This window comes from Rhodohalobacter barkolensis (genome assembly GCF_002834295.1).
In the GTDB taxonomy this organism is placed as follows: domain Bacteria; phylum Bacteroidota; class Rhodothermia; order Balneolales; family Balneolaceae; genus Rhodohalobacter; species Rhodohalobacter barkolensis.
On record NZ_PISP01000001.1, the window covers coordinates 576716 to 634386 of the forward strand.

Genomic DNA, 57671 nt, shown 5'->3' on the forward strand with positions numbered 1-57671 from the left:
CTGCTGAACCAACCCTGCAAGTGTTCCTGAACAACTGAGTTCAGTATCGTCGGGGTGAGCCCCAAAAGCTAAAATATCGATCATGTTCTGTCTGTGTTATAATTGATTTATATTTTTTCAAATATAATGAAACGAAAGCAGTTTATTTCCGTATCGTCTGCTGATCGTCATGTTATTATACGTCGACGCGCATCATTTAAATTTTTAAATTGAATGAAGCGTTCAAAAAACAAAAATTTATGTATCGAATTCTTACCAGTATAACCGAGGGGTTTAAGATTGCACTTTCATCTTTATGGGCAAATAAGATGCGGGCAATTTTAACCACAACCTGTATTGTGATCGGGATTGTTTCCGTAACGGCAATGAATACAATAACAGACGGTGTAGACCGCTCCTTTGATGAAAGTATGGATATGCTGGGAAGAAATGTGGTGTTTGTTGAGAAATGGCCATGGGGTTTTGGTGGAGAGTATAAATGGTGGGAATATCGAAACCGCCGTGAACTGGAACTCAAATACGTTGATCAAGTGCGTGATCTTGTTCCCAATGCGTCTGCAGTATCGGGACGTGTCTATCGTTCTACATCCGTTCGTTATGAAGACCGAAGCGCTGAAGGAGTTGGACTCAGCGGGGCAACAGCCACCTATTTCCAGACAGCCGGACTAAATATTGATGATGGCCGTGCTTTCAGTGAAGCCGATGAACAGCGATCAGCCAGAGTTGTAGTGATTGGCAGCGGAGTGGCAGAAGCTCTTTTCCCCGATGTAGACCCGATTGGTAAAAGGGTGCGCATTAGAGGCCAGCGATTTACGGTGATCGGTACGCTGGAGAGTCAGGGTAGTTTTTTGGGAATGGAAGATCTGGATAATGAGATGGTAATTCCGATTGGCGCTATGGCAACAATTTACGATTTGCGATATGGCCTTAGATTATCAGTGCAGTTTCCCAATGAAGAAATGTTGGTCGACGGTGAATATGAGGTGATTGGGGCCATGAGGCAAATTCGCGGACTCGATCCGATGGAGGACGATGATTTTGCGATCAATAAAGCGGCACTTTTTGAGCAGGAGTTTCAGAGCATGAAAGTAGCCATCTACGGAATCGGGATTTTTCTCACTGGCCTTGCACTGTTTGTGGGCGGTATCGGAGTGATGAATATCATGTTTGTTTCTGTAAAAGAGCGAACCAAAGAGATAGGAATACGGAAAGCAGTGGGTGCACAGTCGTGGGAAATCCTGCTGCAGTTTTTAATGGAATCGATTGTAATCTGTCTGTTTGGCGGGGTGATTGGCGTACTGCTTTCGATTGGGGTGACTGAGCTCATCAACCAAATTTTTGTGGCCTACCTGGACTGGACCACCGTTCTGAACGCCATTCTGCTCTGTACATTTATAGGTATACTTTTCGGTTATTTGCCATCGAGCCGCGCAGCAAAATCTGATCCAATTGAATCACTGAGGTACGAGTAATATGAATATCATTGAAGTTTTCAGACAGGCAGTTGACTCTATCCGGGCCAATAAACTACGCTCGTCACTTACGCTATTGGCCATCGCAGTAGGGGTATTTGCCATTATCAGTGCCAATACCGCTGTGCTTGTACTTGATACTTACTTCAAGGATACACTTAGCTTGATGGGTGGGGATGTGATCACGGTTTCCAAAACTCCGGCCATCTCCATGGGTCCGACGGATTGGGAAAAGTATCGAAACCGGGAAGATTTAACCATTGCACAGATGGAAAGGCTGGAAGACCTTACATACATAACCGAAGGAGTAGGTCCAAACAGAACGTATCGCACGACGCGTGTCTCTTACAATGATGAGGAAACGGAACCCAATATCGGTATTCGCGGAGGTAATGAGAACTATCTCGATAACAACGCATACACCATTGAAGAGGGCCGGAATTTTATGCCCGAGGATATGGACTATGCCCGATCGGTTGCCATTATCGGGGCTGACGTTAAAGATGCTCTGTTCGAAAGAGAACAGGCTCTGAGTAAAACAATTCGAATAGAGGGACGACCTTACACGGTGATTGGTGTCACCGAAGCAAAAGGGAATGTATTTGGCAGCACAATGGATCGATTTGTGGTGATCCCATATACAAATCTGGCCGGTATTTACGGTAAGAATCAGAATATTGGAATTCAGGTACGTGCGGGTTCTGTGGACCGCATTGAAGCTGCAATTGATGAAATTACCGGTGTGTTGCGCGCAATTAGAAAAGTTGACCCGGCCAATCCCAACGATTTTGAAATTAGCACCAACGAAACACTTGGAAATGCTTTCGATAGCTTTACCGGAATACTCTACATGATCGGTTTTGTGATCGGTGGAATTGTATTACTTGGAGCCGGAATTGGTGTAATGAACATTATGCTGGTTTCCGTGAGTGAACGTACAAGAGAGATCGGTGTTCGTAAAGCTGTCGGAGCCACCCGAAAAGCAATCGTTTCTCAATTTCTGATGGAATCGATAGCCATCTGCCAGATTGGAGGAGTCATTGGGATAATCATTGGTGCGGGATTAGGAAATGCTGCAGCCATATGGCTCGACTCAAGTATTGTGATTCCGTGGCAGTCTGCTGTTGGCGGCGTAGTCGGTATGACAATTGTAGGTGTCGTATTTGGTGTGTATCCGGCCTTCAAAGCGGCTCAACTTGATCCGATAGAGAGCCTTCGCTACGAGTAGTGTGAACTATGTAAAGGGTCGCTTGACCCGTATGTGGAGCCCAAGATTGTTAGATTATCCTGAATATTTGATTTGCTTATTCACCCGCCTGACGGAAATCAAAAGTGTGGTGATGAACGCTTACTGACCATAGAGCACAAACAACAAATCGAAATCCATTTTGACACACCCATGCCTCAATCCCCTCTCAAGAGGGGAAGCATTGAAACCTTAATTTATGCTCGATATGCCTGAATCTGATTAGCTCTCCCGATCAAAAACATTGGGACAGGCAATACGCAGTGCGGGGTAAATATCGAATATAAAATTCCCGCCGAATAGAGTGATTTGCCTGAACTGTTGTATAGGATTTTGGCGGATTTTTAAGGTCTGATTTTAAACAAAATTTCTCTTCTACATGAATTAAAGACTGCATTGTTTTGTCCAAAAACTGTAAATCTGTTTGCAAATTTCACTGTTCTGATGATCAAACAGCCTCTGTAATAGGATGGGAGAGTCGTTTATTATCAGAAATTTAGAATCGAACTGCTCTTATTGAAAAACCGTTTTATCATTACCTGCCAAGGTGTTATTTTAACTTTACACCGTTAACAAAAAAACGGGTTTAAAAAATATTTCAATTGAAAACGGTTTACGCCATGAATGAAGATATTATCAGCGATTTGAATGAAGAGTTGGAAGGTGTGATTGAGGAAGGATATTCTTTTCTGCAGGATGAAGAACTGCAGGAAAAGATACAGGAGTTAAAAACTGAATCTGAACTTCTCATCAGAAAACATCCGATAAAAAGTGTGTTAATTGGTGCAGCAGCAGGATATCTGTTAGCCAGGCTACTAAAGTAAATCAAACTTCATGAATGAGAGTCAACAAGATAGCGAGCAGAAGGATAGTTTCAGAAGAGAAATACGGGTGTATGTAGAAAAGCGTATTCAGTTGGTAAGTGTAGCAATTTCTGAACAGATTTCTTTGATGATTGCACAGTCATTTCAGAAACTGGCCGGTATGCTTCTGATCAGTTCTGCCATACTTTTTTTATGGCTGGCACTCTCATTTTTTTTAGGCGACCTGTTGAATAATACCAGCCTTGGTTTTCTGATCGCCTCCGGTCCGCTATTTATATTTGGATTTATTTTTATTCGGTCAAGCTCGAAAAAAATTACGGATCGAATACAGGCACAACTCATATCCAGATTAATGGATGGTTTCGAAGAATCTTTTAAGATTGAAAAATTAAATCAAGAAGAGGACAGCTCTGGAAAAGAATAAAAACATAACAATGGCTGAAGTGAAGGAGCGAAAGAGAAAGCTTGAAGAGGAGATCCGTTTACTCGAATCAGGCTTTGAAGCACGCATTTCTAATGTAAAGAAGGGGATAGGCAGCGCCGTCAATCCAAAAAAATATGTAAAGAAAAATCCGTTAAAATCTGTTGCCGTAGCCGCTGCGGCAGGATTTACCCTGGGGATGTTAAAAAGAAGCAAAAAATCCCGCAACTATTCTAAAGTAAAATCAAACCCGGGAAGTGGAATTTCGTCTATTCTAATGAACGAATTAAAGCACATGGCTGTACAGAAAGCGATGTACTTTATTTCTGATTTGGTGGATCAGCAAATCGCCGACAGAAAAAGTTCATCCTCAAAAGAGAAATAACTACCATTTCTCCACTCTAAATCAGGTTTTTGTAAAAAAACGTATTAAATCACTAATACGTACCAATTTTACTGTAACTCTGTTTAAACTTTCTCGTGTAACATCAATAAATAACTTCAACTACCGAACGATGCAGAAACTATTACTAACCACATTACTGTTTTTATTTCCAATTTTGAGTGTAGCCCAGTCGCAGTCTATGACGATTGAAGAAGCTATTCAAACCTCTCTTGATAACAACTATCAATTAAAGCAGGCAGAAAATACACGTGACCTGTCGGATACAAGAGTTCGGAGTGCACAGGCTGATTTTCTTCCCTCACTGAATGCCAGCTTTAGCGGTTCAAGAAACGTGGGTCGGCAGTTTGTTCAGGAAGATCTCTCTTTCGAAGACAGAACGACTTATGGATTGAATGGTGGATTGAACGCTAACATTACCATTTTTGATGGATTTACTAACATCTCAAATCTGCGTGCCGCGCAGGCAGATCAAGAGTCGGAGCAGCTGAGCTTTCAACGTCTTAAAGAGAGTGTCATGTTCGATACAGCAAGCCGGTTTCTGGAAGTGGTGCTCAATCAGGAACTGTTAAAGATTGCTGAAAGCAACCTGGAAGCATCTACAAGTCAGCTTGAACGAATTACGGCACAGGTTGAGGTGGGATCGCGGCCAACCGTTGACCAATATAATCAGGAGTCGGTAGTGGCAAATGATGAGCTGGCGGTTATTCAGCGCGAAAATGCACTCGAAGTGAGTATGGGGCGTTTGGTCAGAATTATGCAGGATGAATCGATTAATCAAGTTGATCCGGTAATGCCAACCGTTGATGAGTTGGCACTGATGCCACTAGATTTGGATCTGCAAGAGATGATTTCTGCCGCTATGGAACAGAGAAGCGATATTCGTGCGCAGGAATATGACATCGAGAGTAATTTTCAGAACTACAGAATTGCAAGAGGCCAGCATCTGCCAACGATTTCTGCAAGTGCAGGATTTAACGGTAGCTATAGCGATCAGTTATTAGACCCAATAACCAGAGAGACTGTCTCTTTTCAGGATCAGTTTTTTGATCAAAACGTTCGACGGAATCTGGGCTTTTCTATTCAAATACCAATCTTTAACCGATGGAATACACGAACCAATATTGAAAGTGCGAGAGTACAGCTTCGCAACAGCGAACTGGCGATGGAGAACGTTCGATTCCAGGTTACGGAAGAGGTACGGCAGGCATACAACGACTATCAGTCTGTAGTTAAAGAGTTGGAGTCCACAGAAAAAGCATTGATTGCAGCCGAGAGAGCTTATGAAACTGAACAACAGCGCTATGAGGTCGGTTCATCAACGTTGATTGAGCTCAACCAGGCGAATGCAAACTTCGTACAGGCACAGAGTAACCGAATTCAAGCCGTATACAATTTTGTGTTCCAGGAAAAACTGCTCGATTTCTATATCGGTCAGCTGGATAATGAATTTCAATTTTAATAAAAACTAAATTAGACGTAAGGTGATGGGGAAACAAAAATCCGCTACAAAAAAGCTTTTAAAAATTCTGGGTATCATTCTTTTTGCATTTGTTACGCTGGCGGTGATTGCAAAAACAGCCGGCTGGCTGGATGGCGGTTCAGCGGAGAAAGAGGTTGAAACCCGTGAAGCTGAATTAAGAACCATCACCCAGCTGGTTTCAGCATCGGGTAGAATACAACCGGAGACTGAGGTTATTATTCGTCCGGATGTATCCGGTGAAATCATTGAGCTGAATGTAAAAGAGGGAGATTTTGTACGTGAGGGAGAACTTCTACTGCGCATCAAACCTGATATTTATGAAGCCCGAATTGATGAACTGAACGCTTCACTTCTTACGCAACAGTCCAGAATGGAGCAGGCGCGGTCGAACATGCTACAGGCCGAGGCAGAATTCCGGAAGAACGAGCAGCTTTATGAGCGTGACTTGATTTCTGAACTGGAGTACATGCAGGTCAAAAACAACTATGAGGCTCAGCAAGCGAACTTCAAGGCAGCCGAGTATCAGATTGAAAGCGCTCGTGCTCAGCTTAGAAGAGCTGAAGAAGAGTTACAGCAGACAGTAATACGATCTCCCAGAGACGGTACCATAAGCCGATTGTCGGTAGAGAGCGGTGAACGTGTTCTGGGTCAGGCACAAACAGCCGGAACGGAGATGATGCGCATTGCCCGTATGGAACAGATGGAGGTTGAAGTAGATGTAAACGAGAACGACATTGTGAACGTCTCTCCAAATGATACTACGCTGATTGAAGTGGATGCCTACCCGAATCGAATTTTTGAGGGATTGGTTACTGAAATTGCCAACTCCGCAGATGTGAGTGGTGGCGGATCAGCCGATCAGGTGACGAACTACAAGGTAAAGATTCGAATCATCACTCCACATAATCTGGATCAGGCTGCAGATCGTGTTTTGGCACAATCAGAAGAGGTATCTGAAGTACCTGAATCGGTACCAAACTTTAAACCGGGAATGTCGGGTACGGTCGATATCAAAACCAATACGGTATATAACGTTGTTGCAATACCAATACAGGCGGTAACGGTTCGTGACTTTTCACAGGACTCCACCCAAACTGACGGTGAAGAATCAGATGAGGATGAAACTTCCGATGAGGAGACCCGTAATCAAGAAGAGGATTTCCGCAGAGTAGTATTCCTGAACGATAACGGCAAAGCCAAGCGGGTAGAGGTGGAAACCGGAATCAGCGATAACACTCATATTCAAATTATGAGTGGTGTGGAAGCAGGTGATGAAGTGATAACGGGAAGCTACAGAGTGCTTTCCAGAGACCTGGATGACGGCGATCCGATCATTGTACAAAACAGAAATGAAATTGCAGCAAGCGGAGGAAACTAAGATGGCTAAAAATATTATAGAAATTACGGACCTTTCACGTCACTATAAGATGGGTGAAACCCTGGTGAGGGCACTGAACGGTGTTACATTTAATGTGGAAGAGAACGAGTATATTGCCATTATGGGTCCTTCAGGTTCCGGTAAATCGACGCTGATGAATATGATCGGCTGCCTCGATACGCCAACCTCCGGTGAATATATTTTGAATGGGAATCGAGTGAGTGAACTGGATGACGCCGAGCTGGCCCAGGTGCGTAACCGCGAGATCGGGTTTGTATTTCAGACCTTTAATCTGCTGCCCCGAACAGACTGTCTCAGTAACGTGGAGCTTCCGCTAATCTACTCCGGTATTCGCAGTTCTGAACGGAAAAAACGAGCCATTGATACGCTTACCAAGGTAGGACTAGGTGATCGTGTAGATCACAAGCCGAATGAGCTCTCGGGGGGACAACGACAGCGTGTAGCTATTGCCCGGGCATTGGTAAACAACCCATCCATACTTCTGGCCGATGAGCCGACAGGAAACCTCGATACCAAGACAGGAGAGGAGATCATGAACCTGTTTGAAGAGCTTTACCGTGCCGGAAACACTATTATTCTGGTTACTCACGAAAATGAGATTGCAGAACATGCCCGGCGGGTGGTACGTCTTCGAGACGGACTGGTTGAGTCTGACGAAAAAGTAGAAAAGCCGGTACTGTCCAACCGCGATTTGAACATGCAGCCGGCGTAGATCAATACGAAATATCTTCCGATTATTTTATCTATCTGACCGACTTTTGCAGATAGGTGGAGAGAATTACTTTTTATACTTTTTAAAAATGGGTTCGGACTTTTTTTAGTCGGTCCCATTTTTGTATAATATTTTAGTTTAAGTGGTTTGATTAATTAAAAGTCTGACTCCAATAGTTTTTTTAGAGTTCTATTATTCGAAATGAAATCAACTCAAAAACATACGATAGCCTTTATTCACTACTTAGTGTTATTGAGTGGAATCGTACTCTTTACAATCTTACCTATTGACAATCATGTTGGTGATGACGAATCATCGCTTTTTGTGAGTCATGATATTGAATACGAGTCTGTTGACGAACCGGAAGAAAAAGATTCTAAACATCCAAGTGACTTCCTTGATCTTACCTTTAAGGAAACACCTGAGAAAAAAGAATCATCAATTGGCTTTAGCAGTCTTGCCATACTAAAGCAAGGAATTACCGCTTCAGAAATCGGTATAATCAAGCTTATACTGGATAGATCTTATTACTTAAAAAGAGCCGGGCAATTATCAATTGATTACAGTCTCGCTTTCATAAACAAGCCTGTAAATCATGTATCTCTTCCTTTTCATATTCTTGCCAGCAGTATTGCTATAAATGCACCATAGTAATATAAAAGTATGGTGAGCTTCTCACCCTTAAGAAGTTCCTTAGTCTTGCCTTAAGACTGTCAAACAATACCCGGAATTCAACTAAACAGTTCTGATTTATCTGCATAAGAAGGATCATTTCTGTTGTAGCTGTAATTCTTTTTATGCCCTTGGAAAGGTTTGTTCAAGAATAATCCAAACTTCGGTAGAATAACTGGGGAATAGATGTATCTCAAAATATTCTACTAAAAAAGTATGAAGAAAATGAAGAACATAAAGTATATAGCAATCTTGCTTACTGTTTTATTAACAACAGCGTGTATAAATAAAAGTGATAATCAAACTCAAAATAATGATCAAAACTCATTTGTGAGTACTGAATGGATAGCAATAAACTCCCAGCCCGCACTGAATATTGACCGATACCTAACCGCTATGGAAGTACTCGGTTTTTCCGGAGCGATTGTAGTGAGCGACAGTGATGAAGTAGTGCTAAGTAAAGGTTACGGTTATGCAAACCGGGAAAAACGTCAACCTTATACGCCACAAACTGTACAATCGAGCGGATCGATAACTAAACAGTTTACTGGGGCGGCTATTTTACTTCTGGAAAGTCGGGGAGTGTTATCCGTAAACGATACCATATCGAAATATTTTGATCAGTTTTCGGAAGAGATGCAGAATATTACAATTCACCAGCTACTTACTCATTCCTCAGGTATGCCGGGTGGTATCGGGGCAGATGAGGAAGCCATAGGGGAACCGGCTTATTTAGACAGATTGGTGGCGGAGTCTCTTCAATCCAACCCAGGTTCCGAATACGCGTATTCAAACACCGGTTATTCATTATTGGCTATGATTATAGAGCAGGTAACAGGGCAGAGTTACGAAAAATTTCTGCGTGAAGAGTTATTATTACCGGCCGGTATGAAATATACCGGATATATTTTGCCTGATTGGGACCTGGACGAACTGGCGATTGGCTATCGAAACGGTGAACACTGGGGTATAGTTTATGAGCGTGGTTGGATTGACGATGGACCTAATTGGCATTTACGAGGTAATGGTGGTATTCATACCACAGTAAGGGATATGGCCAAATGGTTTAAAACCGTTCAGGGGCTTGGTGTTTTGGGTGAAGATGTAGTCGAACGTTGGACTACAGGTTATGTAACTGAGAATGGTGGTGTTTCGAATTACGGTTATGGCTGGAGTGTTTACGACCATGATAGATGGGGAAAAGTTATCACTCATAGCGGCAGTAATCGTATTTTTGAAGCCGATTTTGTATGGCTGCCGGAGAAAGATCTATTCTTTTACATTCATGGAAATTCATCTATGGTGTCTGCTGCAAACCAGAGTGGCAACATTCTTGCAGCTGTATTTGATTCTACTTTTGTAATGCCACCCTTGGTGGAACCGGATACATCAGCAAAACATGATATTGCTCAACAAAGAGAAGGCGTATATTATCTGAATGAAAGCAGCTTAGAACTGACAGCAGATGATGCAAGATTAATGGCCAAATTATGGGGACAAACTGTTTTTGATAAGATGTTTAAACATGATGATGAACAAATAAAATGGTTTACAGAACTTAACAGGCGTACAACGGATGTGATGAATAAGCTTAAGGCCGGGCAGGATGACGCTCTAGCCGACTTGATGCGCCAAGGCGAAGACCCTATTGAACCCACCAGTGCCATATTGAAACGTATTAGCCAAATTGGTAATCTCGATTCTCTCCATGTGATAGGAACGTTTGTAAATAATCCTGATTCCCGGTTTTCTGAATATGGTCCCTGGACCACCTTTATTTATGCAGAATTTGCAAATTGGAACCAGTATTGGAATTTCGTCTGGAATGATGACGGTACTTTTCAGGGTGAATATAGTGGACCCTGGCCATCATTTACTCTGATTCCAACCGATAATGATAGCTATACCGGTGTGAGACAAGATGGAAATTGGGAAACAGTAGAGCTTGAGATACGGGGTGATTGTATAATACTAATGGAATCAAAAGCTTGTAAAGAATAGTAATGACTGACTATTGAATTGGAGAATAGATCTAAAACACCCTTTTGTTGATCTTACCTATGTTCGTAGAAGAATGTCGTAAATACCGGATCGTAGAGTTTGCCAAAGGTATTTAAAGAAGGATGATTCAGGATCGCGTACGTGATCAATATCCCCTGTTCGACCTTGGTGAGTGGAATCTGCTAAATTCTCGGATCTCACAACTGCTTTGTTGGCCACATAGCTTTTTATGGAGTTTGCGAAATTTACGTGATAATCATCTCTGTCTACGATTTCCATTTGAAGGTTTTCATATAAAAGATGCATGTTTCCTGAACTGGTATCGTCCACCATTTCAAAATTAAAATCAAGTTCGTGAGCAAATCCACTCACAATTTCCATACCGCTCAGATCCATAAAGATGGAGTTCAGCTCTGTCAAATCGAAGGGTTGCAAGTTGCCGGTACCCGTCATATGAAAAGGGTCGTCATTTAGAGTAAAACTTAATTCTGTTTTGAGTTCAGAATGGTTTTGGAGGTATGTAACTGCATTCAGGTTTGCCGGTTCTGATGAAAGTGAATTTACATCACGAAGCTGAATCGTAGAGTTCATAAAGGAGATGGTTCCGGGTCGAGTGCCTTTTTCATCTTGTTCGGAATATTGAATGTTTGTGTTTCTGAAGTGCAGGGAGTCGATTTGAACGGCAAATGGCAGATTCTGAATAGATTTATTGAGGAGTGTAGGAGCTTTTTTGTCCGGCTTATCAGGCAGTTGTTTGTTTTTGGCTACAAGAATATGGAATGAATCGAAATCCAATAACCGAGCTTTGAGTATATTCTGATTCTGAAAAGCGGACGGATCAACTCCAGAGGCTGTTAAATTCACTATTTCCATATCAAACATATTCGCTTCAAACTCATGGGAATTCATAAACTGATTGTATCCACCCACCGGGATCAGCTTCATGGACGATAACGTCAATAGGCTATCCCGGTTCTCGAAATGTAATCCGGAAAGTGATAGTCGATTCCGATCTTCTGAGAAAAGAAATCCGAGTGAGTCAACAGAAACATTGTATTGCAGCGATTTCACGGAGTCGGATTTGGAATTAAGTTCCAATTGAAGTCCTGTATTCAGATTGAGGTCGTTTATGCGCTTACTTTCCCTTCCATCTTTATTTACAATAATTGTTCCGTTAGTCAGATCAAGAGATTCTATTTCAAGCTTTCTAAAAGAAGATTCATTATTGGATTCATTATCACCTGTTTCCGGTGAGCTATCCCAATTAATAGTGAATGTATCCATCTTAATTTTTGAAAGGATGATTTTCTTTTGGAAATACAGGCTCGGATTTATTCCGGAAATGAGGAGGGTATCAGTCTGGAAAATAGTGTGGTTCTCGTCGGATGAAGAAATGGACATCTGGCCGATAGACACAGCTCTTTGCAGCGGTAACACACGGGCAGAAATAATTTCTACATTGTAGTCCGACCCCAGGGCACTGGCCAGCATGTCTTGAACCTGTTCCTGATCAACACCGTACTTCAGCCATGTGAATATCCCAAAAAGGATGACCATAAAAGTGAGTACCAGAATAAGTAGCAATTTTTTCATTGCAGTACAGGATTTACAGGGTTGAAAATGGCCTATAAAGCATAACGTTGCCTTCCAGGCCTGTTATTATCAAAGGGAATTTATGTGTATTGGTTCTTACTTATTAAAGAACAAACCGGACTGTTAAGGTGCATTGTACTGACGTTTAGAGGACTCATAGATATTACAGTACGAATACAAGTGCATTTCAATTACATCCAGACAGCGGTGATTTAATGATGCACGAAGATTCATGAACATCATATATAAAAAAAATGGCAGGCTCTATTATCGAGTCTGCCTATTTTTTAAAGCTTACCATGAGTTCGAATACGTTTACGCATTCATTTGAGATGAATGAGTTTTAACTCTGTCTCATTTTGACTCGTGCATCGGCAATAGCGTTCTGAAGATTCTTTAATTCATTGTTCAGTTGCATACCATTATCTACTACATCATCTGAAATAGATGAGATTGAAGTGATTCCTTCGCTTGTCAAATCATTCGATAAAAACCGTTCGATTTCATTGATATCAGAAACATAGGCCAGGAATGCTTCCTTTACGCCAATATTATTTTCAGCAATCTTGTCGTAAGTTTTTGCAAGTTCAACACGGCGCTCATCACTCTGCTTCTGGATTTCAGGATTATCATAGCTCTCTTTATCGCTATCCCATGCTGCAAAATATTCTTCCCCGCTGGTTTCCATCAGGTCGGCATGTTTTGCAAAGTCTTTTTCCATGTTTTTAATTTTGGATGCATTATCCGAAAAGAGATCAAACGCTCTTTTTAAATCTGACTGGCCCGGTTTGGTAAGTTCATCCAGGGAAGCGTCGATGGATTCAATCTGCACAACGATGCGCTTGATATCATTATCAACCGTTTGCATGGATGATTGAACGTCCTCAGACCGCTGCATTCCCGTTGTAGCACAAGCAGATACAGCAAATACTGTAGCCAAACAAAACAGTAATAATAAATGTCCGTTGGTTAGTAAATTTTTCATAATCGTTTATATTGGTTCCCACAACTTGTGGGACAGTTGTGAAATAATTATCACAACTCAATATTATCAAACAGTGAGTAAAAACCCTTACATGTAGCAACCAATGTGTTACATAGATTACTGTAAAGGCTTAAATAATGTAGAAATGAGGGTAAGTATTGAAAATCAGGGGGGGGGTATCATCCTCAGAAAATTGGAGATTTCGAAAGGTATAGAATGCTGTTTTTACATATCAAATTTTAATGAGTTCACTTTAAAACTCATATCAGATGTTTGCTTTCGTAATTCCCGAATTCAGGATGGCTTCCTGTTGCCCTGCAATTTTTAAGCGTTCCTCTTTTAAACGCTTAAAATCGAGAGGAGTGAGTCCCGTTACTTTCTTCATCTGGGCAGCCAGGTAGTGCTGATTTTTGTAGTTAAGCAGCTCAGCAATCTCCGACAAAGGCATATCCTCGTACAGCAGCATCTCTTTGGCACGTTCAATTTTTTGAATAATAATAAATTGCAGAACAGACATTCCTTTCACATCAGAAAAGATTTTTAAAATGGAATCTGTTTCTTCACCTGCATAGTCACTGATTAGATCCGAAAATTTCAGTTTTGGCAGTGCGTCCGAATAGTGAATTACCTGAACAATGGTCTGAATGATTCGGTTAATGAGCATACTATCATGCTCATCAAGTAGAACCAGTCCAAACTTTGATAAACTCTTTCTTAACTCCTGATACTGATCAACTGTAAATTCATTGAGGAAATGTACGGCTCCATGTACGGTAATTTCATAATTAAACCCCAACCTGTCTAATTCCGACTGCAGGACGATTTTATCCCGCAAACAGACCATATACTTCACAAACAGTTTCTTTCCGGAGGTTTCTGAATTTTTATGATTATGATTTTTGTTATTGGTTGAATCAATCATCTACTGCCTTAAAAAAATGAAATTATATTTATTGTTTAATGGTTTATATAAATGCTCTGTATAGTTTTTATAAAAAGAGGATGACAGGCTCTCTCTTCCTGCCACCCTCTCTCTCGCTCTCTATGAAAAAATGTTAAATACTCCTGTGCTGTTGTTACTCAATTTCACCTCAGCCTTACTCCGCCAAGTTCATCCAATCTCTTGGCTAATTTTTCTGAAGTAAGCCAGGTTCCGGTTACATAATCCCGAATATTCTCATCTCTTAAATCTTCAGACATTGCTGACATCGATTCGATGGTGTTAACTGCAAAAATCAGTGATTTTTTCTCACCACTTTTATTTCCTTTCATATAATATTTTTCAGCATTTCTGTACTGATCCATAAATGTTTGAATAAAGATCTTGTTTTGAACGTCATCCACAAAACTGTCGTAATTCGACATCACACCACGGCATTCGTCCTCATTAATATCTTCCAGTTCAGAAAGTACCTTATACATGTTATTTAATGGGTTCATTAGCTTACCTCGTCATATCCACTTTTAATAATAGTTGATATCATTTTAAACCTATTGTTCGCATTGATTGAATGGCGGGAGTGAGCAGGTATGATAATAGACTCACCGGTCTCCAATAGTTTTGAATCTCCATCGATAATGATTTCAGCTTTCCCGTCAATGATTTGAATAAATGTATCGAAGGGAGATGTTTTCTCTTCCAGTTTTTCACCGCTATCGATCGAAACAGCCGTAATGTTTCCCGTTGATTTTTTGATAATTGTTTTGATCACAACCGAATCATCGACGTATTCAATGATTTCGACAACGATATGAGCTTTCGATTTTTCAAACTCTAATACTTCATCTTTCATGATATTGAAATAGTGTAATGATGGTTTTCGCGGATGTTAGTCTCAATTCCTCGAGAAACCGTCAATCATTCTCCAAGAAACACTTCGTTTTTCCTGTTACGTCTGATAAGATTGGAAAACTCTACTCCAGATGCGTTACAACCGAAAATTGTATTGTTATATAAATTACAGTTTTGAGGGATTGTAGCTCTTTACCGTGATCCATTTTGATTGAAACTTTTAGAATTGCGGTGTGATTATAATCCCTTTTTTCAACAGCCGGAGTGGTTTTGGATATTTTCAACAAACCTATATGATTTCAAACCTTTTCTTATCGGTTTACCTCAGACGAACTTCGCCGTTGTTAGAGTTCTATAGATTTAAGCAAGCTAAAGCCGTATGTTAGCAAAGACTATTGGTTCTGGGCCGGATCGAAGAGCGAATCATATTCTCTTTTATCTCTAAGAATTGGATATACATGAGATATATGTAATACCTACCAAAAACTTATGTAATATGATCCCGCGAACGAATTCCCATTTTTTAATTGAAATGTGTATCAAATTTAAGCTAGATCATCATGCCAGCTATTGAAAAAGTTACGTTTAACAACCGTACAAGCCGTGAATTCGGCAAAACCGTTAAACAAAGGGTCGACCAATATTTTGAGGTGAATGGAATCTCAAAAAACGCTAATTCAGCAATGGTTGTAAAAACTATACTGCTGCTCACTCTCTATCTGGGGGCATATGCTTTAATAATTTCCGGGCAGCTATCTCTCGGAGCAATGTGGTTCCTGACATTTGTGATGGGTATAGGTATGGCGGGAATCGGGTTTTCAGTTTCTCACGATGCACTTCACGGTGCCTACTCTTCAAATAAACATATCAATCGAGCTTTGGGATTTACATTCGATATGCTGGGTGCCAATGGTTATATCTGGAAAATAACCCACAACATCATTCATCACACCTACACCAATATACACGGCCATGATGAGGATCTTGAGGTAGCAGCGTTTATACGACTTTCCCCTCACTCCGAATATAAAATGGTCCACAGGGTACAGCACATTCTGGCCTTTTTTGCTTATAGCCTGGCTACGTTCTTCTGGGTATTTATCAAAGACTACGTAAACTTCCTTAAGCCGAATATTGGCCCATATAACAATAAAAACCATCCGATCAGCGAATGGGTGATCCTGTTTGTGACAAAGGGAGCATACTATACATTTATGCTGGTACTGCCACTGCTTCTGCTCGACATTACCTGGGTTCATCTTTTAATCGGCTTTACAACACTGCATCTAACCGCCGGACTGATTCTGGGAATTATTTTTCAGCTCGCGCACGTAGTAGAGGAGACCGATCATCCGCAGCCTGATGAAGAGAATATGATTGATGAACACTGGATGATCCACGAAATGGTGACCACAAACAATTTTGCCCGCGATAACAAAGCACTCTGCTGGTTTGTAGGCGGACTCAATTTTCAGATTGAACATCACCTGTTCCCAAAAGTTTGCAGTATCCACTATCCGGCCATCAGCCCGATTGTTGAACAGACCGCCCGTGAGTTTAATATTCCTTACAATCATCACGACACATTTTTTGAAGCGGTGGCATCACACTACCGAACTCTTAAGAAATTTGGTGATCCTGAGTTTGAATACTCTGAAGCAACGGCTTGAAAAAGTGCTCCGGGATGAGCAGGATATTTGTTAAAAATAAGAGATGCCCAAAATACCACTGCCCCGGCCGGGGCAGTATAAGTTTTACTGTGCTGCAGGTTTACAGCCCCATCCTGAATGCGTACTCCGGCCCGATTGCCGTCCAAAACGCGCCGGTTTATACCACATCTCCACACCTTGTTGATAGGCATCAGCTTCAAATGGGTTGATCGCGGAACAGTCCACATTGTCCTGAAACTGCACGAATCGATCTGAAGTCTGATTAGATGAAGTGAGTGAGGCAAGAGTATCGATATAGGGCTTAACCTCCTCTAAATCATAAAGAGTAAGTGTAATGGTGGTCTGTATCGTCTCTTCCAGTCGCTGATAAGTTTGATCCGCCATCGACCGTGCCAACTTCATAGAAGATACACCCGGCTCTTTTTCAAGAAGAGTTATTGCTTCTGTATCAAAATGGGAGAGATGTAAATTTTGAGGGGAAGCGAGCATGGTATCCGTGAACGGCATAAGCAATTCAGCCATTTTAGGTGTTCCATTGTTGCAAGTAGAAAGAACAACCAGGTTGAATCGATCTTCATCGGAGTGCAAAAAATTCTGAATCCCACTAGCAAATGAAGCGGTATTCACATCAATATCGGGCAGGGTATGATGGTAACCCTTTCCGTTTTCCGGTGGAATTTCGTGCCCAAAAAAGAGGAAGTAACTCTGATGTTCATCTGTCCGATTCTGTGTCCGGATTTCTCTTAATAAGTTGGCTTCTGAGGCAAGAAAGGATTCTTTTTTATCGGCGTGCCGATACTTGATTGTGTTGACTAGCTGACTCTTTTTATAGTGATAAAGACGACTTCTTTTTCTTGGGAAAAGCCCTAAAAATTTTGTCTCAGGTCGTTGATAGTAAATAAATACTTCTCCCGTCAGTGCTTCTTCTGCTACTTTAAATGCGGTATCAAGAACTTCAGAATTCTCCCGTATGGGTTCACCTTCCGGGGTATGATAAAGGTAATCAGAGTCGGCATGAATATAGTAGACAATTGAATAGTCGATATCGGATTCATCTGCTTGAAGGTTGTCTCCGGTAAGTTCAGATGTGTGGCTGCATCCCGAATAGATCAATCCGGTTAAAATTATAAGAGCAAGAAATTGATATCTCATATGATAAAATCAAAAATGGTTTAGTAAATCGAATCATTGGGACGGTAATAAATATGAGACCCATGTGTAGAAGTGGTGGAAAGATAGACTTAATAATTCGTTTCAAACAAAAACGTTTCGATTTCTTACAGATTTATATAAGACCAATTAAATAAAGAATAGCCCATCCGTCATCATTCGGAATCGTTCCGACAGATAACAGATAAGGCTATTCACTCCTGAAAATTTATTTCATATGCTTACAATAGCAGCAGTATGATAAGGATCAAGAGAGCTGTTGTAACACCTATAGTGATAGTTCGATTGGCCTGTTCAATGAAATCCTGAGAAAAGTTTGAGAAGTCGTCCAGATCCTCATCCATAATTTCATCAAAACCATCCAAACCGTTTAACTCACTCTTTTTTTCTGTCAACCCAAGCTTATAGCTGTCGAGCATGGCAGTTTCATCCTCGGTCAGGGAGGCCTTTGATTCTATCTGATCTATTGCGTGAATCATTTTATCAAATGATTCATTTAAAATAGCTCGTTTTTCATCCGCATCATCTGTTTCCTGCACTTCCTGAACGGTTTTATTAAAATGCTCTTTAAACGTTTCAGTAATATTAGTTGACTGTGCAAAAGACGCTGTTTGGAATACAAAAACCAATAGAATTGAAGTGAGAATTGTGTTTAGTGTTTTCATCGTGACATTGATTTGGGTTAGTGATTTTTAGTGCAACGTGATCTTCGTTGGTGATTCAAGTACTGATAACTAAAAAGTCTCTTCCCGGTTGGCAGAGAGATTTCCCGAAGTGAATTCTTCGGAAACTGGTATGCTCAATCTATTGACAATAGATTCTATGCGTGAAAGCTGATTGGGTTTGAACTTCTCTTATTTCTCATTATGCCTGTTTAAATACCCAAATCTTTCCTTTGGGAAAGGGCTATAATTCTAAATAATGATCTCTTACCCATAAATCAATTCTGAAGCTGAATTTATATCAGTTAAATTCTTGATTTATTTCAGGTATAACCCTTTTCGCTTTGGCATTAGCCTTTTTGCTCAAACGTTTCGTTTCTTCTTCCAGATTTTCAAATGGATGGGAAACAAAGTCTGTAAATTCGTTAAAATTGTCCAGGAGGAACTCTTTGTACTCCTGACTTTTCCTTGCGAACTTAGTTTTTGGTTTTGCCCCTTTACCGGTTGCAAGCAGTACTCCTGCGATGACACCCGCAGCTCCTACAAATAGGGTTGTCATAATTACGGATGAGTTTTTCATTCTTTGATTCCTTTTAAATATTAATGAGAGATTTTTTGATTCCGTATTTGTTTTAATCCGCGACCATTTTAAAGTCGGGTTATTTCAGGCCAGCAATGTATTTTTAAAGTTTTCGGGCCTGATTTAATTACTCTCAGACTGATATTACTGAGGCTAAGCTATTCTTTTGCCCTGTATAATTTGAAATAGTATGGCAATAACGGCGATAACCAGCAGAATATGAATTAACCCTCCGGTACTGTAGCCTACAAAACCGACTAACCAGGCAATGACTAATATTACGGCAATAAGATATAATAGATTTCCCATGACAATTGGTGTTTAGGGTTTACGTTTTTGGTTAATTTCCGGTTGTAGAAGTGATACCGGACGTTGTAAAGAAATCATCTAAAGAATTTTCAAGGTCATCCATTCTGCTACTGAAACTGTCTTTAAAATCATCCCAGTTTTCTCTCCCTGTAGCTTTATAGTTGTCCATTTCGCGTTCCAGTTCTCGATGTGTGGCTTCATACTCGGCCAGCTTTTCTACTTGTTTGACTTTAATATCAGTATCCGATTCGTTTTCTATTTTCTTCTTGATCTCACCAATGGTTCGGTTATACTCCATGATTCTTTCATCATTTTCGGCTCTATACATTTTGAGCTCGGCTTCCACTTCACTTTTTGCTATTTCCAAATCACGGTCTGCTTCAATGACGGATGTTTCAGCGTCCTGCATCTTATTGGACGGACTATCACAACCTGATAAAATAAATCCTGCGATAAGGGTAAGGGTTGCGAGTAAACTTATTGAGTGTTTCATTAAACTTGGTTTTTGATGTTCTATTCAGTACCTGCAGCGTGCAGGTGTAGATGTGAATGAATTCACAACAGTAATGTGTGGGAATAAAAGCTGAATAGCGTTATAAAGTGGTGGTACAGAGTTATATATTTAACAGGTATTTGGGATTTTTAACCTGTTTATGCTATTGCCCCGGATAGTTTTGCTTAAAAGTGGATCAGTCTTTTTTCTGATCGCTTTCTTCATAGTCAATAATGTTTCCCAAAAGATATCCATAGGGTTTAAGCACCTGTACCTGGGAAAATCCAACGCGTAATATTCCTATCAATGGTATGAATAAAATCATCCCGGCAATGCCCCATATTTCTGCTCCAATCAGTAGCGCAATAACTGCTACAAACGGATTGATTGAAACTTTTGAACCTATAATTTTTGGGGTGATAAAATTACCTTCAAAAATCTGAACCGTTACGAATACAAGGATTACCAGAAGGGGTAGTAGAAATGAGTCACCGGTAAGCGTGGCATATAGTACTGCCGGGAGCGCGCCAAGTAATGAGCCCACATAGGGTATAATTGCTAAAAATGAAGCAAATACAGCAAAAAAGATAGCATACTCCAATCCTATGATAAGCAGGCCGATGGTATTCAAAGCAGCTATAATGCCAATAACTATAAAAACTCCAACCAAATAGTTTTGAGTTACCGTTTGCACTCTTTTTATAACAGAATCAATTTCCGAATTATGACTTTTCTCAAATGTTTTTTCAATGAAGGTTCGGTACATCTTTTTGTAGTAAAGCATAAAAAAGATGAAAATTGGCAATAGGCTCAAAAATATGAGTGTACCTTTAGTGGCCTCAGCCATAGAACTCATGAACTCGCCACCGGTTTCAAAAAGAGTTTTTAATCCATTTTTAATGTACTCGGTTAACCGATCTTCAGAAATCCCGGTCATTCCCTCTAAGAGGTGAATGCCGGTGTAGGATGTATTCTTTATTTTGTCGGCAATATCCGGCAAGCTATCCGAAAACTGTATAAGCTGAACGGTTATCAATGCGATAACAACGGATAGCAGAACTGTGATTATTGTAAGGGCCAAAAGAATACTTATCACTCGCCCCAATTTCCATGATTCCAATCGCTTAATGACAGGGTTTAATAACATTGAAAACAGAGCTGCAAAAGCCAGGGGCATCAAAATAAATCTCCCATAACTCAAGATGAGCACCAGAAGACACAAGCCAATCAAAATTAAGGGTGCTTTTAACCAGAATGGGTAAAGGTCACTTTTTTGAATCCGGAAATTACTCTCATTTAACATAGTTCACCAATTAATGGGTATTATTATAAATAAGGAAAGACAGGTTTATATACCTCCGATTATTATTACATATTAACTGTCGGTGGCTTACATATTTATCAGGTTAGTGTAGTTGATCTGACGAAGCTTTTTAAAAAAGCTGTAAATCATGTAAGAAAACTTGAACGATCTGTAATGCTATTCGGACTCCAGTTCATCAGATTTGTTTAGAGTCTTTATTGTAATAAATCAATGAGCGAATGAACGAGAAGAAGAAGAAGAAGAAGCGAAACCGAATCAAGCAATCTGAAAGGCCAACAAAAAAACATCAAGAGAAAGATTCGGATAAGAGATATCCCAATCCTGATGATCCTTACGAAGAAACTGGCCCACCGATAAAGGAGATGCCGATTACCGGCGGTCCGCATAAAGAAGAGATTCTGGATTGAGTATCAGAATTAAACTTTAAAATACAGTAAATAATCAACCATTCAGCCAGATAATCATCATACGATTAATGGCAAACGATTCAGAATCAAAAGTTTTCGGATGTGGAAGTAGTAACAGAGTGAGCATGAAAACCACATTAAGACAACCAAAATAACTCTCAAATCAGAGGGATCATTATGAATAATCTTTTTAAAGGTGCACTTGCCGGATATGGAGCTATGAAGTTGGGAGGTGGCTGTTTTGGTACCATTATCATTTTTCTGGCTATCTGGTTGCTTCTTGGAATGTGGAGTTAGGATGAAAACTTATGTTTATAATAAATGAGAATCAAAATCTGTAGACAAAACCATTATAGACCATAAAAGCAGTTGAAGAGGGGAGAACAGAGCCGCAAGAAACGATACCTATTGAGTCATTCTTATAGATGTTGGAATTTTAAGGCGAGGACTTATTTTATAAAGATGTAGTGCCTGAATTCCGTAAACAGTGTTCAGGTACTACATCTTATTATACAGCGTACATTATACACTGCTTTATCAAGGTTAACGTTAAACCATATTTTGTTTTACTTCAGCCTTGATCTTTTTTGCCTTGTTAATGGCTTTCTCACTCAAACGTATGGTTTGATCTTCTGCATTTTCAAAGGGGTGGGATACTGAATTGGCTATATCATAAAAATTATCGACGAGATAATCTTTGTATTCATGCCCTTTTTTAGCAATTCTATTTCTTGTTTTTGAACCCTTTCCGGGTGCAAATAGAGTTCCTGCGATAATACCTGCAGTTCCTACAAAAATGGTAGTTGCAATAACGGATGAAATTTTCATTCTTTGATTCCTTTTAATTATTAATGTGTGATTTTTGGCTCTGTATTTTTTTAGTTTCAGACCAGCGAAGCGCTTGTTTAGTTTTCTGGCCTGATTTTCACTCTCTGACAAATTGTAATGCGGCTAAGCTATTCTTTTGCCCTGTATAATTTGAAATAGTATGGCAATAACGGCGATAATCAGCAGAATATGAATCAAACCACCGGCACTGTAGCCTATAAAACCGACTAACCAGCCAATGACTAAAATGACAGCAATGACGTATAATATATTTCCCATGACAGTTGGTGTTTAGGGTTTAGATTTAAATTAATTTCTGAGTGTAGAAGTGATTCAGGACGTTGTAAAGAAATCGTCTAAGGAATCTCCAAGATTATCCATTCTGCTGCTGAAACTGTCTTTAAAATTGTCCCAGTTATCTCTTCCTGAAGCTTTATAATTATCCATTTCACGTTCCAGTTCACGATGTGTGGTTTGGTACTCGGCCAGATTTTTTTCCATTCTGACTTTTGTATCCATGTCAGATTCTTTTTCGATTTTCTGCTCGATCTCACCAATGGTCCGGTTAAACTCTATGATTCTTTCATCATTTTCGGCTCTATACATTTTGAGTTCAGCTTCTACTTCACTTTTTGCCATTTCTAAATCACGGTTTGCTTCGATGACGGACGTTTCCGCGTCCTGCATCTTATTGGACGGACTGTCACAACCCGACAAAATAAATCCTGCGATAAGGGTAAGGGTTGCGAGTATACTTATTGAATGGTTCATAAAAATTTGGGTTTGATCTTGTATTCAGTTCCTGCAGCGTGCAGGAATAGATGTGAATGTATTCACACAACTGTAATGTGCAGGAATAAAAGCTGGATAGCGTTATAAGGAGGAGCTACAGAGTTATATATCTAACAGTTATATGAGGATTATTGCTCTTGCCATATTTTGGAATCAATTATTACCCTTGTAATCTGTGATATATGCAAACATGCGGTGATTAGCTATAACGAGCAGTCGATCTTCAATCTCTATATTGTTAGAGTAAATTAATATTAAGAGATAAATCAAGAGCTCATGGAAATACAGAAAAATGATCAGTCTCATAAATCTAATGAAACAGAACTGCTACAGAATATTACTCAGGTAATAAACCATAATTTAGAACTAGAAAAAAAATATGAACTGCTTTCCTCTCGGGTGGAATATCTGAAGAATCATGTACAAAATTTAAAGCATGATCTGCAAAGTCCGCTGGGTGGTATTATCGGTATGCTTGACATATTGATCAGTGATGACGAAGACCAGGTTGATGTGGAAACCCGGGATCTCATAATGATTAAAGATTCAGCTAAGTCCTTATTAGACCTTGTAAATGATAATTTTGTAAGCCGGGACGATCTTGAGAGTGAGAATCTAAGTACGAATATCGATAGAAGAATTTCTTCTGCTATGAAAGAGATTCATCGGCTGTATCTCCCCATGGCCAAAAACAAGGGGATTAATCTAATGCTCAGAAATAGAATAGAAACAGAAATTGAGCTCCAGTCCAACTTATTTCTAAATCTGATACAGATCACCGGGAACTTGATTGCGAATGCCGTCAAGTTTACTCCATCCGGCGGAACGGTTAAAGTGGAGTTTACGCTGGGTGCAGAGGAAGGTGGAAGTATTCTGAGCATGAGCGTATCGGATACCGGTAAAAGTATGTCTGCAGATCAGGTCTCAGCATTCAATGAGGGAAAACCGGTTGCAAGATCGTTGGGAACTGACGGCGAAGAAGGTTCGGGTATTGGCCTTCAGCACGTTAAACAGATGGTGATTGAAGTTGATGGGCGAATTGCTGTTGAAAGCAAAAAAGGCTCAGGAACAACATTTTCATTGTCATTCCCTCTGCCGGGTGTAAATTTGCACAAAAGGGGGGCATTCCACTTTGTAACTAAAATCAGGTCGGTATTGTTGAATGGATCTCAAAGCTGAAATCCATTTTCCCTATAGAGTTTTAATGATTCAGTTATTTTGACTTACAATCATATAATTTGAAAAACCTTCAGCTGATTTAACTCATGTTGAGCAGTGAAGTTTTTGTACTGTAAATAGAATCAATGATTACTATTTTTCTACTACAACAAAAACTGTCTGAACATCGACTGGAGTTTCAGCGATAACAGCAAACTTAGTTCCGGAAGAAAAATCAAAATCTTCATATCCGGATTCTACAATAGACAGAATTTCGTTTACTTTTTCAATATTAAAATTCCGTTCTCCATTCTCTGTTCGAAAAGAAGATGGGAGGTCTTCAGTAGATATAGTGTCAAGGTCAAACTCCGGATTTGCTCTAAGTGACCAGATTGCGATTTGGAGTTCACGCCAGGTTATATCTGGATCACTGCTTCTAAGGTCTTGGCTGATATTTAGCAGATAATTAACAGGTTTCCACTTTTCAACCATATCTGTTGAATAAAGTTTAATGCCATTGTATGTGGAATTGCTGCTTTGAATGGGTTTGGTCCAGTCTATACACCAGGCTTCTTTAGTGCCGTTTTCTATAAAATCATTAGGACTGATATCACTTAGAAGTAAACTAAAATAGGCTGTTTGGTGATTTTTATTGACCAATATGGTTGCATTTTCTCCACCCGGAATGAGCAGTACATCCTCGACGGGATCAAGTGTATCTGTTAGATCAGGTTCGGATCCGCTGACTGTATTTTCACATGAGATACTAAAAAGTACCATTATAGCGAGCAGATAAATTTTGTAGTAGATTATAGCTTTCATTTGAGTATCCTGTTTGTTCTCTTGAAAAAGGGTGTTTGTGAATTTATTTCACACAAGTAATTTGAGATTTATTTATACAATGTTCCTTACATGTTATTAGGATTTGCTTACATGTTTTACATACTTTGATTACAACCCAGGTTAATAATCTTGAATTCAATTGAGGGAAGGTTCGTCATTCAAAGTGAATGATGGCCAGATAACAAGTGGATCTGAAAAGTTTATTTGACCCGGTAAATAAAAAAAAGGACACTGAAAGTGTCCTTTTTTGTAGTAACTATAGATTGCCAAAATGCTATAAATCAAGTCTGATTTTTATTAGTTCGTTGAAGTAGTACGCCCGGCCATCATATTTCTTGGTTCGGTTACGGTATTATCATTGAGTGTAATTGAAGCCTGACTGAACATTCTTCCGGTTAGTGTAGCACCGTCTTCAAGCGTGATCTCATTCATAGATAGAATAATGCCTTCAAAATTGGCATTCTTACCGATGGTTACTTCGCCTTCTACATACCAAAAGATATTATCCGACTGTGCTCCATCATTTAAAGTGAATACAATATTTTCATCTATAGTAAGATCACTACCAATTTTGATAAGCCATACATCATCTTCACCACCATAAAGTTTGACATCGGATGCAATATGAAGAGAATCGCTCCATTCATGTACTCCGGGGGTTAAATCATTACTATGGAAGCCTCCTGTTTCGTGAACTGTTACATCATCACCGTTCTGCATGGATGCGTAACTATAAGCAGTCAACATATCTTCTATCGCTTCACTGACATCAGGGGATGTTGTGTCGCTTAAATTCGACTCCAGTACTAAAGCCTGGCCGGTTACTCCTTGTCGTTCAGAATCAGAATTATAATTCTCTTTCTTTAATCCATCTTCAACAGATCCTTCTCCAATGTGGCCCGTAATCATGGATTCTGATTTATTGATAATATTTGTTTGGGCAAGAATAACGAATTGTCCGGCTTTACCGAGGTCAATCCTAATTTTGTTGGCATTTAAAGTTGTATCTGCAGTGTTTTCACTGTATTCATTTTTATGCATACCCTGCATTTTGTTCTGTTTATCAGAGTATCTTGCATCAGAAGTGCCTGACGTTGTAAAGCTCCATTCATGATCGTTCTCAAGAGCAATATTCTCTGAATTTTTCACGCCTTCAGTTACAGTAAAGGTGTATAGAGTTCCATCCTCTAAATCAGAGTTAGGTGTAAAAGTGGCAATTTTATCTGAATAGCTGATGGTTCCACTCACTGAATTAGTTGTATACTCCCAGCTGGATTTTGAATCAGGATTTGAGCTATCTCTTATTTGCTCGTTCAACATTATTTTGCTGCTATCGTCGACTATTGTATCTGCTCTTGTAGCATACAAAACAAGTGTCGATGCATTGATACTTGCTTCATTCATTTCACTGCTGAATGTAATTTCGATTACAGTACCCGGGTCAGTATTCATCTCACCACCCATGGGTGTCGTTGATATTATGACAGGTGTTTTAGCTTCCGGATCAACAATCTTATTGTTGTCCTGGGCAAAGGCTCCGGTAGTAAAACCGGCGAACAGTAGAGCTGTGAGCGTGATGCTTTTATAGGCTTGTTTATATTTTCTCATGATTTTGATATTAAATATTGTTGTGAAGTAATTATCACGCCTTTAAACTGCTTATAAATTGTCTTTGTGTCGTTACAGCTTCCTGATGTTGAGTTGCAGATTTCATTGAAGCGTTCTGTACATACCTATCCTTTTCTTGATGTGATATCACCGCTTTACACTTTTAAAGGAAGAGATTCTAAATACATAAAGTGCCGTCTGTTGGTTGGATACCCTAGTTTCATCATTAACCCGGCTAATATGAGTACACTGAAACAGATTGATCCGGATTCATTCAAATCTGTAAACACTATAAAAATCTGTGATATATGTAACACTTACATCATTTCACATAATGCATGTAAGGTTCAAAGTTCTGAAATTTGTTGGGTGAAGAGCATATTTAGATGTTCATTTAGGCTAAAACAATAACTAAGTGGGGAGATTATGAAACAAACATTAGGCGGAATACTGAGCATAGGTGGGTTGATCGGGGTAATATTTTTTGGATATCAATACATGCAAGACTCTGAAACATTTTCAGTATTGGGAGCAGATGTCGCGGTAAGCTCAGGCGACTACGTTCCTATTTTGATTTCGCTCATTGTTCTCATTGTTGGGATTCTTATTTATCGGTCGAAATAGCTGGAAAATATTGAGTTGTTTTGCTATTGAAATAGTAGGTAATTGTGTATGAATTGACAAATAAAACACTTGATCCAAAGAGTGAGACAAGAGAAATAAAAACCACAGATAGTGAAATATTGTGTTTTTGTCAGTTTTGGATCATTTAATCAAACTGTATCCAAAGAGAGTATAAAATTTAGTAGAGAGGAGATATGAAATCCACTATTTCAAAGTTGTGCATTTTGATAGTCATTGGGCTTACTGTTTCTGCCTGCAGCATTCAAAGAAGTGCAATAAGCGGAGATAAAAGGGCATATGGCTACAGTTGGGAACAGGAAAAACAGATTGGACAGGAAGCCGATCAGCAGATTCAGCAACAGTACGGCCTGTACGATGATGATGATCTGCAAGACTATGTTGATGAAATAGGGCAGGAGATGCTCGCAGTAAGTCATATCAACCGGGAGGACACTCCATCTGTTTATGCGGGTACTGATTTCTATTTTCGTGTATTGGATAATCCGGTTGTTAATGCTTTTGCTTTGCCCGGAGGGTATATTTATGTGACCCGTGGATTGCTATCGCATTTGGAAAATGAAGCTCAGCTAGCTGTGGTGTTGGGTCATGAGATTGGTCATGTGGTTGCACGCCACGCTTCCCAACGGGCCTTTGAACAACAGATGGGACAGATTGCCCTGATTGGAGGTGCCATAGGCGGTGAACTATTAGGCCTTCCAGGTGGAGATATACTTGGTATTGGCAGTCAGGCTGCCCAACTCTTGTTTTTAAGCTACAGCCGGGATGATGAACGTGAATCGGATCAACTTGGTGTGGAATATGCATCCATGCAACACTATAAGGCAGCTGAAGGGGCACAGTTTTTTGTTTCTTTGGAGCGGATGTCAGAACAAGCGGGCCAAAGCCTTCCTAACTGGCAATCTACACACCCCGATCCGGCCGAAAGGGCAAATAGTATTCCGGAGCTTGCCGAAGAGTGGAGGGCTAAAGGGTATGAACAGACGATAGACAATAAAGATCAGTATATGGAGAAGCTTAACAATTTGATCTATGGAGAGAATCCGCGGGAGGGATTTACACGTAACGGATTATTCTATCATCCTGATTTGGAATTTCAATTTCCCTACCCGGATGGATGGCAGGTGATTAATCAACGGTCATTGGTTGCTGTTGTTAACAAGGATCAGGATGCCGTTTCTATTATGACGCTGGATGGGGAATCAGCAAATGCAGAGGCTTCGGTCAATGAGTTTTTGAATCAGGAGGGAATTAATACGGAAGGTAAATCCAGGACACAAAGTAACGGACTAAACGCTTATCGAGCTGAAGCCACAGGGCAGACTGAGGATGGAACCCAACTTAAATTCTATGTTTATGCGATTGAGTATGATGGCTCTATATATCGCTTTTTGAACTACACAACCGCTGATAAATATAGTAACTATGCTTCTCGCTTTGATGAGGTCACCGGGGGGTTCAGAGAGTTGACTGATCGAGATATTTTGAATATTCAGCCGGTTCGTCTGCAAGTAGTTAAAACCAACCGTTCAGGAACCTTCCAATCCTTCCTTCCAAGGAACCTCGATGACTTTTCAATTACAGTTTCGCCGGAAGACCTTGCCATCATGAACCAGGTTGAACTCGATGAACAGATCAGTGTCGGTACCTGGCTAAAGCTCCCAAATCAGTAAGATAGGATATTAAGTTAGAAAATTATGAAACATATAACTTTATGATCTTCAAGCTTACTAAAGAACTACTCAATTAAAAGCATATCTATAACTTAAAGCGGGTTTGCTGTAACAACATATCTTTATTGATTCTATACATTGCTTCATAGTTAATTAGTTAATCAAACGGAGCAACCATGGACAAACACAATAGAGATCACAAGAAAAACAAAGACGAGAAGAAATCTGTTAACAAAAATCCGCAATACAAACCGGAAAAGGCTAAGGACGAAAAAGTGAAAAGCAAAAAAGCCTAAGCACAATTCTTCTTTATTAAAAAGGGCTTCTGATCACTCAGAGGCCCTTTTTTTATTCAAAAAAGTGTTTAAGTCAATGTTTAGCAATAACCCATACTGCATGTATAATACCCGGAATGTAACCAAGAATTGTCAGCAAAATATTCAGCCAGAATGCACCTGTAATTCCAACTTCTAAAAATACTCCAAGCGGTGGCAGAATGATGGCAAAAATAATTTTTAAAATATCCATAGAAGTGTTTTCTAAATTTTTAGTTCATCGAATTATTTGAATGCGATGATGCATTCCGTTAAAGTGTTTTCAATTTCACTTTTAAGTCCTCATCTATAGGAATGATTTGTTTTTCTTTTTTTGGACCAATTGCGTTAATAATATTACGAACTGCATTGTATAGCATAAGTACTACGGTGATAACAGCCCCCGCAAGAAAAGAAGAAATGATTAAAGCAGCAAAATAAAGGAAATAGAACCATTCAAGTTTGGTATCAGTTGAAGTGCTCAAGCCAAACAAGGTCAGCATAAGTGCAAGTACGGTAATCAGTGCAAGCATCATTGTTCCACTAAATGTATGTACGCTTGGCAAAACTGATTCCAGCAATCACCGGGCTTCTGAAGTGCTAATTTTGCCAATCATCCAGCTCGTTCCCATAATAGTTATAGCGGCTAAACATCCGCCTAATGCAGCACGGCGTCCATCTGCTTTTAACGTTTCTCTTTGCTGTTCATTGATGGATTTAATTCTCTCATTTTTTTATTCATTAATAAACCTCAGAAGGTGACAGATGAGCAAGTGATCGATTCTGATAAAATTCTATCTATTTACTTTAGTTTATCTCTCTGGTATAAAGATCAAGAAAATTTACGAGAAAATGTTATGCTCTATATTATACTTCAACGTTATATTAGTTTTGTTGACGTATATTCTTTCGTCTAAGAGAATATATACGGGGCTCGTTATGTTTACATGAAAAGCATGGTAACGGTTTAACACTTAAAAGTTCTTTTTTGAAAACAAACCCATCCACACATCAAAAATCCAGGAAATTTGCGGAACTGTTAGATAGCTGGTTTACAATACCGGGTACAAATATAAAAGTTGGATTGGATCCAATTCTGGGCCTGGTTACCGGTCTTGGGGATCTGGCAGGGGCCTCTCTTTCAGTCTACTTTATGTTTTATGCTACAAAACTGGGAGCAAAAACGTCCGTTCTTCTGAGAATGTTTATGAATATCCTGGCCGATTTGATCATTGGAATGATTCCTGTTTTGGGTGATCTCTTTGATGTGGCCTGGAAAGCAAATCTCCGGAACGCCAAACTCCTCGAAAAGCAGGAAGCGGAGCCTGATAAACTTGGAAATGAAAGTACCGTTATGATGTGGGTTCTCTTTATCGCACTTGTTCTGATATTGATTGGGATCGTAATAGCCATAGTTTGGGCGGTAGCTGAGGCTTGGAATCTTCTCTTCCGATAAACCTTCTTTTTTAAGTAAATGTAAGTTGACAAAATTGCAATGTTAACACTTACATTAACGTTATATAAGACCTTAGATTGATCATATAATTAATTAAAAATCCATGTTGAAAAATAAGAGCTAATGAAGAGGGATACAGAAAGTTAATTATGAAACTTTGATTCAAAATTTAAATTAGAAACACTAAACCTTAAATAAATCACTAATTATGACAATGTTCGACAAGAAGAGAGTTCAAGATATTATTCGTCAGTTCGACACAAAACAGCACAGAAAAAGTAATTCAATGGAAATTGATAAAGTTGTTCTGATTGCTATTTCAAGTGTTTTAGGAGGAGCCCTTTTGGGGATACTGTTTGCTCCGGAAAAGGGAAAAAAAACCAGAAAGACTTTGGCCAGGAAAAGAGATGAATATCTTAATGAGATCAGAAAGAACAGTGAAGATCTGAGCCAGCAGCTGAAAAACTATACCGATACAGTGCTTGATAAATCCAAGGCGACAGCCCAAAATTTAAAGCAAGATGTAGAGGATTATGCCGAATGGACCTTTCAGGAACTGTATGATCAGGCAAAAGAGCTTAAGATTAAAGGATATTCCCAAATGAATAAATCTGAGTTAATCCAGGCTTTGGAAGATCTTAAAGTTGAAAAATAAGCTTAAGATATTTTTGCAAAAAGGGGCTCTCCGTAAAGAGTCTATAAAAGATCAAAGAAGGGAAGGTGTTTGAAGATTTAATGGATTTTTAAAAATCTTCCAGATTTTTTTGACGCACTTCTTTCAGTTCTTTAAAGTAGGTAGGAGTTAATCCCGTAACTTTTTTGAACTGGTTCGAGAGATGAGCTACACTGCTGTAATGCAGTCTATGTGCGATTTCGGTAAGGGTAAGCTCATCATAGATCAGAAGCTCTTTCACTTTTTCAATCTTATGCAGGATAATGTATTGCTGAATGGTAATTCCCTTCACTTCCGAAAATGTATTGGAGAGATAAGTATAATCGTAATTCAGTTTTTCACTGATGTAGTCCGAATCGTTCACTTTTGGTACTTCATCGGAGTAGTGTATCATTTCAATAATCACGGCCTTGATCTTCTCAACCAGGATGTTCTTTTTATCGTCCAGAAGTTCAAGACCTGATTTCTTCAGGTTTTTAGAAAATTCTTCCAGCTGATCTTTAGTAATCTCTTCCTTGATGTCTACAAAGCCAAGTTCTACTGATGAACAGGTCAATCCAAGTTTTTCAAGCTCGCTCTTGACCACCATCTTGCAGCGTAAACTAACCATATATTTAATATACAGTTTCATATTAGGCTATAAGCTTTAAATAAATTCTTAGTAATAAGATGATATTAATCATAATTCAATGAGCTGAAGCTACTTAGCTTATCTATTGTGTGAAATTTAGTCAGTATCCTTAAAATCTGATTCCCGTTGTATTAAACAAAATATTTCGAAGTATCTGTTAGCTCATTATACTTTAGACTGGATCAAAAGCCTAAAATTTATTTGTCTAAGAAAGCTGATGCTTTTTTTCCTTTGTTTAAAACCAAAAAGGTTGGCTGGAAGACTTTCTCTTTTCCCTTCAGCATGTCACACAACTATTATATTTAATGTTATGTTAAAGGGTAAATACTAATTTTATGTAATAGTTAATCGTGTGCATCTGTAATCAATGCTTGAATCAGTATCAATGTGGTATGAATACAAACTATTATTAGGATCCATTTATACTATTAATGATTGTATTAATTGTTTTATTCAGATCCCCATCATTTGAGAGACAAATTCTGAAGTTGACTTTCAATCTTATCATTCTTAATAAATTAAACAATATAAAGTCGCTTCTCTTATCTATTTAATTTTAAGCGTTACATATATCACGGTTATTTCTGTCGTTTGTTAGGATCAATATATTTGTTTGATCTGAAACGTCTACCGGGTTATTCTTGATCTTATTTAGTAAATCTAACGACTCTATTTAGAAACTGTTCCTGAATTTAAAATTTATGCTTCCGGTAATTCCTTAAATATTGCTTTTCTTACTTTTAAATAAAGATATTTTCAGGTAATATTAAATAATCAGTCTATCGGAAAACTATATATATTATAGGTTTTTGAGGATTGTAGATTTATTCCCTGCAATTAAAAAGAGGAAAAAATGTCATTTGAGATAGGAGTTATCATTACGGGTACGGTACTCATCCTTATAGCATAGGTTGGCAGCATCTCTGCAAAAAACTGCGGAGGTGTTTTAAAATATCTCAGATAGACATCGTCTGCATTCACAAAATTCGCTAATAATCTTAAACAGTACTTGGTTCCCAATATTGATCCTAAATAAAATTCATCATTATGACAGTAAAAGAGATAAAAAAGCAACTCGAATCGTCAAAAAATCCGGTGGCAAAGGCATTTCATATCGGTGACCATTTCAAAGTTCTTCTCTTTGGATTCAAGAAGGGAATGAAGCTGGAAGATCATAAAGCTCATCATCCTACAAAGCTTTTAGTTATTGAAGGTGATGTGATCTATCACCAGAATAAAAAAGATATCCGGCTTAAGCAGCACGATGAGGTTGATATTCCGGCTGAAGTTGCTCACTCCGTTGGAGCACTTGAAGACAGCATGATTCTTTTGACCCAGGGTTGATTTCTGTCTACGACGTTATAAGTTGTCCATTCAAATAGCCGTGAAACTCCAAATCGCTGAAGTAGTTCGGTAAAATAGAGTGAATGCCTTTAAACATTACCTTTTGGAGCCTTTCTTAAAATCAAACAGATAAAAGACACTTATCTGAAGACCGCGATTACTGGATCTGTATGTATCATCCGTAGAAATTCTGATCAATCCGAGGTTATACCGGATGTCAATCCCCAAACCATTGGGCATCAGTGGATAACTTAAACCTGCACTTAAGCTTAAATCTACTTTTCTGAACCTGTTTGCAATATCATGTGTAGCTCCGTCATAATCTGCCCACGCGTTCATTAGAAAACCCAGCTGCGGACCCGCTTGTACCCGTATGTTGTTATCAAACAGGTATTGAAAAAGGATTGGCACATTAATTTGATCCAGTCTTACTACAGCGTCTGAACTTTTGAGGTATACTCCCTGTGGAGAGTAATTTAACTCGGTTTGAAGCGTAAGCGGCCTGATGCGAACAGGATAGAATCGGCCAATAAAGCCGTACTGAAGAGTCGTACGGCTACCGGTATCAGCTTCGCCCTCAAAATTAAGGGAGTAGATATTAAATCCACCTTTAAACCCAATTTCAGTCTGTTGTGAAAATGCTTTATCGGACCCCGCAACTATTAAAAATGCGGATATAATTACTAACCAAAAATACTTCATTTAAAGCCTCTCTTAAGTGTTTCATATGTAGCCTTTGTTAAAGAAAATGTTCCGGCAGAATAGCATATTGAAACTATCTTGTTTCAAAATGAACCTGACCTTTCGAAGTGATTTAAGTAGACCTTATGTTTACGAGTAGTAAAGCATCAATTTATAATCTTAAGAATTATCGAGATCTTCTTATCTACGGTGTAACCCGATTTCTTAAAATTCTGATATGAGTTCAACAAAGGACAATATATCCATGCGAGAGCATATGCTGGCCGGCAAGCCTTATAAAGCAAAGGATGCAGAGCTTGACCGGATGCATGCAAAAGCCCTGAAGGTAATGCACACGTTTAACAATTCCGGCCCTGAAGAGCGTAATAAGCGAATGTCTCTGCTGAATGAACTATTCGGGGCTCTTGGGGCAAACTCTGAAGTGAATCCGCCCTTTTACTGCGATTACGGAGTTCACATTTATGCTGGGGAGAAATTCTTTGCAAACTACGACTGTGTCATTCTCGACTGTAACGAAGTTCGAATTGGAGACAGGGTACTTCTGGGTCCAAAGGTTCAGATTTATACGGCAACTCATCCTTTACATCCGGCCGAGAGAAGAGAAGAGTGGGAGTTGGCGCATCCCGTTACAATCGAAGATGATGTTTGGATTGGAGGCGGTGCGATTATCTGTCCGGGTGTTCATATAGGTGCCGGCACAACTATCGGTGCCGGGAGTATTGTGACTCGAGACATACCCGCGAATGTTCTTGCTGCGGGAAATCCGTGTCGGGTGATTCGTAAATTGAATACGGATTAAACGGGACCTTTCAATGCTGTTTATTTAAACTTGAGATGCAAAATATTTAAGAAGTCGGGACATTTTCGTCAACTATAGATTAGCATTCATTACAATAGCTGATTTCAAGCTTATGGGATGATCAAATGAAACATTTTTCCCCCTCACGAATAAGTACTCCATTATATCGAACCTTAATATCATTCATCTCTATGAAACGTCTATCCGTTCTGATTTTATCCATTGCATTTCTTTTTTCACTAAATAATAAGGCAATTGCTCAAAACACCGAGTTGGGAGTGATTATTGGTGAACCGACCGGAGTGAGTGCGAAATTCTGGACATCGGGCAGATCAGCAGTGGACCTGGGAGTCGCGTGGTCTTTGGGCGGGTCGGGTACAATTCATGATCCTTCAGGTAACATGCATATTCATTCAAACTATCTATGGCATTTCTGGACAGATTCGGGCGTAGCGTTTTATGCGGGTCTCGGTGGACGGCTTCTGTTTGATAACGATACCGAGTTTGCCGCACGAATCCCGATTGGGATGCAGTTTAACATAGCTCGTCGTCTTGGGATTTTCTTTGAACTGGCACCGACGCTGCCCATCATGCCGGAAACCGAATCCGACTTTGATATCAACGGTGGGGCGGGAATACGATTCAGGTTTTAAATCCAGTTTCAGCTTTAAACCCGGAATTATAAAGCCATACAGCATTTCCGATGTATTCCGTGCTTCTGTGGCTCATCTCACAGGTTTTGACATGACTCACAAATGTATATCCTACGACCGGACATCCGTGTTTTGAGAATATTTTCCCCGCATACGTGACACGGTTTGTCCTCTCTGCCAAACAGATAGTGGCGATAATCTTTCCGCTTTTTTCCCTCAGATTTCAATCTGACAGCTAAACCCTCTGGGGTCGTAAGTCCGCCGGTTTGATAGGAGCGGCCGGTAATAGTTAAGGCCGACTTTGAGAAACGTTCAACTGCTTCATGCGAAAGATCCATGGGACGCATTTTTGGATGAATTTGCGCATCAAATAAAATTTCAGTCCTCAGGTAGTTGCCAACGCCGCTCAGAAATCCCTGGTCAAGCAGGAGGGAGGCGAATGATTTTCTACGGAACTGATCGTCTATGGTCCGCTCCGAAATGGTTTCGGGACTTACACCTTTCAGAAGGTCGGGGCCCAGTCTATTTAAATATGGATGTTCGTGCAGAGAAACGGAATCCATTACATCAATCTCACTTGCACTGTAGAGAAGGGCTGATTTTTGATGAGTCCGGATCTCCAAACGCAGCTCTCGGTTAGTAGTCGGATATTCTCCCGCCGATTTGATGAACCACTTTCCATAAAGCTGATTGTGAGAGTAGATGTGATAGTCATCTTCAAATGAGATTACCAGGCCTTTGCCGTAGGCCTCTACGTTTTCAACCTTCTTGTCGGTCAAGTCACTTTCAAATGGTTTCAGGTGGTCGTGATAGAAATAGAGATAGATTGGGGCTTGATCTCCGATAGCGTTTCGGATCTTATCGGCCTCGCGATGAACTTCAGGTCCTTCAGGCATTTTACGAATTGATTTAGAATTGCTTGTTTGAGTGGAATTAAACGATAATTAGAAATGGATCATTCTGATAGCCACAGAAGCACGGAATACGATGAATTTACTTTTCGCGGTGATAAATCCCGCGCTCGTTTGTAAAACCCATGAATGGCTTCTATTGTAAATAGACCTGTCAGCGTTCAATGAACCTGACAGCGTCCAATATTCTCACAGAGTGATGTCTTTTATTGCTTCCGTAACAAGTTAAAGTTTAGTTTCAACTCCGGAGGGGTATTCTGTTTATAGCATTTAATACGAAATATTGTAAAAGCTCCATAGGAGCTTCCTGTTACGGTGAACGAAATGATAAACTCCAAACTAAAAGAACACTCCCACGGAGTGATAACCTTCTTTCATCCGTCCACCTATAAACAGAATATTCCTACGGAATGTGGTGAATTCATAAGAGTTTGCCACCAAGGCACAATGACACGAAGCATAACGAAGAGATGAAGTATAAAAATGCCCGATAAGGGGCTTCATATGCGAGCCTGCCTGCGCTGAAGCTTTGGAAGACAGGCCGGTCATTCATGGCCGGTAAAGAGTTGTAGAAAACGGAATGTTTTCTTAATTCTAAAAGCCACAGAAGCACGGAATTCATTGAAGCTTCCGTGCGGTTCTGTGTTTCCGTGGCAATAGAATTTACTTCTTTTATTGAGGCCGTATTACAAATCATATTACCGACATTCACATTTATACCAGCTTTACAAATTCTAAACAAATCGGAACCTCTGAAGTAAGTTTTGTTGTTCTGCGGATATGAATCATACAGACGAAATTTACGATTTTATTGTGATCGGCTCGGGGATGGGAGGATTAACGTCAGCGTCCCTTTTAGCAAAAGATGGACATTCGGTTCTTGTACTGGAAGCCGCACTTGCCATTGGCGGATGCAGCTCATCCTATTATAGGAAAGGATTTATCTTTGAGTCAGGTGCAACCACACTGATCGGATTTGACAAGCATCAGCCACTAAAAAAGCTGGAAGAAACGCTCGGTATTTCTATTCCAAAAGTGAAGCTCAACCCATCGATGAAGGTTCATCTGGATGGAAAGGAGATCACCCGGTACGAGGATCGAGAGAAGTGGATCATGGAAGCTGTTCGGCATTTTGGGGAACAGAAAGCACAGGAAACATTTTGGCGTAAGGCATTCCGAGTAGCTGATGTGGTATGGAGAGTATCAGAAAAGAATACCGCATTTCCTCCGCAATCGGCAAAAGACTGGCTCAGTCTGCTTAAAAATGACCCACGTGATGTTTGGGTATTGCCTTATGCGATCAAATCGGTAAAAGAGTTTGCCAGAAATTGTAATATCACAAACCCGGAGTTTTTCAGGTTTATGGACGAACAGCTGCTGATTTCGGCTCAGTCCAAGTCGGATGACACACCGTTTCTTTTTGGAGCACCGGCCATCACCTATACAAACTGCTCCAACTACTCCGTACCCGGCGGACTGAAAAAAATGGCGGAAACGATACGGGATTTTATCACAGAGAATGGTGGTAAAATTCAAACCAAAGAGAAGGTGTTATCTCTTGAGAAGAAGAACGGAACTTTTAAAGTGACAACGTCCAAAAATCGATCATACCATGCCAAACAGGTTATCTCGAATATTCCGGTTTGGAATATGGAGGATATTACATCAGGTGAGATGGTAGATTATTTCAAAAAAGAGTCCGCGAAATACAGTGAGGCCTGGGGAGCGTTTACGATGGGTGTTGTTACCGATGATGTCTACCCCGATGAGATGCCGCTTCACCATCAGGTGCATATCAAAAAACCAATACCGGGGATTCACTCTGATTCAATATTTGTCTCGTTTTCCCATGCGGATGATGAGGAGCGAGCTGAAAAAGGATCTCGTGTTCTCAATATTTCAACTCATACAGAGACCGACTACTGGTTTGCGCTCAATGGGCATTACGATACTGAAAAGGAGAGGGTTCATCAGCAGATCATTGATGTTCTCAAAGAACAGCTTCCGCATTTTGGTGAGGCAGAAATCAAGCTTGCATTTTCGTCAACTCCGGTGAGCTGGGAGAATTGGGTGTATCGAAAAAAAGGACGCGTAGGAGGCATTCCTCAGAGTATGGGCCGTTCATTGCTCGATTGGACACCCAATACACCACCCTTCGAAGGCCTCTATCTCTGCGGTGATACGGTGTTTCCGGGACAGGGAATTCCGGGCGTAACTTTAAGCGGATTTCACGTATATTATAGGGTTCAAGAACAACTCAAAAAACAATCGTTTCATTGAATTACGACAGGAATAACTATTCACCCAACACACAATTTTCAATATTTCCACCTGCAGTAAAACATCTCATTATTGTAAACCTGCTGGTATTTGTGGCGCTCATGAATCCCATGCTCCAACAGTATCTGATGGTCTTTGGTGCCCTGTGGCCGGTTGATTCCGGAAATTTTGCTCCCTGGCAGCTGATATCCTATATGTTTATCCACGCCAGTTTTGGACACATCTTCTTTAACCTATTTGCTCTGTGGATTTTTGGTCAGGGCATTGAAAATTTCTGGGGAACCAAACGCTTTGCAATCTACTACTTTTTAACCGGTATCGGTGCGGCACTCATACACATGTGGATTGGCGGAACCGGAGCACCTACGGTTGGAGCATCAGGTGCGGTTTATGGAATTCTATTGGCTTTTGGTATGATGTTCCCGGATCGATATATCATGCTTTTAATTCCTCCTATACCGATTAAGGCAAAATACTTTGTAGCCATTTTTGGTGTTATTGAATTGATGTCCGGCATTATGAGAACCGACAGCGGAATAGCACACTTTGCTCACCTGGGCGGAATGGTTGTGGGTTATATTTTGATCCGTTACTGGGGCTTGAAAGGCGAACGACGAGCTTAATCAGATCGAAGAATGAATATGTATCAGCAAGACTCATTTTGGAACTCTTTTAAACGCGGCTTCCTGCGAATGCCAACGGTGATTCGAACGCTCATCGCTGTCAATGTGATCGTGTTCATATTTCAGGCTTTTTTTGGCGGTATTCAGATTGGGAATCAGTCGCTGAACCGTATTATCGTAAACTGGTTTGGGTTTGATCCCGATTTAGGAACCGCCATTACCCAACCGTGGCGTTTTGTGACCTACATGTTTCTGCACGGCGGCGGATTTCACCTGCTATTTAACATGCTCTGGCTTTGGTGGATGGGAAGAGCTGTGGAAGAGGGACTGGGCCCTCGTACATTTTCCGTGATCTTTTTCGGAGCCGGCATCGGTGGAGCTGTTTTCCATATCGCCCTCTCATTTCTTTATGGGACCAACATGGTGATTGGGGCGTCAGGCGCTGTTTTTGGTGTGATGGTGGCATTCGCTTACATGTATCCAACCATGCCGATTATGCTCTTTTTACTGCCTCCGATTCAGGCTAGGTATGTTGTTGCCGGCTTGATTGTGTTTGACGTACTCTTCATAGGAGCAGGAGATAATGTAGCACGGCTGGTGCACCTTGGGGGTGCCGGTATTGGATACCTTCTGGTAAGAGCTCATTACAATGGAACTGATCTGTCTAAGTTTGTAAGACCCATTGAAAGGATTTGGAATCCGGAGCTGTCAGGATCTTCTTCCAAAAAGAAAAAGCGGAAGAAAAAGAATAAGGATATGTATTCGGTGAGTGATGTAGAGATCCTGGATGAGGAGGAAATATCAGATTTGGATGAAATTCTTGAAAAGATCTCCAAACACGGTTACGACGGCCTGACTTCGGAAGAGAAAAAGAGACTTTTCGATTTGAGTAAGAGAAACTGACTTTTAGTTGGCAGTAGGTAGTTAGCAATTGGCAATAGACTGTTTTTGATGATATTTGATATCTTGGTTTAAATTTTTAATAAATCAATGGATTATGGGGGATTTTAAGGATCTGAAGGTTTATCAAAAATCATATAATCTTGCGATGGAAATTTTTTTTATTTCAAAATCATTTCCATCTGAAGAAAAGTATGCGCTTACCAGTCAGATTAGAAGGTCATCACGGTCCGTATCAAGATCAATTGCCGAGGGTTATCGGAAGAGAAGATATCCCAATCATTTCATCAGTAAAATGAGTGATGCGGATATGGAAAACTCCGAGACTCAGGTTTCATTGGATTTCGCTTGTAGTTGCGGATACATCACCGAAGGTGAAAACCGCAAGTTACAGTCTATCTCTGAAGAAGTTGGAAAAATGCTTTATCACATGATGACGTATCCTGAAAAGTATCAAGCCCGAGGAACGAATTAATGATGTTTGTTGGTAATATTGCAAATTGCCAACAGCAAACTGCCAACAATTGTATAGCAAAGAATTTAATTTAAAATAGCAGATCATGCAGAACCCAATAAAGCGCAGAAAATCCATCACCGTAAACGTTGGAGATATCCCTGTGGGTGGTGGAAATCCCATCGTCGTTCAGTCGATGACCAATACGGATACGGCTGATATAGACGAGACGGTTGATCAAATTGATCACCTGCATCAGGCCGGATCGGAACTGGTTCGGATTACGGTCAATAATGATGCTGCGGCGAAGGCGGTACCACATATCAAAGAAAAACTACTGAACAGGGGAGTGACGGTCCCGATTATCGGAGACTTTCACTACAACGGTCATAAACTGCTGCCCGGCTATCCTGAAATGGCAAAAGCTCTGGCTAAATTCAGAATCAATCCGGGAAATACCGGAACCAAAACCCGGGATAAAAATTTCTGCACTATTGTAGAGCAGGCAATCAAATATGATAAGCCGGTACGAATTGGAGTAAACTGGGGTTCGCTGGATCAACAGCTGCTGGCTCAGTATATGGACGAAAATAACAGCAGAAATAAGCCGAAGTCTTCCAAAGAAGTGATGCTCGATACAATGGTGGAGAGTGCGAGGAGATCAACCGCTCTGGCTGAGGACGTAGGTTTGCCATCCAATAAAATTATCGTCAGCTGTAAAATGAGTGGCGTTCAGGATTTGATTAATGTTTACAGGAGAATTGCCAAAGATTTAAAGTATCCGCTCCATCTAGGGTTGACCGAAGCCGGGATGGGCATGAAGGGAACCGTTGCCAGTTCAGTGGCTTTGGGTGTTTTATTGCAGGATGGAATTGGAGACACAATTCGCGTATCTCTCACACCCATGCCGGGTGCCGATAGGGCCGAAGAGGTGCGAATTAGTCAACAGATATTACAGTCACTTGGCATTAGAAGCTTTATTCCCCAGGTAACGTCCTGTCCGGGTTGCGGCCGTACCAAAAGTACCTATTTCCAGGAGCTGGCTGATGAAATTCAAAATTATGTGGTAGAGTCGATGCCGGTTTGGCGTGAGGTTTATCCCGGGGTAGAAGAGATGGATGTTGCCGTAATGGGTTGTGTCGTCAATGGACCCGGTGAGTCACGCCATGCCAATATTGGAATTTCATTGCCTGGCACATTTGAAGAGCCCAAGGCTCCGGTCTATGTTGATGGAGAACATTTCACAACATTGAAGGGAGATGGAATCGGTGCAGAGTTCAGGAAGATTCTGGACGACTACGTTGTAAAGAATTACGGTAGAGAGTAAGTGTTTTTTTGCTGAGCACGGGAGATTCTTCGTTCCACTCAGAATGACGAGTATGGTCATCCTGAACGGCAGTGAAGGATCTCACACAATGGGGCTTTAACCTGGGAGATTCTTCGTTCCACTCAGAATGACGAGTATGGTCATCCTGAACGGCAGTGAAGGATCTCACACAATGGGGCTTTAACCTGGGAGATTCTTCGTTGCACTCAGAATGACGAGTATGGTCATCCTGAACGGTAGTGAAGGATCTCTACGCTTTGGGCTTTAACCTGAGAGATTCTTCGTTCCACTCAGAATGACGACAATGTCATCCTGAACGGCAGTGAAGGATCTTTTCACTATGAAGCTGAAACCCGGAAGATTCTTCTCCCGAATTCTCAGGATCAGAATGACGCAGTGGTTTTTACCCCCATCATCTATCTGATTTAAATTGCAACAAACCCTCCTAAAGTTGTTGAATTTAACAGCTAAATTGCAGATTTTAATGTAAGCGCTTACACTTTATTCAGGGCGGTGATACCGGTCGGAATGGATCAAAATTTAACTGCAGAGGTTCCAATTGCCTATAACCATATATGACATTGCCAAAGCTGCCGGTGTTAGTATAGCCACGGTGTCCAGGGTGTTTAATCAGGCAGAGAATGTTAAACCGCAAACACGGAAAAAAGTCTTAAAAATTGCGGACGAAATGGGGTATCATCCGCATGTTTATGCACAAGGTTTGGCCAGTAAGAAAAAGAACCGGATTGTAATGCTGGCACCCGTCATGTCCAATTACTTTTTTACGGAAGTTCTCAGGGGAATTCAGGATAGCCTCGCGGAAGAACATTTTGAGCTTAATATTGTAAACATTGGACGGAAAAAGGACGCTTTTAAACTCGTCGAAGAGACGATTAAAAAACGGTGGGCTGAGGGGTATCTGTTGGTATCACTTCACTTTTCTGAAAAAGAGTTGAAATTACTCAAACGCCATAACATTCCGGTTTGTCTGGTGGATGATTTTAGTAACTCATTCGACTCGGTTAGCTTCAATAATGAAGAGGGAGCTTACCTGGCAACGAAGTATCTTATCTCTAAAGGAAACCGACAAATCGCAGTTCTATCAGCGAATGCGAACTCGATTCCCATTCGTGATCGCTTAAAAGGGTACAGAAGGGCTTTGGACGAATTTGAAATACCATATGATGAAAACCTGATTATTACCGGAGACAGTATGGAGCGCGACGGATTTACCGAGTTGAGCGGTTATCAGGCTATGAATAAAATTTTAAACCTTGATCCTATACCCGACGCTGTGTTTTGCACGTCCGATACCAAAGCTGTAGGTGCCCAAAAAGCGTTAAAGGAGCATGGCGTGCATCTCCCGCTCATCAGTTTTGATAACCTAACGATTGCGGAGTACATCGGGCTCTCGACAGTCAATCAACCCATGTACGACATGGGATTCCGAGCTACCAATAAACTCATTCAGAGATTGCACAACCCGGATCTGCGTATTAGCAACGAGGTTCATCATCCGGAACTTGTGATTCGCTCTTCATCAGAGAAATTAAAAGAAGTAACATCATGAATTTAGATCTTAGAAAAACGGCCTTTCTTCTTCTCCCGCTAATATTGCTGGCGCAAACCTTAGCGGCACAAGTCATAACAACCGAACCTGCTTTTCCTACGGAGGATGAGCCTCTTACAATTATTTTTGATGCATCTGAAGATCCGGGAGGAGAACTGGAGGGATACACAGGTAATCTTTATGCTCATACAGGTTTAATTGTATCAGAATCAGATCAAGGTACTTCAGAATGGGAGTATGTGATTGGTACCTGGGGAGATAACAGTGCTCAGCCTCAATTGACAAGCTTGGGCAATGATCGTTGGGAGCTGGAGATTAATGACATTCGGGACTTCTATGATGTCCCGGCCACTGAGGATAAAATTTATCAAATTGCTATTGTCTTTCGCAGTTCGGATGGCAATAGCCAGTCTCGGCCGGATCTTTTTATTGATCTCTACGATGATGAACTTCTGGTTCGTTTTACCCGGCCGGATGTATCTGCCCTGAATCCCTTTTTTGCTGAAGTGGGAGAGACGGTCAACCTGCAGGCGGAAGCATCATCCACCAATCCAATCCAGTCATTAACTCTCTTTGAAGGTAATACCGAACTGGCCAGTACCACCGAAACTTCCCTGGAGTACGACTATAATGTAACAAGCTCCGGACGTACCGATTTTGTCATAGAAGTAGAGGATGATCAGGGAAATGTTGAGTCTGACTCCCTCTATATAATGGTAAATCCTCCCGTAAATGTACAGGCTCGCCCGAATGGGATAGAAGATGGAATTCACTATCACGAGGATCCATCTACCGTTACCTTCTCCTTTTATGCACCGGATAAGCAATTTGCTTACCTGATTGGGGATATGACGGACTGGGAAATCAGTGAAGATCATTTCATGAATCTGGATGAAACTGATCCGACCGGAAACCGTTTTTGGATTACATTGAACGATTTAACACCGGGTGAGATCTATCGCTTTCAGTATTTTATTGATGGTGAAATCCGTGTAGCTGATCTCTATTCAGAGCTGATTCTGGATAGAAATAACGACCAGTATATTGATGAGTCGATCTATCCAAATATGCCACAGTATCCGCATGGTTTAACGGAAGATGCCGTTACTGTTATTGAGCCGGGTAGTGAAGAATATGAGTGGCAAGTACCCGATTTTGAACGGCCTGCAAAAGAAGAGCTTGTGGTTTATGAGTTGTTGCTTAGAGATTTTGTGGAAGAGAGTTCGTTTGATGTTTTGACCGACACGCTCGACTACCTTGAAAATCTGGGCGTGAATGCCATAGAACTGATGCCGGTTTCCGAATTCAGCGGTAATCTGAGCTGGGGTTATAATCCTGTTTTCCACGGAGCGCTGGACAAAGCGTATGGGTCAAAAGATTCTTTCAAGCGATTTGTGGATGAAGCTCACTCCAGGGGGATAGCTGTCCTGCTTGATGTAGTTTACAACCACGCTGAAGGAAACTCTCCTTTGATTCGAATTTACGGTTCAGATCGGAATTCAAATCCATTGATAGGGCCGGGACACGCATACAACGTATTTAATCACCTCAATCACGATCATCCCTACATTCAGTACTGGCTCGACCGCATGAACCGATACTGGTTGGAGGAGTACAATGTTGACGGATACCGGTTTGATTTATCCAAGGGATTTGCGACAAACGTAAACACCGGAAACAATTTGAACGGATATAATGCCGAACGAATTTCTAATCTGAAACGAATGGCGGATGCCATGTGGGAGGTTGACCCGGATTCGTACATCATTCTGGAGCATCTTGGGGCTGATTCTGAAGAGATAGAACTATCCGATTATGGCATGTTGCTGTGGGGAAATCAAAATCACACTTACAGTCAAGCTTCGATGGGATTTCAGGAAGAGTCCGATTTTTCACGTGTCTATTTTGGAAATCGGGGCTGGAATAATCCGTACCTGGTAGGGTATATGGAGAGCCACGATGAGCAGTGGATGATGTTCAGAAATCTCAATTTTGGGAATGAACTCAACGAAAATCATGATATTACCGAAGAGAGTGTCGCTTTAAACCGACAAAAACTGGCCGGTGCGTTTTTCTTCACCGTTCCGGGGCCTAAAATGATCTGGCAATTTGGCGAATTGGGTTACGGTGGCGGTCCGGGTGAGTGCCTTAAACCGGGAGACGGTTCAGACGGATCGTGTCTGTCAACAGATCCCGGACGAACGGATGAAAAGCCGATTCGATGGGAATACTACGAAGATGAAAGTAGATACAGACTGTATCGTACCTGGTCAGAGTTACTGAGACTTCGGAAATCCAGTCCGGTTTTCAGCAGTGCGGAAACGGAATTTGAATCATCCCTTGGTGGAGGCATCAAATGGATTCGGTTACAGCATCAGGATATGGATGCGGTGATTGTAGGGAATTTCAGTGTGCTGTTCCGTGATGCCACAGTAGATTTTACCCAACAAGGGGAGTGGCATGAGTTTGTAACCGGAAATAGTCTTGATGTAGGCAATGTTCGCCAAACGTTTAATCTGGCACCGGGTGAAGTTCGAATCTATACGAGTGAATTTGTTGAGCCGGCTGAAGAGAATGTGTTTTTCCAGGTTGGGGAGAATGATTTTGGGCAATTGATCAGGGAATTGAATATCGACTCGAATTATCCGAATCCATTTAATCCCTCAACACAGATCAAATATGAAGTACCGGAAGCCGGCTCGGTAGTACTGGATGTGTATGATGTTCTTGGAAGACGAGTAGCCACGTTGGTTCAGGATAATGAACATCCAAGAGGTGTATTTACCGTTGAGTTTGATGCTGCCGGACTCAGCAGCGGTGTTTATATTGCCCGCCTGAAGCAGGGAGATCAGGTGGTGTCGGAAAAGATGACGCTTATCAAGTAGGAACGCGGATTTATCGGATTTGTGGATTACGCGGATTCCTCGTGGCATGTCTACCAGCCGTACCACGAGTGTTTTATTCAAGCCTTGTTGAAAGAGAGAAAATTTAATTTAAATCTAAAATCAGGAAGGGAGATTGTCAGTATTACACTGATCAATTTTTTTAACACCCATCAAATCCATTTCGGAGGAATGTCCTGCCTCTAGATATAAACATTAATGTATACCTCATCGCACAGTAGGAGCGTCCTGTAAAGCCATTCTTTTTAAATGTCGAATAAAGCAGCAGCTCGCTTCTTTAGTTCCGTGATATGCTTGGTTGGATGAAAGAGCTTTAAATAAGATCCTTCAATGGAGAGAGCGGTCATTGCTGAAAAATCTTATATAATTTTTTTTGGGATAACGTAGCGGGATGTTACAAAATATTTACTCTAAAATTCTATAAATAAAATTGAGCTTTTTAAAGATTAAATGACCGGTTTTATAGAATTAGTAATCCTGTTCATTCATCAACCTATAGGCAGAAATGTCGCATCAACTACCTTCGGTCTATGGGCGTGTATTGTCATAATAATTTTTGAAATCTTCAGATTTACTAATGTATAGGATGGGAGATTTTTATAATACGCGGTGCCATAATAGCGAGTAGTAATAGAATGATATCTGTAGCAACTTGAATGATTAGCTAGCGGATAACTAATCAGAGAAACTCTAAGAAGTTAATAAACCTACATGCTCATGTTAATGTTAAAGTTCAACAACAAACCCCAAAAAGATTTAACAGTATTAATATCACCAACTAAATTCAGGCTTATTAAACGGTATCCGATGGCACCTTCAAATGCCATACCAACTCCCCAATTAAAATTGGATGAATGACTTTTACAATTACCAAAAAGAGAGTCTCCATTATTTGCGTATTCAGTACATTCTCTTTCAATAAATTGAGATAACCCTAAACCACCACGAAGAGAGCCCCAACTGTGGTTTTTTTGATTCTTGTAACCGTACATAACTGCAAAATCACCTACACTATCTCCTGGATCTACAAGCATTTGATGAAAACTAACATGACGCAAACCTATCACTCCAAATCTAAAGTTGGCTGCAAAATCTAATTGATAACCAAATCCGAGATCTCCAAATCCCAAACCGCCACTAAGGTTTAATGCTTTTAACTGGTTCGTTGATTCTGTTTGACGTATTTGACCATAAGAACGTTGATCTGTAAACAAACCAAATATGATTATTGTCATTAATCCAACCATCAGCATTTGGCGATAAGCAGTTTTGTAATGGGGAAAGTGATTCAGTTTGTTCAATTTCTTTCAAGCTTACGTGGTTATTGAGGAAACCTATAGTATTACCTTATCAATAAAATGGTTGCCTATATGTAATAAAACTACGGTATCTTGTGTAGTAAAAATTGAATCAATGAATGTATTACTCAATAACTACCTAAAATTGGGGTTGATGTTATAGATTGTAATTTCTGAAACTAATAATTTAAAAATGCATGATCAGAATTGATGTAATTATGTAGGTAATAATAAAAAAAAACCCGTCCGACTTTCGCCGAACGGGCTTTCAGGTATCAGTACTTAACTACTCAGTTAAGTTTATTTAGTTACTAATTTATGGCAGCTGTTCCATCTCTGAAGTTGAGCTCAATCGTAGCTTCACCTGCAGGAATTGCAACTCTATCCTGATCGCCACCAGTTCCTCTGAACTCAATGTTTCCATCGAAGAAAATGAATTCTGATTGCCACCAGTCAGTGAACCACCCACCATCATACCAAGCATACATTCTTAGATCTCCAGCTAGGAAATCTTTTGTAATAGTTAGTACTTCATTGGCATTATCTACAGTGAAAAGGTTTTCAGGTACGTTGCTATCCCAACTATCAACTGTATCACCAATTAAATAAACCTGTGGTTCAACAACTGCAACTTCATCAGTTTCAAGGTTAACAACGACCATATAATAACCGGATTCACCGGGATCTGGCATATTATTTGTTCCGATGCCATGTACTCCTTCAACAGGATCATTTCCATCCCATCCGAAGTCTTCACCCCAACCTTGTTCCGGGGCAAATTTATAACCTGCATCATTTACACCAGATTCAATCCATACGATTTTCCAGAATAGGTAAGGTTTATCAAATACTGGAATCATTGGTAAATCAACAGCAGCCCAATCCCAACTACCTACACTAGCTCCAATCATATATAGTTCTTCAGGATAAGATGGAGCAAGAGATTCATCTTCATATGGAGTGACACCTATTTCTACTGGTCGAGAATGCAAGGTTTGAATATTGTCATTGACATCAGCTCTAACTCGAATGTTTATAACTGATTCGACATCGAATGGAAGATCTGCACCTAGGAGGCTAGCATTTAAATCTTCTATTACGGGAGAAAAGTTATGACTACCCCGAACAGATGCAAGTTCTACAGGATCTTCAAAAGAATCACCCTCTGCATCCATTTCGATGGTGTATTCAACGGCTGCATCATATCCATATTCAGCAGGAGACCATTCCATCATTTCTAATTCTTCTTCTTTGTCTTCTTCATTTAGTACAAATGAAGCACCATTTGCCGGTTCCATAATTTCAGGAGCTTCAGGAGCTCCATCCATCACCGGTCCCATTGAGTCTTCACACGAGGTGAAGACCAACAGTCCGAAAATCGCCAATAACGATATAATTGATTTTTTCATGATTGTAATACTTTAAAATGATTTACGGTTAGTAACCCGGATTCTGGGTCAGGTTCAGATTCGAGTTGATATCTGAAGACGGAATCGGATAAATTTCAAAGTGGCTGCTAGTACCAGCTCCTTCCTGAACATCTCCTTTCCAGGACCAGATATAATCGTCACCGGTAAAAAGTCCGAATCTTCTCAGGTCCGTTCTTCTATGACCTTCCCAATAGAGTTCCCGTGTTCTTTCCTGTAAAATCAGGTCCAGATTAAGATCTCCTGCTGATATATTTCCAGAATCGTTACCGTATGCACGTTCACGAAGTTCATTGATATAATCTGCAGCTGTCGAGGCGCTTCCACCTGAAGCACCGCGGACGGTTGCTTCAGCATACATCAGATAGACATCAGCAAGACGGAACATTGGGAAATCGGTATCGGCGAATTCCGTACGTTTACCGGGCTGACCTGTGGATGTAATGTTTTTCCACTTGGTAACAGCATATCCGTTGGTGAATTCTGCGAGCTCTTCGATTTCAAGAGATTGGCCGTCGGTGTAGAACATTGCCCGACCTTCAGAAGTAGCAAGTTCTAAATCGTAGGTCATCGCATTCAGATCAACGGTGATATTATAAACTCCGGCTTGGTCAACCGTAATGTTGTCACCGCCATTTGTAAGCGTTCCGTTAGATCCTCCGTAGTCACCATCATCCCATGTTGGGGTGGGAGTGAATTTAAATTCAGAACCGGCCGCAGCGAAGTAAACCTGTCCGCTGTAAACATCATCACTATTCTCTGATATGAGAGCAGGGGCCTCGGCAGGTGACCAATCACCGCCATAACCGCTTGAACTTTGGTAACCGCCCGGAACATAAATTTCTGGAAAACCACCGGTATTTTCTGTTTGAACACCACTGAATGTGTCAGAATCGTCAAAGAAATCAACGAACTGAGGTGTAACTCTGTGTCCGGCCCAGCCACCATCCATCCCGAAAGAGGAGGCACTCATGCTACCACCAATCGCTGCGTGAATAATGAAGTTGGTTCCACCAAAGGTTTGAAGGTTTTCGCCATCAAAACGTATTGGGAAGATAATTTCAGAAGCCCCTTCATTGCTGTCGTTATCAGCAAAGAATAGATTTTCATAGTTCTCGGCCAGATCGTATCCACCTTCGTTGATCACTCGTTCTGCATAGGTAAGTGCATCGTCATAGCGATCTTCACCAATATAAACTTCCGCATTGAGGTAGAGTTTGGATAAGAGAGTCCAGGCAGCACCTTGATCGGCACGTCCGTACTCATTCTGTCCGGGTGCCTGAAGGTCGTCCTGTATGTCAAGAAGTTCACTTTCAATGTATGCGAACAAATCCTGTGCATTGGTTTGCTCCGGCATATAGGCTCCGATTGGGTCCTCTTCGGTAGTAAATGGAACATTACCGCCAAAGAGATCCAGTGCGTGCCAGTAACTCAGGGCTCGCAAAAAACGGGCTTCAGCTTCCATTTCTTTTATAATGCTTTCATCACGCTTTTGAGTTTCACGTATAAACTCATTTGTAAGAGCAACCTCATAAAAAATTCGGCTGTACATAGCCATCACGAAGTCATTGGAAGGCCCCCAATCATGGAAATTGAATTCTGGAAGTCCTTCATCATTCCAGCCTACAACAGCTTCGTCGGTACTGATAACTTGGTGAACCCAAAGCTGACGAATATAGCTTGAAAAACCTTCGTCAATTCCCTGGATATCGGCGTTTCCGGCCGGACCTTGTTGTCCGGTTGCCGCAAAGCCGGCATATAATTTTGCTAAAACCTGACGGAAATCATCAGGAGTATCGTACACATTCGTAGATGTGACTACATCATCGTCGATCGGAGACGTGTTCAAATCGTCCACACAAGAAGTAGCGAACGCAACCGTCAATGCAACGAGGATCAGTGCTAATATTTTAAATTTGTTATTCAACATAATCGTCAAGATTAAGATTTTTCAATTAAAAGTTGAGATTCAGTCCCAACATAAAGGTGCGTGGCCGTGGATAGAGATTGAAATCAATTCCTCCAAATACCTCAGGATCCTGCCCGCTATAGTCCGTAATCGTAAATACGTTCTGTACCGTAGCAGATACTCTCATTGAAGAGACCAGATCGAATAGACTGTCGAAAGTATATCCTAACGAAACGTTGTCCAGTCTTACAAAAGATGCATTTTCAACGTAGTGATCTGATCGATATTGAGCCGCTTCGAAACCGGTTTCATAAATGTACTCTGTAGGATTCATAGTAAATCCTGCAGTGTTGTACACTGAGTCATAGAAACCCCTGTCAGATGCTACGTTGTTATAAACATAGTTGCCGATACTTGCACGTGCAGAGAATGAAGCGTCCCATTGCTTGTACTCATAACGTGAGGACAAACCGAGTGTGTAGTCCGGATTTGGACTCTTATATCGGTACTTGTCTGCTTCATCAATCACGCCGTCTCCGTTTCTGTCAACATATAGTCCTTCAATCGGTGCACCATTCTGGTCATAAACCTGCTCAAACACAAAGAATGAGTTTCTTGGGAAACCAACACTGTGTACTTGAACTTGGTTACCGGTACCGCCGGCAATTCCACCCACTTCAACACCTACATAGGTTGGATCATCAGCCGTTGTCAGCTTCGTAATCTCATCTATGTTATAGGTAGCGTTGAACGTTACCTGCCAGTATGAATCTTCTGTAGATAGCAATCTGGTTGTGATATCAAACTCAAGACCCTGTACTTCAAGCGAACCGACATTCGAAAGGATTCGGTTTGTGAAGTTTGTTCCGGCTGGAACAGGAATCACGTTCAGGAGGTCATCCGTTTCCCGCAGATAATATTCAATGGAGCCGAAAAATCTCTCTCCAAATATGCTATAGTCGAGGGCTACGTTATATGTCGTGGTTTCTTCCCATTTCAGTTCAGAATTGTATCCTTCTGGACGCAGGGTTGTAATCCATTCATTACCGAATGCATAACGTGCTGTGTTTTGACCAAAGGTGTACTGAGGCAGATATGGGTAATTACCTTGCCCAATTCGCTGCTGGCCTGTAACACCGTAACCGAGTCTCAACTTCAACTCATTGATGTTCTCAGAATCTTCCAGGAAGCTCTCTTCATGCATCTGCCATGCAAACGCGAAAGAAGGGAAGAGTCCCCAGCGGTTATCTTCAGAGAATCTGGATGTACCATCATAACGCAGAGTACCTGTTAACAGATATCTGTCCTTGAACGAGTAGTTTGCACGACCAAAGAATGATGTGATATAGTATTCAGTAGCATAATCAGTATCACTGTCTACACGCACGGCCTGCGAACGGTCGAAGTTGGTTGAGTAGTTTGAACCCTCTTCGAAGTGATGCTCCCAGGAGTATCCTGCTGTTAAATCCAGTGAACTTTCAATGGATTCCAGGTCTGTGTTATAGTTTAGATAAAAATCGAGAAGTTCATTCTCTTTTCTCTGGTCATAATCCGATTGAACACCGGAAAGTCCCTGTCCGTCAAAAGCAAAGGCAGCTTCATCACTTACCAGAACTTTACCGTCTCCAACATCAGAGTAGTCCAGTCCAAGGTTTAGCGTAGCGGTCAGTTCTTCAAAGAATGAAGGATTGTAATCCATTTTAACATTACCGATTAATCGATAAACGGTAGATTCATCTCTTCGTTGGTCAATCAGTGCAACCGGGTTGGCCGGTGCAATAGGAATTGGATTTCCATCGCCGTCTAACCAGGCGGTATATCCACCATACTGACTTCCTCCGGACATTACAGGCTGAGTCGGGTCGAAGTTAATAGCAGTGTTAATTGCCCCCTGATCAGCAAATCTGTTGTCAACACGTGTTCCTCTAGCATTCAATTCAATAGCGAGCTGGTCATCTAACAGAGATGGGTTCAATGCGATAGAACCTGTTAATCGATCATTATAAGAGGTTTTCAAAACACCCTGATTCCCTGAGAAACCTAAAGATGCACGATAAGGTAAATTCCCTACAGCACCGCTTACACTTATATTATGGTCCTGGCTAAAGGTGTTACGGAAAATTTCATCCTGCCAGTCTGTTTGGCTGTTGCCCAATGTGTTCAGAGCACCTGAAGGCAGACTACCGTTGTCAACACCGATTTCTACAAACTGTTGGAATCTTTCAGCACTTAGTGCATCAATTCGATCCGAGTTTGTTTGGTAAGAGTATCGTCCGGTATAATTAACTTCGACATCCTGCCCGGTTTCGCCTCTCTTGGTGGTGATAATAATAACACCGTTAGAAGCACGTGAACCGTAAATGGCAGTAGCTGAAGCATCCTTTAGTACGGTAATCGACTCAATGTCGTTCGGGTTAATGGAGTTGAGTGGACTTCTCATACCGGAAATACCACCGTCATCCAATGGAACTCCATCTACAACATATAACGGATCGTTACTTGCTGATAGGGAAGAACCTCCACGAATACGAATGGTTGCGCCCGCGCCGGGTGCACCACTGTTGGATGTTACCTGAACACCGGCGGCGCGTCCCTGGAACAGCTCTTCGGGGGAAGTAATTGCACCAGCATTGAAATCCCTTGAGCTTACAACACGTACAGAACCGGTGTTATCACCTCGTTCCTGAACGCCGTAACCAATTACGACCAGTTCTGAAAGAGCCTGAACATCCGTGCTCATTTCTACATCAATGGTTTCGCGTCCGTCAACCGGTATTTCTCTGGTGACAAATCCTATGTAAGAAAATACCAATACATCATCGGCACTTACTTGAAGGGAGTATTCACCATCGAGGTTTGTAGTAGTACCTCGATCCGGTGAACCCTTTACGGTGATATTAACACCGGGCAAGGATTCACCCGTTTCTAATTCTGTTACCGTACCGCTGACCGTCAGTTCAGATTGTGCATGCGCCGGCAGGGCGTACGAACAAAAGAACAAGACCAGAAGCAGGCTGAGTAGCTGTTTTACCTTCATAAAATCTACCTGTTTTTTTGAGTTATGGAATAAATTAAAATTGTCATGGTTTGAAAGCGCTTCAATTGTTGTTTTTATCCTTCAGATCCTGATAATGTCTTTAATAAGGCACTATTTATTTTTTCTGTAGCTTGTAAATAAGATGAACTTATGAAAACGCTTACATCTTGTCTTATTAATCTAATAATTTTTTGTGAAGATTCCTTAAAGAGAGTTCACAATTCTTGCTATCTAATAGATTAAAATAGGCTTATGATATCGTTCAGAGTTTAAAAAACAGATAATAAGCCAAAATACTCTTATATCATGTATTTAACCATAGGCCAAATCAGGTTTAACCCGATTTTAGAAGGGGTATAAACTTTTAATGAAATGCTTTAATCTTATGATAATTCATAAATATTTCTTTGTTTTGTGCGCGTGTATTTGACCGCATGAAGCTCAGGCCTCTTAAGTCAGCACAGATAGAATTAGTCAGTTGCGAATCCAACAAAATGAAAACATGTCATTTCTGAAAAGTAAGGGGATAGATATCTCATTTAATACCTATGTGATTACAGCACTGTCACATATGGCTCTGGGGTTATTTGCCTCACTAATCATAGGACTCATTATTCGGACAGCCGGCGAGCAGTTTGAGATAGATATGCTGGTATCTGTTGGTCAAATGGCAATGGATCTGATGGGTCCGGCAATTGGAGTTGCCATCGCGTATGGTTTGAAAGCTCCGCCTCTGGTTCTGTTTGCCTCAGCTGTGGCAGGTGCATTTGGCTCAGCTTCCGGTGGACCCGCGGGTGCTTATATAGCGTCGCTGCTTGCGGTTGAGTTTGGGAAACTGATTTCCGGATCAACAAAAATCGACATTATAGCCACGCCACTGGTTACTATTTTTGTTGGGTATTTTGCAGCTGAATATATTGGAGTGTTTATCAACCAGGGAATGCTGGCTTTTGGTGAGTTGATCAATTGGTCGGTAGATCAGCATCCGTTTTTTATGGGAATCTTGGTGGCCTCTTTAATGGGATTGGCACTCACAGCACCAATCTCCAGTGCAGCCATTGCCATCATGCTGGGCCTGGACGGACTGGCAGCCGGGGCTGCTACAGTTGGATGTTCTGCACAAATGATTGGGTTTGCCGTGAGCAGTTACAGAGAGAATGGAGTGGGAGGATTAATTGCTCAGGGGATAGGAACTTCTATGCTGCAGATTGCAAACGTACTGAAGAAACCACTCATCATTCTGCCCCCGCTTATTGCCGGTGCGATATTAGCACCACTTTCTACCACACTCTTTAAAATGACAAACACTCCGGAAGGAGCAGGGATGGGAACCAGCGGATTTGTCGGACAGATCTTTACATTTACATCAATGGGATTTGATACTGTAGTTCTTCTCCAGGTGGCACTGCTTCACTTCATTGGTCCGGCGTTAATTTGCTGGATGATTTCAGAATTATTCAGGAGAAAAAATTGGATTTCGTTTGGTGATATGAAAATTCAAAGTTAAACCTGAATTAGAAGGTGATTCAACGTTTATATACTTAATAAAATTCAACTTATATTTAAGTAATTAGATTCTTCAATCCGGTGATTTTAGGAAAGTTTTTTAAATTTCATTGAATTCCTTTTTTGAACGGAATTATAATAAAATAGTTCTTAGGTGAAAACTATATCCTATTGGTAATCATTGTAATGCATATACTTTCGTAAATAAATTATATACCTAAATAATTTAGGTTATGAGTATTTTGTAGCAAAAAATGACTCTTTTTTAACTCCCGGAGTAGATCAAAAACAGACAGGGCTTTTTTTGCAGATCAGGCTTGTCATTTTGCTTCCAGTGATGAACAGTTTTGGACTGAATGAACTCATCCTTTTGTGTAATATTACAAGCGACACAGAGACGGGTTGATGGACGTAATTTATTTAGCAGGAGTTCAAAAAGTTGCTCATTGCGATGAGGCGTTTCCATGAAGATTTGAGTTTGATTCTTCTGAGAAGATTCCTGCTCAAGTTCGGATAACTCTTGTATTCTCTTTTTGTCGTTTAAGGATAAATAACCTTGGAAAGCGAAAGATTGTCCATTCATCCCGGACGCCATCAAAGCCATCAGGATGGAAGAAGGGCCAACGAGCGGGATGACTTCAATTCCATTATCGTGGGCCAATTTTACCAATTTCGCACCGGGATCGGCCACACCCGGAGCACCGGCCTCCGACATCAATCCTACATCCTGATCCTCCAGTAATTTCAGGAAACTGTAAATCTCTTGATCAGGCGTTTTTTTATTAAGCACTCTCATCGTCATCTTATAGGGAGGAGTAGGGTGCTTGATCCACTGCAGAAAACTTTGCGTGGTTTGAGGTTTTTCTACAATAAAGCAGTTCAGCTTTTTCGTGATCTCCAGGGTATGTTCAGGAAGAGCAAGGTTTTTCTTACGTTTACTTATGGGAGTAGGTATCAAATAGAGCTTATGCTTTTTCATTTTCTTCCGAATCTTCGTTTTTATCTATTCGCACGATGTCCAGTTTTTCTTCGCCATATTTTATTCGTTTAGCCGCAAACCGTGAACCGTAAAGCGCAATAATTATGGTTACTACGAGCCCGATTGCAGTTACCCCCAAATTTACCTTAATCACACTTTGCTGCAGATCGTACGTTGGCATTAACACAATGGGTTTAAATGAATCGGCTAAGTAACGAATAGGAATCAATTCAGAATCCATTATAACCTGAGCCATCTGGACCGGTAGACCGAGTTGTTCTGTGATGACCTCGTCATCCGACGTGGTAAATTCAATAACCACATAACCGTTGGTTTGTGCAGCAATCTGTTTTACGTCAAAATCAATGACTGTAGCAACATAACTCGTCCCGTTTTCGAAGCTATCTTGAAGGCCAAAATATGTTGTAGCCTGATACCCAAATTGATAGAGGAAATATAGCGGAAGAAGCCAGATTAGATATATAAAGTAGTACTTATTCATTTTCATTCTTTTAATTGATTTCTGAACGTTCTTGATTATCAGATAGGGAAACCTGCTCCATCAAATCAATAAGTGCAGGATCGTAAATGAGTCGTTGCTGAAAATCTTGATGCATGTGATTTCCAGACATATGAAACCAGAAACCGATCGGTAAATTGTCAAAAATAATAGCCTGAAATTTTGTTTCACCGGTATAAACCAATGTGCCAAAATCCACGCCGTTTAAAAGCCCCATCCGGTTGTCGAAGAGGGCGCCGTAATCGGTAAAGTCTCGTTGGATTTCAGATCGGTCGCTGTAGGGCGATCGTAAC

The 57671-nt window shown here is 40.8% G+C and carries 57 protein-coding genes (2 of these 57 running past the window's edge); 28 read left to right on the forward strand and 29 right to left on the reverse strand.

Annotation, left to right across the window (positions count from 1 at the left end; translation table 11 throughout):
- A protein-coding gene (bshB1, locus tag CWD77_RS02235) for a bacillithiol biosynthesis deacetylase BshB1 (RefSeq protein ID WP_101071599.1) crosses the window boundary here: on the reverse strand, positions 1 to 84 show its start. It extends 657 nt beyond the left edge of the window; 84 of the gene's 741 nt are visible here — the first part of the coding sequence; its start codon is at positions 82 to 84; its stop codon lies off the left edge, out of view.
- A gap of 155 nt (positions 85 to 239) precedes the next feature.
- Between bshB1 and CWD77_RS02240 the strand changes: the two genes are divergently transcribed.
- From CWD77_RS02240 to CWD77_RS02285, 10 genes are all read left to right on the forward strand, one after another.
- Positions 240 to 1472, forward strand: coding sequence for an ABC transporter permease (locus tag CWD77_RS02240; RefSeq protein WP_101071600.1), 1233 nt, complete (start codon positions 240 to 242; stop codon positions 1470 to 1472).
- Position 1473: 1 nt separating this feature from the next.
- Complete coding sequence (locus tag CWD77_RS02245) at positions 1474 to 2700, forward strand: ABC transporter permease (RefSeq protein ID WP_101071601.1); 1227 nt, start codon at positions 1474 to 1476, stop codon at positions 2698 to 2700.
- A gap of 638 nt (positions 2701 to 3338) precedes the next feature.
- A complete protein-coding gene (locus CWD77_RS02250; RefSeq protein WP_101071602.1) occupies positions 3339 to 3542 on the forward strand; it encodes a hypothetical protein in 204 nt (67 codons plus the stop codon).
- Between the two features lie 10 nt (positions 3543 to 3552).
- On the forward strand, positions 3553 to 3966 hold the full coding sequence (locus tag CWD77_RS02255) for a hypothetical protein (protein ID WP_101071603.1): 414 nt from the start codon (positions 3553 to 3555) through the stop codon (positions 3964 to 3966).
- Between the two features lie 10 nt (positions 3967 to 3976).
- A complete protein-coding gene (locus tag CWD77_RS02260; RefSeq protein WP_101071604.1) occupies positions 3977 to 4348 on the forward strand; it encodes a hypothetical protein in 372 nt (123 codons plus the stop codon).
- A gap of 130 nt (positions 4349 to 4478) precedes the next feature.
- Positions 4479 to 5828 carry a TolC family protein gene (locus CWD77_RS02265; RefSeq protein ID WP_101071605.1) on the forward strand — a complete coding sequence of 450 codons (1350 nt, stop codon included), beginning with the start codon at positions 4479 to 4481 and terminating at the stop codon, positions 5826 to 5828.
- A gap of 25 nt (positions 5829 to 5853) precedes the next feature.
- Positions 5854 to 7227 (forward strand): efflux RND transporter periplasmic adaptor subunit, encoded by a 1374-nt coding sequence (locus CWD77_RS02270; protein ID WP_101071606.1) that lies wholly within the window; start codon positions 5854 to 5856, stop codon positions 7225 to 7227.
- 1 nt (position 7228) lies between these two features.
- Entirely contained in the window at positions 7229 to 7960 is a 732-nt protein-coding gene (locus CWD77_RS02275; protein ID WP_101071607.1) for an ABC transporter ATP-binding protein, read from the forward strand.
- A 201-nt stretch (positions 7961 to 8161) separates the two neighbouring features.
- A complete protein-coding gene (locus tag CWD77_RS02280) occupies positions 8162 to 8611 on the forward strand; it encodes a hypothetical protein (protein WP_101071608.1) in 450 nt (149 codons plus the stop codon).
- A gap of 246 nt (positions 8612 to 8857) precedes the next feature.
- Positions 8858 to 10633 (forward strand): serine hydrolase domain-containing protein, encoded by a 1776-nt coding sequence (locus tag CWD77_RS02285; RefSeq protein ID WP_165779057.1) that lies wholly within the window; start codon positions 8858 to 8860, stop codon positions 10631 to 10633.
- Between the two features lie 57 nt (positions 10634 to 10690).
- On the opposite strand, the gene CWD77_RS02290 is transcribed toward CWD77_RS02285, so the two are convergent.
- The 5 genes from CWD77_RS02290 to CWD77_RS02310 form a co-directional block, all read right to left on the reverse strand.
- Positions 10691 to 12226 carry an AsmA family protein gene (locus CWD77_RS02290; protein ID WP_101071610.1) on the reverse strand — a complete coding sequence of 512 codons (1536 nt, stop codon included), beginning with the start codon at positions 12224 to 12226 and terminating at the stop codon, positions 10691 to 10693.
- A 343-nt stretch (positions 12227 to 12569) separates the two neighbouring features.
- Positions 12570 to 13211 carry a hypothetical protein gene (locus tag CWD77_RS02295; protein ID WP_133120157.1) on the reverse strand — a complete coding sequence of 214 codons (642 nt, stop codon included), beginning with the start codon at positions 13209 to 13211 and terminating at the stop codon, positions 12570 to 12572.
- Between the two features lie 265 nt (positions 13212 to 13476).
- A complete protein-coding gene (locus CWD77_RS02300) occupies positions 13477 to 14133 on the reverse strand; it encodes a helix-turn-helix domain-containing protein (RefSeq protein WP_101071612.1) in 657 nt (218 codons plus the stop codon).
- Positions 14134 to 14297: 164 nt separating this feature from the next.
- Positions 14298 to 14633, reverse strand: coding sequence for a hypothetical protein (locus CWD77_RS02305; protein WP_133120158.1), 336 nt, complete (start codon positions 14631 to 14633; stop codon positions 14298 to 14300).
- 17 nt (positions 14634 to 14650) lie between these two features.
- Positions 14651 to 15004, reverse strand: a complete 354-nt coding sequence (locus CWD77_RS02310) for a cupin domain-containing protein (protein WP_101071614.1) — start codon at positions 15002 to 15004, stop codon at positions 14651 to 14653.
- Positions 15005 to 15563: 559 nt separating this feature from the next.
- Here CWD77_RS02310 and CWD77_RS02315 point away from each other — a divergent pair.
- Positions 15564 to 16673 carry a fatty acid desaturase family protein gene (locus CWD77_RS02315; protein WP_101071615.1) on the forward strand — a complete coding sequence of 370 codons (1110 nt, stop codon included), beginning with the start codon at positions 15564 to 15566 and terminating at the stop codon, positions 16671 to 16673.
- A gap of 84 nt (positions 16674 to 16757) precedes the next feature.
- Here the strand turns inward: CWD77_RS02315 and CWD77_RS02320 are convergent, their stop codons facing one another.
- The 6 genes from CWD77_RS02320 to CWD77_RS02340 all read right to left on the reverse strand — a co-directional run bounded on the left by CWD77_RS02320 (position 16758) and on the right by CWD77_RS02340 (position 21190).
- Positions 16758 to 17825, reverse strand: coding sequence for a hypothetical protein (locus tag CWD77_RS02320; RefSeq protein ID WP_101071616.1), 1068 nt, complete (start codon positions 17823 to 17825; stop codon positions 16758 to 16760).
- Between the two features lie 239 nt (positions 17826 to 18064).
- A complete protein-coding gene (locus tag CWD77_RS02325) occupies positions 18065 to 18508 on the reverse strand; it encodes a hypothetical protein (RefSeq protein ID WP_101071617.1) in 444 nt (147 codons plus the stop codon).
- Positions 18509 to 18806: 298 nt separating this feature from the next.
- On the reverse strand, positions 18807 to 19085 hold the full coding sequence (locus tag CWD77_RS02330; protein ID WP_101071618.1) for a YtxH domain-containing protein: 279 nt from the start codon (positions 19083 to 19085) through the stop codon (positions 18807 to 18809).
- A 153-nt stretch (positions 19086 to 19238) separates the two neighbouring features.
- Entirely contained in the window at positions 19239 to 19394 is a 156-nt protein-coding gene (locus CWD77_RS15440; RefSeq protein ID WP_108722885.1) for a lmo0937 family membrane protein, read from the reverse strand.
- Between the two features lie 31 nt (positions 19395 to 19425).
- Positions 19426 to 19887: a sll1863 family stress response protein gene (locus tag CWD77_RS02335; protein ID WP_101071619.1), complete on the reverse strand. Its 462-nt coding sequence runs from the start codon at positions 19885 to 19887 to the stop codon at positions 19426 to 19428.
- Positions 19888 to 20083: 196 nt separating this feature from the next.
- Positions 20084 to 21190 carry an AI-2E family transporter gene (locus tag CWD77_RS02340; RefSeq protein ID WP_101071620.1) on the reverse strand — a complete coding sequence of 369 codons (1107 nt, stop codon included), beginning with the start codon at positions 21188 to 21190 and terminating at the stop codon, positions 20084 to 20086.
- A gap of 239 nt (positions 21191 to 21429) precedes the next feature.
- Between CWD77_RS02340 and CWD77_RS02345 the strand changes: the two genes are divergently transcribed.
- Positions 21430 to 21618 carry a hypothetical protein gene (locus CWD77_RS02345; RefSeq protein ID WP_101071621.1) on the forward strand — a complete coding sequence of 63 codons (189 nt, stop codon included), beginning with the start codon at positions 21430 to 21432 and terminating at the stop codon, positions 21616 to 21618.
- Between the two features lie 549 nt (positions 21619 to 22167).
- Here the strand turns inward: CWD77_RS02345 and CWD77_RS02350 are convergent.
- From CWD77_RS02350 to CWD77_RS02355, 3 genes are all read right to left on the reverse strand, one after another.
- Positions 22168 to 22446 (reverse strand): YtxH domain-containing protein, encoded by a 279-nt coding sequence (locus CWD77_RS02350; RefSeq protein ID WP_101071622.1) that lies wholly within the window; start codon positions 22444 to 22446, stop codon positions 22168 to 22170.
- Positions 22447 to 22569: 123 nt separating this feature from the next.
- Positions 22570 to 22725, reverse strand: coding sequence for a lmo0937 family membrane protein (locus tag CWD77_RS15445; protein WP_108722886.1), 156 nt, complete (start codon positions 22723 to 22725; stop codon positions 22570 to 22572).
- A 54-nt stretch (positions 22726 to 22779) separates the two neighbouring features.
- On the reverse strand, positions 22780 to 23217 hold the full coding sequence (locus CWD77_RS02355) for a sll1863 family stress response protein (protein WP_101071623.1): 438 nt from the start codon (positions 23215 to 23217) through the stop codon (positions 22780 to 22782).
- A gap of 297 nt (positions 23218 to 23514) precedes the next feature.
- Here CWD77_RS02355 and CWD77_RS02360 point away from each other — a divergent pair, with 297 nt between their 5' ends.
- Positions 23515 to 24417 (forward strand): sensor histidine kinase, encoded by a 903-nt coding sequence (locus CWD77_RS02360; protein ID WP_101071624.1) that lies wholly within the window; start codon positions 23515 to 23517, stop codon positions 24415 to 24417.
- Between the two features lie 132 nt (positions 24418 to 24549).
- Here CWD77_RS02360 and CWD77_RS02365 read toward each other — a convergent pair whose 3' ends face one another.
- On the reverse strand, positions 24550 to 25218 hold the full coding sequence (locus CWD77_RS02365; protein ID WP_101071625.1) for a hypothetical protein: 669 nt from the start codon (positions 25216 to 25218) through the stop codon (positions 24550 to 24552).
- Between the two features lie 318 nt (positions 25219 to 25536).
- Positions 25537 to 26847 carry an ice-binding family protein gene (locus CWD77_RS02370; RefSeq protein ID WP_101071626.1) on the reverse strand — a complete coding sequence of 437 codons (1311 nt, stop codon included), beginning with the start codon at positions 26845 to 26847 and terminating at the stop codon, positions 25537 to 25539.
- 426 nt (positions 26848 to 27273) lie between these two features.
- On the opposite strand from CWD77_RS02370, the gene CWD77_RS02375 reads away from it, so the two are divergent.
- Positions 27274 to 27471, forward strand: coding sequence for a hypothetical protein (locus tag CWD77_RS02375; RefSeq protein ID WP_101071627.1), 198 nt, complete (start codon positions 27274 to 27276; stop codon positions 27469 to 27471).
- Positions 27472 to 27665: 194 nt separating this feature from the next.
- Positions 27666 to 29162, forward strand: a complete 1497-nt coding sequence (locus CWD77_RS02380; protein ID WP_101071628.1) for a M48 family metalloprotease — start codon at positions 27666 to 27668, stop codon at positions 29160 to 29162.
- Between the two features lie 369 nt (positions 29163 to 29531).
- Here CWD77_RS02380 and CWD77_RS02385 read toward each other — a convergent pair whose 3' ends face one another.
- Entirely contained in the window at positions 29532 to 29690 is a 159-nt protein-coding gene (locus tag CWD77_RS02385) for a YqaE/Pmp3 family membrane protein (protein WP_101071629.1), read from the reverse strand.
- Positions 29691 to 29748: 58 nt separating this feature from the next.
- Positions 29749 to 30012, reverse strand: coding sequence for a hypothetical protein (locus CWD77_RS02390; RefSeq protein WP_133120159.1), 264 nt, complete (start codon positions 30010 to 30012; stop codon positions 29749 to 29751).
- A gap of 452 nt (positions 30013 to 30464) precedes the next feature.
- Between CWD77_RS02390 and CWD77_RS02400 the strand changes: the two genes are divergently transcribed.
- Together CWD77_RS02400 and CWD77_RS02405 are read left to right on the forward strand one after the other, a co-directional pair.
- The gene (locus tag CWD77_RS02400; RefSeq protein WP_101071632.1) at positions 30465 to 30932 is read left to right on the forward strand and encodes a DUF4112 domain-containing protein; all 468 of its coding nucleotides are present in this window, start codon (positions 30465 to 30467) and stop codon (positions 30930 to 30932) included.
- Positions 30933 to 31146: 214 nt separating this feature from the next.
- Positions 31147 to 31587, forward strand: coding sequence for a YtxH domain-containing protein (locus CWD77_RS02405; protein ID WP_165779058.1), 441 nt, complete (start codon positions 31147 to 31149; stop codon positions 31585 to 31587).
- Positions 31588 to 31675: 88 nt separating this feature from the next.
- On the opposite strand, the gene CWD77_RS02410 is transcribed toward CWD77_RS02405, so the two are convergent.
- Complete coding sequence (locus CWD77_RS02410) at positions 31676 to 32236, reverse strand: helix-turn-helix domain-containing protein (RefSeq protein ID WP_101071633.1); 561 nt, start codon at positions 32234 to 32236, stop codon at positions 31676 to 31678.
- A gap of 1047 nt (positions 32237 to 33283) precedes the next feature.
- Here CWD77_RS02410 and CWD77_RS02415 point away from each other — a divergent pair.
- Entirely contained in the window at positions 33284 to 33580 is a 297-nt protein-coding gene (locus CWD77_RS02415; protein WP_101071634.1) for a cupin domain-containing protein, read from the forward strand.
- A 96-nt stretch (positions 33581 to 33676) separates the two neighbouring features.
- Here CWD77_RS02415 and CWD77_RS02420 read toward each other — a convergent pair whose 3' ends face one another.
- Positions 33677 to 34282, reverse strand: coding sequence for a porin family protein (locus tag CWD77_RS02420; RefSeq protein WP_101071635.1), 606 nt, complete (start codon positions 34280 to 34282; stop codon positions 33677 to 33679).
- Positions 34283 to 34499: 217 nt separating this feature from the next.
- Between CWD77_RS02420 and CWD77_RS02425 the strand changes: the two genes are divergently transcribed.
- Positions 34500 to 35081 (forward strand): sugar O-acetyltransferase, encoded by a 582-nt coding sequence (locus CWD77_RS02425; RefSeq protein ID WP_240596607.1) that lies wholly within the window; start codon positions 34500 to 34502, stop codon positions 35079 to 35081.
- A 191-nt stretch (positions 35082 to 35272) separates the two neighbouring features.
- Positions 35273 to 35734: a hypothetical protein gene (locus CWD77_RS02430; protein WP_240596609.1), complete on the forward strand. Its 462-nt coding sequence runs from the start codon at positions 35273 to 35275 to the stop codon at positions 35732 to 35734.
- A 77-nt stretch (positions 35735 to 35811) separates the two neighbouring features.
- Here CWD77_RS02430 and nei read toward each other — a convergent pair whose 3' ends face one another.
- A complete protein-coding gene (gene nei / locus CWD77_RS02435) occupies positions 35812 to 36630 on the reverse strand; it encodes an endonuclease VIII (protein WP_101071637.1) in 819 nt (272 codons plus the stop codon).
- Positions 36631 to 37425: 795 nt separating this feature from the next.
- Between nei and CWD77_RS02440 the strand changes: the two genes are divergently transcribed.
- The 7 genes from CWD77_RS02440 (at position 37426) to CWD77_RS02470 (ending at position 46684) form a co-directional block, all read left to right on the forward strand.
- The gene (locus CWD77_RS02440) at positions 37426 to 38925 is read left to right on the forward strand and encodes a phytoene desaturase family protein (RefSeq protein ID WP_101071638.1); all 1500 of its coding nucleotides are present in this window, start codon (positions 37426 to 37428) and stop codon (positions 38923 to 38925) included.
- Positions 38922 to 39548 carry a rhomboid family intramembrane serine protease gene (locus tag CWD77_RS02445; RefSeq protein ID WP_101071639.1) on the forward strand — a complete coding sequence of 209 codons (627 nt, stop codon included), beginning with the start codon at positions 38922 to 38924 and terminating at the stop codon, positions 39546 to 39548. The genes CWD77_RS02440 and CWD77_RS02445 overlap by 4 nt, the downstream gene beginning before the upstream one ends.
- Positions 39549 to 39560: 12 nt before the next feature.
- Positions 39561 to 40451, forward strand: a complete 891-nt coding sequence (locus CWD77_RS02450; protein ID WP_101071640.1) for a rhomboid family intramembrane serine protease — start codon at positions 39561 to 39563, stop codon at positions 40449 to 40451.
- A gap of 94 nt (positions 40452 to 40545) precedes the next feature.
- Positions 40546 to 40923: a four helix bundle protein gene (locus tag CWD77_RS02455; RefSeq protein ID WP_101071641.1), complete on the forward strand. Its 378-nt coding sequence runs from the start codon at positions 40546 to 40548 to the stop codon at positions 40921 to 40923.
- Positions 40924 to 41008: 85 nt separating this feature from the next.
- Positions 41009 to 42229 (forward strand): flavodoxin-dependent (E)-4-hydroxy-3-methylbut-2-enyl-diphosphate synthase, encoded by a 1221-nt coding sequence (gene ispG, locus CWD77_RS02460; protein WP_101071642.1) that lies wholly within the window; start codon positions 41009 to 41011, stop codon positions 42227 to 42229.
- Positions 42230 to 42788: 559 nt separating this feature from the next.
- The gene (locus CWD77_RS02465; protein WP_101071643.1) at positions 42789 to 43799 is read left to right on the forward strand and encodes a LacI family DNA-binding transcriptional regulator; all 1011 of its coding nucleotides are present in this window, start codon (positions 42789 to 42791) and stop codon (positions 43797 to 43799) included.
- Positions 43796 to 46684, forward strand: a complete 2889-nt coding sequence (locus CWD77_RS02470; protein WP_101071644.1) for an alpha-amylase family glycosyl hydrolase — start codon at positions 43796 to 43798, stop codon at positions 46682 to 46684. The genes CWD77_RS02465 and CWD77_RS02470 overlap by 4 nt, the downstream gene beginning before the upstream one ends.
- Before the next feature lie 725 nt (positions 46685 to 47409).
- On the opposite strand, the gene CWD77_RS02475 is transcribed toward CWD77_RS02470, so the two are convergent.
- From CWD77_RS02475 to CWD77_RS02490, 4 genes are all read right to left on the reverse strand, one after another.
- Complete coding sequence (locus CWD77_RS02475; RefSeq protein ID WP_133120161.1) at positions 47410 to 48003, reverse strand: hypothetical protein; 594 nt, start codon at positions 48001 to 48003, stop codon at positions 47410 to 47412.
- Between the two features lie 308 nt (positions 48004 to 48311).
- The gene (locus tag CWD77_RS02480; protein WP_101071646.1) at positions 48312 to 49409 is read right to left on the reverse strand and encodes a SusF/SusE family carbohydrate-binding protein; all 1098 of its coding nucleotides are present in this window, start codon (positions 49407 to 49409) and stop codon (positions 48312 to 48314) included.
- Between the two features lie 28 nt (positions 49410 to 49437).
- On the reverse strand, positions 49438 to 51357 hold the full coding sequence (locus tag CWD77_RS02485; protein ID WP_101071647.1) for a RagB/SusD family nutrient uptake outer membrane protein: 1920 nt from the start codon (positions 51355 to 51357) through the stop codon (positions 49438 to 49440).
- Between the two features lie 25 nt (positions 51358 to 51382).
- Positions 51383 to 54373 carry a SusC/RagA family TonB-linked outer membrane protein gene (locus CWD77_RS02490; RefSeq protein ID WP_101071648.1) on the reverse strand — a complete coding sequence of 997 codons (2991 nt, stop codon included), beginning with the start codon at positions 54371 to 54373 and terminating at the stop codon, positions 51383 to 51385.
- A 502-nt stretch (positions 54374 to 54875) separates the two neighbouring features.
- On the opposite strand from CWD77_RS02490, the gene CWD77_RS02495 reads away from it, so the two are divergent.
- Positions 54876 to 55880, forward strand: coding sequence for a PTS sugar transporter subunit IIC (locus CWD77_RS02495; RefSeq protein ID WP_101071649.1), 1005 nt, complete (start codon positions 54876 to 54878; stop codon positions 55878 to 55880).
- A gap of 264 nt (positions 55881 to 56144) precedes the next feature.
- On the opposite strand, the gene CWD77_RS02500 is transcribed toward CWD77_RS02495, so the two are convergent.
- The 3 genes in view from CWD77_RS02500 to CWD77_RS02510 are tightly spaced (at most 10 nt apart) and all read right to left on the reverse strand, a layout consistent with a single transcriptional unit that may run on beyond the window.
- Complete coding sequence (locus CWD77_RS02500) at positions 56145 to 56858, reverse strand: SAM-dependent methyltransferase (protein ID WP_101071650.1); 714 nt, start codon at positions 56856 to 56858, stop codon at positions 56145 to 56147.
- On the reverse strand, positions 56845 to 57360 hold the full coding sequence (locus CWD77_RS02505; protein ID WP_133120162.1) for a hypothetical protein: 516 nt from the start codon (positions 57358 to 57360) through the stop codon (positions 56845 to 56847). Before CWD77_RS02505 ends, CWD77_RS02500 begins: the two co-directional genes overlap by 14 nt.
- A 10-nt stretch (positions 57361 to 57370) precedes the next feature.
- Positions 57371 to 57671, reverse strand: the 3' portion of a protein-coding gene (locus CWD77_RS02510; protein WP_101071652.1) for a serine hydrolase. It continues 923 nt past the right edge of the window; 301 of the gene's 1224 nt are visible here — the last part of the coding sequence; the start codon falls outside the window, past its right edge; it ends in the stop codon at positions 57371 to 57373.

Coding starts and splice junctions, on each gene's coding strand:
- CWD77_RS02255 (WP_101071603.1), top strand. CDS start 3,553: ATGAATGAGAGTCAACAAGATAGCGAGCAGAAGGATAGTTTCAGAAGA.
- CWD77_RS02485 (WP_101071647.1), bottom strand. CDS start 51,357: ATGTTGAATAACAAATTTAAAATATTAGCACTGATCCTCGTTGCATTG.
- CWD77_RS02365 (WP_101071625.1), bottom strand. CDS start 25,218: ATGAAAGCTATAATCTACTACAAAATTTATCTGCTCGCTATAATGGTA.
- CWD77_RS02420 (WP_101071635.1), bottom strand. CDS start 34,282: ATGAAGTATTTTTGGTTAGTAATTATATCCGCATTTTTAATAGTTGCG.
- CWD77_RS02405 (WP_165779058.1), top strand. CDS start 31,147: ATGTTCGACAAGAAGAGAGTTCAAGATATTATTCGTCAGTTCGACACA.
- CWD77_RS02380 (WP_101071628.1), top strand. CDS start 27,666: ATGAAATCCACTATTTCAAAGTTGTGCATTTTGATAGTCATTGGGCTT.
- CWD77_RS02500 (WP_101071650.1), bottom strand. CDS start 56,858: ATGAAAAAGCATAAGCTCTATTTGATACCTACTCCCATAAGTAAACGT.
- CWD77_RS02305 (WP_133120158.1), bottom strand. CDS start 14,633: ATGTATAAGGTACTTTCTGAACTGGAAGATATTAATGAGGACGAATGC.
- CWD77_RS02415 (WP_101071634.1), top strand. CDS start 33,284: ATGACAGTAAAAGAGATAAAAAAGCAACTCGAATCGTCAAAAAATCCG.
- CWD77_RS02430 (WP_240596609.1), top strand. CDS start 35,273: ATGAAACGTCTATCCGTTCTGATTTTATCCATTGCATTTCTTTTTTCA.
- CWD77_RS02320 (WP_101071616.1), bottom strand. CDS start 17,825: ATGAGATATCAATTTCTTGCTCTTATAATTTTAACCGGATTGATCTAT.
- CWD77_RS02355 (WP_101071623.1), bottom strand. CDS start 23,217: ATGAACCATTCAATAAGTATACTCGCAACCCTTACCCTTATCGCAGGA.
- CWD77_RS02335 (WP_101071619.1), bottom strand. CDS start 19,887: ATGAAACACTCAATAAGTTTACTCGCAACCCTTACCCTTATCGCAGGA.
- CWD77_RS02480 (WP_101071646.1), bottom strand. CDS start 49,409: ATGAAAAAATCAATTATATCGTTATTGGCGATTTTCGGACTGTTGGTC.
- nei (WP_101071637.1), bottom strand. CDS start 36,630: ATGCCTGAAGGACCTGAAGTTCATCGCGAGGCCGATAAGATCCGAAAC.
- CWD77_RS02390 (WP_133120159.1), bottom strand. CDS start 30,012: ATGATGCTTGCACTGATTACCGTACTTGCACTTATGCTGACCTTGTTT.
- CWD77_RS02265 (WP_101071605.1), top strand. CDS start 4,479: ATGCAGAAACTATTACTAACCACATTACTGTTTTTATTTCCAATTTTG.
- CWD77_RS02290 (WP_101071610.1), bottom strand. CDS start 12,226: ATGAAAAAATTGCTACTTATTCTGGTACTCACTTTTATGGTCATCCTT.
- CWD77_RS02275 (WP_101071607.1), top strand. CDS start 7,229: ATGGCTAAAAATATTATAGAAATTACGGACCTTTCACGTCACTATAAG.
- CWD77_RS02325 (WP_101071617.1), bottom strand. CDS start 18,508: ATGAAAACACTAAACACAATTCTCACTTCAATTCTATTGGTTTTTGTA.
- CWD77_RS02285 (WP_165779057.1), top strand. CDS start 8,858: ATGAAGAACATAAAGTATATAGCAATCTTGCTTACTGTTTTATTAACA.
- CWD77_RS02450 (WP_101071640.1), top strand. CDS start 39,561: ATGAATATGTATCAGCAAGACTCATTTTGGAACTCTTTTAAACGCGGC.
- CWD77_RS02495 (WP_101071649.1), top strand. CDS start 54,876: ATGTCATTTCTGAAAAGTAAGGGGATAGATATCTCATTTAATACCTAT.
- CWD77_RS02280 (WP_101071608.1), top strand. CDS start 8,162: ATGAAATCAACTCAAAAACATACGATAGCCTTTATTCACTACTTAGTG.
- CWD77_RS02310 (WP_101071614.1), bottom strand. CDS start 15,004: ATGAAAGATGAAGTATTAGAGTTTGAAAAATCGAAAGCTCATATCGTT.
- CWD77_RS02340 (WP_101071620.1), bottom strand. CDS start 21,190: ATGTTAAATGAGAGTAATTTCCGGATTCAAAAAAGTGACCTTTACCCA.
- CWD77_RS02240 (WP_101071600.1), top strand. CDS start 240: ATGTATCGAATTCTTACCAGTATAACCGAGGGGTTTAAGATTGCACTT.
- CWD77_RS02330 (WP_101071618.1), bottom strand. CDS start 19,085: ATGAAAAACTCATCCGTAATTATGACAACCCTATTTGTAGGAGCTGCG.
- CWD77_RS02375 (WP_101071627.1), top strand. CDS start 27,274: ATGAAACAAACATTAGGCGGAATACTGAGCATAGGTGGGTTGATCGGG.
- CWD77_RS02300 (WP_101071612.1), bottom strand. CDS start 14,133: ATGATTGATTCAACCAATAACAAAAATCATAATCATAAAAATTCAGAA.
- CWD77_RS02270 (WP_101071606.1), top strand. CDS start 5,854: ATGGGGAAACAAAAATCCGCTACAAAAAAGCTTTTAAAAATTCTGGGT.
- CWD77_RS02245 (WP_101071601.1), top strand. CDS start 1,474: ATGAATATCATTGAAGTTTTCAGACAGGCAGTTGACTCTATCCGGGCC.
- CWD77_RS02490 (WP_101071648.1), bottom strand. CDS start 54,373: ATGAAGGTAAAACAGCTACTCAGCCTGCTTCTGGTCTTGTTCTTTTGT.
- CWD77_RS02370 (WP_101071626.1), bottom strand. CDS start 26,847: ATGAGAAAATATAAACAAGCCTATAAAAGCATCACGCTCACAGCTCTA.
- CWD77_RS02345 (WP_101071621.1), top strand. CDS start 21,430: ATGAACGAGAAGAAGAAGAAGAAGAAGCGAAACCGAATCAAGCAATCT.
- CWD77_RS02410 (WP_101071633.1), bottom strand. CDS start 32,236: ATGAAACTGTATATTAAATATATGGTTAGTTTACGCTGCAAGATGGTG.
- CWD77_RS02295 (WP_133120157.1), bottom strand. CDS start 13,211: ATGAAAAATTTACTAACCAACGGACATTTATTATTACTGTTTTGTTTG.
- CWD77_RS02360 (WP_101071624.1), top strand. CDS start 23,515: ATGGAAATACAGAAAAATGATCAGTCTCATAAATCTAATGAAACAGAA.
- CWD77_RS15445 (WP_108722886.1), bottom strand. CDS start 22,725: ATGGGAAATATATTATACGTCATTGCTGTCATTTTAGTCATTGGCTGG.
- CWD77_RS02260 (WP_101071604.1), top strand. CDS start 3,977: ATGGCTGAAGTGAAGGAGCGAAAGAGAAAGCTTGAAGAGGAGATCCGT.
- CWD77_RS15440 (WP_108722885.1), bottom strand. CDS start 19,394: ATGGGAAATCTATTATATCTTATTGCCGTAATATTAGTCATTGCCTGG.
- CWD77_RS02250 (WP_101071602.1), top strand. CDS start 3,339: ATGAATGAAGATATTATCAGCGATTTGAATGAAGAGTTGGAAGGTGTG.
- CWD77_RS02505 (WP_133120162.1), bottom strand. CDS start 57,360: ATGAATAAGTACTACTTTATATATCTAATCTGGCTTCTTCCGCTATAT.
- CWD77_RS02350 (WP_101071622.1), bottom strand. CDS start 22,446: ATGAAAATTTCATCCGTTATTGCAACTACCATTTTTGTAGGAACTGCA.
- CWD77_RS02315 (WP_101071615.1), top strand. CDS start 15,564: ATGCCAGCTATTGAAAAAGTTACGTTTAACAACCGTACAAGCCGTGAA.
- CWD77_RS02425 (WP_240596607.1), top strand. CDS start 34,500: ATGAGTTCAACAAAGGACAATATATCCATGCGAGAGCATATGCTGGCC.
- CWD77_RS02455 (WP_101071641.1), top strand. CDS start 40,546: ATGGGGGATTTTAAGGATCTGAAGGTTTATCAAAAATCATATAATCTT.
- CWD77_RS02440 (WP_101071638.1), top strand. CDS start 37,426: ATGAATCATACAGACGAAATTTACGATTTTATTGTGATCGGCTCGGGG.
- CWD77_RS02470 (WP_101071644.1), top strand. CDS start 43,796: ATGAATTTAGATCTTAGAAAAACGGCCTTTCTTCTTCTCCCGCTAATA.
- CWD77_RS02385 (WP_101071629.1), bottom strand. CDS start 29,690: ATGGATATTTTAAAAATTATTTTTGCCATCATTCTGCCACCGCTTGGA.
- ispG (WP_101071642.1), top strand. CDS start 41,009: ATGCAGAACCCAATAAAGCGCAGAAAATCCATCACCGTAAACGTTGGA.